46 protein-coding genes and 5 pseudogenes (2 of these 51 only partly in view) are annotated in these 57,671 nt (G+C 57.6%); 22 read left to right on the top strand and 29 right to left on the bottom strand.

All coding sequences use genetic code 11. The annotated features are described in order from the left end of the window. Positions 1–6,446, top strand: partial view of a GH36-type glycosyl hydrolase domain-containing protein gene (locus RAL88_RS18770; RefSeq protein WP_306265546.1) — the 3' portion only. Its footprint begins 1,975 nt before the window's first position; 6,446 of the gene's 8,421 nt are visible here — the last part of the coding sequence; the start codon falls outside the window, past its left edge; its stop codon occupies positions 6,444–6,446. Between the two features lie 230 nt (positions 6,447–6,676). Here the strand turns inward: RAL88_RS18770 and RAL88_RS18765 are convergent. The 7 genes and pseudogenes from RAL88_RS18765 to RAL88_RS18735 form a co-directional block, all read right to left on the bottom strand. Then, positions 6,677–7,698, bottom strand: a pseudogene (locus RAL88_RS18765) (IS630 family transposase). Between the two features lie 485 nt (positions 7,699–8,183). After that, positions 8,184–9,128: a threonine/serine dehydratase gene (locus RAL88_RS18760; RefSeq protein WP_306265544.1), complete on the bottom strand. Its 945-nt coding sequence runs from the start codon at positions 9,126–9,128 to the stop codon at positions 8,184–8,186. After that, a complete protein-coding gene (locus RAL88_RS18755) occupies positions 9,128–10,144 on the bottom strand; it encodes a succinylglutamate desuccinylase/aspartoacylase family protein (RefSeq protein WP_306265542.1) in 1,017 nt (338 codons plus the stop codon). Before RAL88_RS18755 ends, RAL88_RS18760 begins: the two co-directional genes overlap by 1 nt. Positions 10,145–10,215: 71 nt before the next feature. Continuing rightward, the gene (locus RAL88_RS18750; RefSeq protein WP_306265540.1) at positions 10,216–11,007 is read right to left on the bottom strand and encodes a transporter substrate-binding domain-containing protein; all 792 of its coding nucleotides are present in this window, start codon (positions 11,005–11,007) and stop codon (positions 10,216–10,218) included. A gap of 92 nt (positions 11,008–11,099) precedes the next feature. Beyond that, positions 11,100–11,831, bottom strand: coding sequence for an amino acid ABC transporter ATP-binding protein (locus RAL88_RS18745; RefSeq protein ID WP_306265539.1), 732 nt, complete (start codon positions 11,829–11,831; stop codon positions 11,100–11,102). Next, entirely contained in the window at positions 11,818–12,468 is a 651-nt protein-coding gene (locus tag RAL88_RS18740) for an amino acid ABC transporter permease (protein WP_371932117.1), read from the bottom strand. Before RAL88_RS18740 ends, RAL88_RS18745 begins: the two co-directional genes overlap by 14 nt. Beyond that, entirely contained in the window at positions 12,465–13,160 is a 696-nt protein-coding gene (locus tag RAL88_RS18735) for an amino acid ABC transporter permease (protein ID WP_371932116.1), read from the bottom strand. The genes RAL88_RS18740 and RAL88_RS18735 overlap by 4 nt, the downstream gene beginning before the upstream one ends. Positions 13,161–13,324: 164 nt before the next feature. On the opposite strand from RAL88_RS18735, the gene RAL88_RS18730 reads away from it, so the two are divergent. The 3 genes and pseudogenes from RAL88_RS18730 to RAL88_RS18720 all read left to right on the top strand — a co-directional run. Further along, positions 13,325–14,140 (top strand): IclR family transcriptional regulator, encoded by an 816-nt coding sequence (locus RAL88_RS18730; protein ID WP_306265536.1) that lies wholly within the window; start codon positions 13,325–13,327, stop codon positions 14,138–14,140. Between the two features lie 914 nt (positions 14,141–15,054). Beyond that, the gene (locus tag RAL88_RS18725) at positions 15,055–15,564 is read left to right on the top strand and encodes a recombinase family protein (RefSeq protein WP_306265534.1); all 510 of its coding nucleotides are present in this window, start codon (positions 15,055–15,057) and stop codon (positions 15,562–15,564) included. Then, a pseudogene (locus tag RAL88_RS18720) lies at positions 15,549–15,953 on the top strand (transposase); the annotation flags it as partial. The gene RAL88_RS18725 and the pseudogene RAL88_RS18720, both read left to right, overlap by 16 nt. Positions 15,954–16,324: 371 nt before the next feature. Here RAL88_RS18720 and RAL88_RS18715 read toward each other — a convergent pair. The 5 genes from RAL88_RS18715 to RAL88_RS18695 all read right to left on the bottom strand — a co-directional run bounded on the left by RAL88_RS18715 (position 16,325) and on the right by RAL88_RS18695 (position 19,316). Then, complete coding sequence (locus RAL88_RS18715; RefSeq protein ID WP_306265533.1) at positions 16,325–17,065, bottom strand: cyclopropane-fatty-acyl-phospholipid synthase family protein; 741 nt, start codon at positions 17,063–17,065, stop codon at positions 16,325–16,327. Then, on the bottom strand, positions 17,029–17,682 hold the full coding sequence (locus RAL88_RS18710; RefSeq protein ID WP_306265532.1) for a class I SAM-dependent methyltransferase: 654 nt from the start codon (positions 17,680–17,682) through the stop codon (positions 17,029–17,031). Before RAL88_RS18710 ends, RAL88_RS18715 begins: the two co-directional genes overlap by 37 nt. Positions 17,683–17,741: 59 nt before the next feature. After that, positions 17,742–18,437 (bottom strand): CBS domain-containing protein, encoded by a 696-nt coding sequence (locus RAL88_RS18705; RefSeq protein WP_306265531.1) that lies wholly within the window; start codon positions 18,435–18,437, stop codon positions 17,742–17,744. Between the two features lie 292 nt (positions 18,438–18,729). Then, entirely contained in the window at positions 18,730–18,951 is a 222-nt protein-coding gene (locus tag RAL88_RS18700) for a hypothetical protein (protein WP_306265530.1), read from the bottom strand. Between the two features lie 224 nt (positions 18,952–19,175). Further along, positions 19,176–19,316, bottom strand: coding sequence for a hypothetical protein (locus tag RAL88_RS18695; protein WP_306265528.1), 141 nt, complete (start codon positions 19,314–19,316; stop codon positions 19,176–19,178). A gap of 176 nt (positions 19,317–19,492) precedes the next feature. Between RAL88_RS18695 and RAL88_RS18690 the strand changes: the two genes are divergently transcribed. From RAL88_RS18690 to RAL88_RS18675, 4 genes are all read left to right on the top strand, one after another. Continuing rightward, on the top strand, positions 19,493–20,494 hold the full coding sequence (locus tag RAL88_RS18690; protein WP_306265526.1) for a patatin-like phospholipase family protein: 1,002 nt from the start codon (positions 19,493–19,495) through the stop codon (positions 20,492–20,494). A gap of 286 nt (positions 20,495–20,780) precedes the next feature. After that, positions 20,781–21,728, top strand: coding sequence for a tripartite tricarboxylate transporter substrate binding protein (locus tag RAL88_RS18685; RefSeq protein WP_306265524.1), 948 nt, complete (start codon positions 20,781–20,783; stop codon positions 21,726–21,728). A 79-nt stretch (positions 21,729–21,807) separates the two neighbouring features. Further along, positions 21,808–23,337, top strand: coding sequence for a tripartite tricarboxylate transporter permease (locus RAL88_RS18680; protein ID WP_306265522.1), 1,530 nt, complete (start codon positions 21,808–21,810; stop codon positions 23,335–23,337). A gap of 2 nt (positions 23,338–23,339) precedes the next feature. Beyond that, positions 23,340–23,759 carry a tripartite tricarboxylate transporter TctB family protein gene (locus RAL88_RS18675; protein ID WP_306265521.1) on the top strand — a complete coding sequence of 140 codons (420 nt, stop codon included), beginning with the start codon at positions 23,340–23,342 and terminating at the stop codon, positions 23,757–23,759. A 2-nt stretch (positions 23,760–23,761) separates the two neighbouring features. Here the strand turns inward: RAL88_RS18675 and RAL88_RS18670 are convergent, their stop codons facing one another. Further along, positions 23,762–24,436 carry a GntR family transcriptional regulator gene (locus RAL88_RS18670; RefSeq protein ID WP_306265519.1) on the bottom strand — a complete coding sequence of 225 codons (675 nt, stop codon included), beginning with the start codon at positions 24,434–24,436 and terminating at the stop codon, positions 23,762–23,764. A gap of 96 nt (positions 24,437–24,532) precedes the next feature. On the opposite strand from RAL88_RS18670, the gene RAL88_RS18665 reads away from it, so the two are divergent. Both RAL88_RS18665 and RAL88_RS18660 read left to right on the top strand, forming a co-directional pair. Then, positions 24,533–25,705, top strand: a complete 1,173-nt coding sequence (locus RAL88_RS18665) for a UxaA family hydrolase (RefSeq protein ID WP_306265517.1) — start codon at positions 24,533–24,535, stop codon at positions 25,703–25,705. Beyond that, a complete protein-coding gene (locus RAL88_RS18660) occupies positions 25,702–26,016 on the top strand; it encodes a UxaA family hydrolase (protein WP_306265515.1) in 315 nt (104 codons plus the stop codon). The genes RAL88_RS18665 and RAL88_RS18660 overlap by 4 nt, the downstream gene beginning before the upstream one ends. A 129-nt stretch (positions 26,017–26,145) precedes the next feature. On the opposite strand, the gene RAL88_RS18655 is transcribed toward RAL88_RS18660, so the two are convergent. The 6 genes from RAL88_RS18655 to RAL88_RS18630 all read right to left on the bottom strand — a co-directional run bounded on the left by RAL88_RS18655 (position 26,146) and on the right by RAL88_RS18630 (position 32,600). Further along, complete coding sequence (locus tag RAL88_RS18655) at positions 26,146–27,279, bottom strand: mandelate racemase/muconate lactonizing enzyme family protein (RefSeq protein WP_306265513.1); 1,134 nt, start codon at positions 27,277–27,279, stop codon at positions 26,146–26,148. Then, positions 27,276–28,796: a tripartite tricarboxylate transporter permease gene (locus RAL88_RS18650; RefSeq protein ID WP_306265512.1), complete on the bottom strand. Its 1,521-nt coding sequence runs from the start codon at positions 28,794–28,796 to the stop codon at positions 27,276–27,278. Before RAL88_RS18650 ends, RAL88_RS18655 begins: the two co-directional genes overlap by 4 nt. A gap of 6 nt (positions 28,797–28,802) precedes the next feature. Then, positions 28,803–29,303: a tripartite tricarboxylate transporter TctB family protein gene (locus tag RAL88_RS18645; protein ID WP_306265510.1), complete on the bottom strand. Its 501-nt coding sequence runs from the start codon at positions 29,301–29,303 to the stop codon at positions 28,803–28,805. Beyond that, positions 29,303–30,253 (bottom strand): tripartite tricarboxylate transporter substrate binding protein, encoded by a 951-nt coding sequence (locus tag RAL88_RS18640; protein ID WP_306265508.1) that lies wholly within the window; start codon positions 30,251–30,253, stop codon positions 29,303–29,305. The genes RAL88_RS18645 and RAL88_RS18640 overlap by 1 nt, the downstream gene beginning before the upstream one ends. A 153-nt stretch (positions 30,254–30,406) precedes the next feature. Beyond that, complete coding sequence (locus RAL88_RS18635; RefSeq protein WP_306265507.1) at positions 30,407–31,102, bottom strand: TetR family transcriptional regulator; 696 nt, start codon at positions 31,100–31,102, stop codon at positions 30,407–30,409. Between the two features lie 10 nt (positions 31,103–31,112). After that, positions 31,113–32,600 (bottom strand): DUF3604 domain-containing protein, encoded by a 1,488-nt coding sequence (locus tag RAL88_RS18630; RefSeq protein WP_306265505.1) that lies wholly within the window; start codon positions 32,598–32,600, stop codon positions 31,113–31,115. Positions 32,601–32,702: 102 nt separating this feature from the next. On the opposite strand from RAL88_RS18630, the gene RAL88_RS18625 reads away from it, so the two are divergent. From RAL88_RS18625 to RAL88_RS18595, 7 genes and pseudogenes are all read left to right on the top strand, one after another. Next, the gene (locus RAL88_RS18625; protein WP_306265504.1) at positions 32,703–33,746 is read left to right on the top strand and encodes an NAD(P)-dependent oxidoreductase; all 1,044 of its coding nucleotides are present in this window, start codon (positions 32,703–32,705) and stop codon (positions 33,744–33,746) included. Beyond that, positions 33,733–34,578 carry a GNAT family N-acetyltransferase gene (locus RAL88_RS18620; RefSeq protein WP_306265503.1) on the top strand — a complete coding sequence of 282 codons (846 nt, stop codon included), beginning with the start codon at positions 33,733–33,735 and terminating at the stop codon, positions 34,576–34,578. Before RAL88_RS18625 ends, RAL88_RS18620 begins: the two co-directional genes overlap by 14 nt. A gap of 202 nt (positions 34,579–34,780) precedes the next feature. Further along, complete coding sequence (locus tag RAL88_RS18615) at positions 34,781–36,448, top strand: sulfatase-like hydrolase/transferase (RefSeq protein WP_306265502.1); 1,668 nt, start codon at positions 34,781–34,783, stop codon at positions 36,446–36,448. 70 nt (positions 36,449–36,518) lie between these two features. Next, positions 36,519–36,936: pseudogene (locus RAL88_RS18610) on the top strand (helix-turn-helix domain-containing protein); the annotation flags it as partial. A 49-nt stretch (positions 36,937–36,985) separates the two neighbouring features. Beyond that, positions 36,986–37,704, top strand: a pseudogene (locus tag RAL88_RS18605) (IS630 family transposase); the annotation flags it as partial. Between the two features lie 100 nt (positions 37,705–37,804). Then, positions 37,805–38,053, top strand: a pseudogene (locus RAL88_RS18600) (transposase); the annotation flags it as partial. A gap of 354 nt (positions 38,054–38,407) precedes the next feature. Further along, positions 38,408–39,232 carry an IS5 family transposase gene (locus RAL88_RS18595; RefSeq protein WP_306265500.1) on the top strand — a complete coding sequence of 275 codons (825 nt, stop codon included), beginning with the start codon at positions 38,408–38,410 and terminating at the stop codon, positions 39,230–39,232. A gap of 58 nt (positions 39,233–39,290) precedes the next feature. On the opposite strand, the gene RAL88_RS18590 is transcribed toward RAL88_RS18595, so the two are convergent. Further along, positions 39,291–39,590, bottom strand: a complete 300-nt coding sequence (locus RAL88_RS18590) for a hypothetical protein (RefSeq protein WP_306265320.1) — start codon at positions 39,588–39,590, stop codon at positions 39,291–39,293. 82 nt (positions 39,591–39,672) lie between these two features. Here RAL88_RS18590 and RAL88_RS18585 point away from each other — a divergent pair, with 82 nt between their 5' ends. The 4 genes from RAL88_RS18585 to RAL88_RS18570 are packed head-to-tail and all read left to right on the top strand — an operon-like array spanning position 39,673 to position 43,370. After that, positions 39,673–41,058: a transposase gene (locus RAL88_RS18585; protein WP_306265319.1), complete on the top strand. Its 1,386-nt coding sequence runs from the start codon at positions 39,673–39,675 to the stop codon at positions 41,056–41,058. A gap of 28 nt (positions 41,059–41,086) precedes the next feature. After that, complete coding sequence (locus tag RAL88_RS18580; protein WP_306265498.1) at positions 41,087–41,329, top strand: DUF3489 domain-containing protein; 243 nt, start codon at positions 41,087–41,089, stop codon at positions 41,327–41,329. Then, positions 41,326–41,742: a DUF2924 domain-containing protein gene (locus RAL88_RS18575; protein ID WP_306265497.1), complete on the top strand. Its 417-nt coding sequence runs from the start codon at positions 41,326–41,328 to the stop codon at positions 41,740–41,742. Before RAL88_RS18580 ends, RAL88_RS18575 begins: the two co-directional genes overlap by 4 nt. Further along, a complete protein-coding gene (locus RAL88_RS18570; protein ID WP_306265496.1) occupies positions 41,742–43,370 on the top strand; it encodes a recombinase family protein in 1,629 nt (542 codons plus the stop codon). The genes RAL88_RS18575 and RAL88_RS18570 overlap by 1 nt, the downstream gene beginning before the upstream one ends. A gap of 549 nt (positions 43,371–43,919) precedes the next feature. Here RAL88_RS18570 and RAL88_RS18565 read toward each other — a convergent pair. The 8 genes from RAL88_RS18565 to RAL88_RS18530 all read right to left on the bottom strand — a co-directional run bounded on the left by RAL88_RS18565 (position 43,920) and on the right by RAL88_RS18530 (position 55,789). After that, positions 43,920–46,022 carry a beta-galactosidase gene (locus tag RAL88_RS18565; RefSeq protein ID WP_306265495.1) on the bottom strand — a complete coding sequence of 701 codons (2,103 nt, stop codon included), beginning with the start codon at positions 46,020–46,022 and terminating at the stop codon, positions 43,920–43,922. Positions 46,023–46,130: 108 nt separating this feature from the next. After that, complete coding sequence (locus tag RAL88_RS18560; RefSeq protein WP_306265494.1) at positions 46,131–47,003, bottom strand: 2-hydroxy-3-oxopropionate reductase; 873 nt, start codon at positions 47,001–47,003, stop codon at positions 46,131–46,133. Beyond that, a complete protein-coding gene (gene otnI, locus RAL88_RS18555; RefSeq protein WP_306269756.1) occupies positions 47,000–47,785 on the bottom strand; it encodes a 2-oxo-tetronate isomerase in 786 nt (261 codons plus the stop codon). The genes RAL88_RS18560 and otnI overlap by 4 nt, the downstream gene beginning before the upstream one ends. Positions 47,786–47,824: 39 nt before the next feature. After that, positions 47,825–49,537, bottom strand: coding sequence for an ABC transporter ATP-binding protein (locus RAL88_RS18550; protein WP_306265493.1), 1,713 nt, complete (start codon positions 49,535–49,537; stop codon positions 47,825–47,827). 8 nt (positions 49,538–49,545) lie between these two features. Then, entirely contained in the window at positions 49,546–50,715 is a 1,170-nt protein-coding gene (locus tag RAL88_RS18545; RefSeq protein WP_306265492.1) for an ABC transporter permease, read from the bottom strand. Beyond that, entirely contained in the window at positions 50,715–51,701 is a 987-nt protein-coding gene (locus tag RAL88_RS18540) for an ABC transporter permease (protein WP_306269755.1), read from the bottom strand. The genes RAL88_RS18545 and RAL88_RS18540 overlap by 1 nt, the downstream gene beginning before the upstream one ends. Beyond that, the gene (locus RAL88_RS18535) at positions 51,701–53,821 is read right to left on the bottom strand and encodes a family 10 glycosylhydrolase (protein ID WP_306265491.1); all 2,121 of its coding nucleotides are present in this window, start codon (positions 53,819–53,821) and stop codon (positions 51,701–51,703) included. The genes RAL88_RS18540 and RAL88_RS18535 overlap by 1 nt, the downstream gene beginning before the upstream one ends. A gap of 75 nt (positions 53,822–53,896) precedes the next feature. After that, entirely contained in the window at positions 53,897–55,789 is a 1,893-nt protein-coding gene (locus RAL88_RS18530) for an ABC transporter substrate-binding protein (RefSeq protein ID WP_306265489.1), read from the bottom strand. A gap of 177 nt (positions 55,790–55,966) precedes the next feature. Here RAL88_RS18530 and RAL88_RS18525 point away from each other — a divergent pair, with 177 nt between their 5' ends. Continuing rightward, positions 55,967–56,959 (top strand): LacI family DNA-binding transcriptional regulator, encoded by a 993-nt coding sequence (locus RAL88_RS18525; protein ID WP_306265487.1) that lies wholly within the window; start codon positions 55,967–55,969, stop codon positions 56,957–56,959. Positions 56,960–57,113: 154 nt separating this feature from the next. Here RAL88_RS18525 and RAL88_RS18520 read toward each other — a convergent pair whose 3' ends face one another. Continuing rightward, positions 57,114–57,671 carry the final stretch of an IS701 family transposase gene (locus tag RAL88_RS18520; RefSeq protein ID WP_371932115.1) on the bottom strand. It continues 645 nt past the right edge of the window, so only the last 558 of its 1,203 coding nucleotides appear in the window; its start codon lies off the right edge, out of view; it ends in the stop codon at positions 57,114–57,116.

Genomic DNA, 57,671 nt, shown 5'->3' with positions numbered 1-57,671 from the left:
ACGCCTCTTTCTTCCAGCGCGTGTTTTCGATTAACCGCGGTCTAGATCCCTACGTCTTTGCTGTTTCAGACACCTATCAGGATCTTTTCGATGAAGGCACTTTTACCGGCAAGGGTCTGTACCATGTAGACGCCTTCGAAAGCGCTCTTGCCAACCGTGTTCCAGACAACGCTGTTCTCAGTCACGACTTGCTTGAAGGAATACTCGCTCGTGCCGGGCTTGTTACCGACGCCGAGCTGATTGAGGATTTCCCAACCCGATATCAGGTTGAAGTATCCCGCCAGCATCGTTGGGTGAGAGGTGACTGGCAGTTGTTGCCCTATATTCTAAGCACGGCATCAGGTATTGGCGGACTTGGCCGCTTCAAGATGATCGACAATCTGCGACGTTCACTCACGCCTATATTCTGGATGATCGCATCCGTGGCCGGATGGTGTGTGTTATCGGTCGACATTGCGTGGATTTGGCAGGCTATGCTCGTCCTGAGTCTATTCATCGCGCCTTCGCTAAGCCTCATAAGTGAAATCGTCCCGTCTCGCAAAGATCTCGTTCCGAGCGTTCATTTCCATAGCCTTGTGAGTGATTTTTCATTGGCAACGGCTCAAGTATTACTGCGCGTCACTCTCATCGCACACTTCGCGTGGGTGATGGGGGACGCGATCCTGCGCAGTCTTTACCGTTTGTTTGTCAGCAGGAAAAAACTGCTGGAATGGCGTACCGCAGCGCAGGTTGAACGGACTGCTTCGGACAGCCTGCTGTTTTATTTCCAGCTTATGTGGATGTCTCCTGTCGCTGGATTTGCGAGCACTGGTTTCGTCCTGGCGTCAGGCGCAAGTCTGCTTTCGCCGGTGGTTCTGCTATCGACAGCCTGGATCGTCGCGCCCGTCATCGCCTATCTTGCCAGTCGATCTTTTCCAACTGAGGATCGGCTTGTTGTCTCCGACAGTGACCGAGCGAACCTTCGACGAATTGCGCGGCGAACGTGGCGGTATTTCGAGACGTTCGTGACGATTGAGCACAATTACCTGCCGCCCGACAACGTGCAGGAGACACCTTTTGAAGTCGTCGCACATCGGACTTCACCCACAAATATCGGCCTCTACCTGCTTTCGGTTGTAACTGCGCGGGATTTCGGCTGGATCAGTTTTCCTAAAGCAATTGAGCGCATCGAGGAAACACTGTGCACGCTTGAACGCATGGAAAAGTTGCAAGGTCATCTGTTCAATTGGTACGATACCGGATCTCTTGAACCGCTCTACCCAAGATATATTTCAACGGTCGACAGCGGTAATCTTGCAGGTCACCTTATCACACTCGCCAGCACCTGCCGCGAGTGGGGACATACCCCTATTGTCCACCGACAGACACATGTGGATGGCGTGATTGATGTCGCAGGCATCGCGCAGGAGTACCTTGCGGCGGTGCCGGAAGGTTGGCGGTCATTGGAACCACTGAGGAAACGGCTGCACGAACGTTTAGCGGGATTTCAAAGGATCGCACAAGGTATGAACGCGGAGCCGGAAACCGCCAGCCTCCGTTCGGGAGATTTATCTACACTTGCATGGGACATTTCGCGACTCGCAAGCGATCTACGAAGCGCGCACGACGTTGCCGAAACCCGGCAGCTGGAAGCTTGGAGCCTCACGCTTGTTGAGACCTGCGAACAAAGACTTGTTGATCGTGAACGTTCAGTGAACGAAGCTCTGACGTCATCAGATCATCTCAACAAGCTTGCTGAAAGAGCGCGATTGCTCGCATTCGCCATGAATTTCGAGTTTCTGTATAACCGTGATCGCAGACTTCTGAGCATTGGGTACCGTGCTGATCTCAATGAACTTGACGACTCCTGTTACGACCTCCTGGCATCGGAGGCTCGACTTACCAGTCTTTTCGGTATCGCCAAGGGCGATCTGCCAAAAGAGCACTGGTTCCGGCTTGGTCGACCTGTTGTGCCGGTTGGATTTGAAGCAGCACTGCTTTCCTGGTCCGGTTCGATGTTTGAGTATCTTATGCCACCTCTTGTCATGCACGAGCGGCTTGGAGGCATTCTCAATCAGACCAATCAACTGATCGTTAAACGCCAGATTGCCTACGGCAACAGGCGTGGCATTCCGTGGGGCATTTCCGAATCCGCCTACAATGCTCGCGACCCACAGCTCACCTACCAATATAGCAATTTCGGGGTTCCATCGCTTGGCCTTAAACGAGGGCTCTCGCGGGATGCCGTGGTTGCACCGTATGCCAGCCTTCTGGCGAGCCAGTATCAACCCGCAGCTGCAGTGAGCAATCTTGATCGGTTGCGTTCCCTTGGCGCTCTTGGGCAGTATGGTTTCTATGATGCGGTCGATTTCACGCCCAACCGCGTACCTGTAGGCGAAAAATTCGAGATTGTCCGCAATTTCATGGCGCATCACCATGGCATGTCGATTGTTGCAGTTGACAACGTCGTTTTCCACGGCCGGATGCGCAACCGTTTCCATGCTGATCCGACAATAGAAGCAGCGGAATTGTTGTTGCAGGAAAAAGCACCGCGGGACATCAGTGTGCTTTCGGCCAAGGACGATTCGCGCCCTCGCAGTGACGACACGTCAGATCTGCATCAGTTGGCCGATCGCAAAATTGCCGATCCTCTCAATGCCGATCGCGAAACCATTGTTTTATCCAACGGTCACTATTCTTCGATTCTGACAGCAACTGGTGCTGGCGGATCCCGATGGAATGGCCTTGCAGTCAGTCGTTGGACGCCGGATCCTACCGAAGATCGATTGGGGCTCTTTATTTTCCTGCGCGATATTGAAGATGGTCAATGGTGGTCGGCTACCGCTGAGCCCCGCCGCGCAAATGGGGAAATAACGCGGGTCATATTTTCAGAAGACAAGGCCGAGTTCCACAAAACTGTGGGAACCTTACGTTCTGAAGTGCAGTGCATCGTCGCATCGGAGGCCGATGCCGAAGCACGTCAGGTTACACTACGAAATGATGGAAAGACCGACCGATTGATCGAGGTTACGTCCTACAGCGAAATCGTGCTGACGTCTGAAGATGCTGATAGTGCCCATCCCCTGTTTGCCAAAATGTTTGTTCGAACAGAAATTGCGCCGGACAACAGCGTGATCCATGCCTGGCGCAATAAGAGAACACCTGGAGAGCCGGACATGCATCTGGCGCATTTGGTGACAGACAGTTCGGACGTCAATCGACCTACCCAAGCCGAAACCGATCGCAGGAATTTCATAGGTCGCGGTCGGACGCTGAACCGCGCTGCTGCCTTCGATCCGGGCAAGGAATTAAGTGGTTCGCACGGCTACACTCTCGATCCAATTTTTGCTCTGCGCCGCACCGTGCGGGTGCCAGCAGGCAAGAAGGTGAAAGTGATTTTCTGGACCGTTGCCGCCCCCACCCGAGAAGTGGCCCAAGAAGCCGTCGATCGATATCGGCATGCCGAGACGTATTTGCATGAAGCAGAGCTCTCCTGGACACGTTCTCAGGTCCAATTTTTTCATATCGGCATTACCTCTCAGGACGCTGCTGCCTTCCAGCAGATTGCGCGTTTTCTGATTTATCCCGATACCGGACTGCGCGCTCAGCAGGAGACGATTCGAAAGGGTCTGACGAGTCAATCCTCGCTTTGGCCGCTTTCGATTTCTGGCGATTTTCCAATTTTCGTACTGCGTATTGATGATGAGTCCGATTTAAAAATCGTTCGCCGCGCCTTGCTAATGCAAGAATATCTCCGCGCCCACAATCTTCTGTGCGATCTCGTTGTCATCAATGAACGTTCCACATCTTATACTCAGGATTTGCAGCAAGCACTCGATGTGATGTGCGAAAATGCGCGAGCGCGTGGCCATGCGAAGGGACCACGCCAGCATATTTTCACCGTTCGTCGAGACTTGACGGCAACCGAGGCATATCGGGGCTTGCTGTCCGTCGCCGCCATCGTCATGCATACACGCAACGGCGACATTACCGAACAACTGGACCGCGTGCTGCAACATCAAAGTGAGACAGGCACCACCTCAACACCTTCAAACCGCCCCCAACTGCGCGGAATGATTAAGCCCATTCCGGATGGGCTCGGAAGCGACCTGACCTTCTGGAACGGTTTCGGCGGCTTTGCAGAAGACCACAGTTATGTTGTTCGATTGCGTGCAGGCGGTTCCACCCCGCATCCATGGATTAACGTGATTTCTAATGACAGCTTCGGCTTCCACGTATCGAGCGAGGGGGCAGGTTTTACCTGGAGTTACAATTCCCGCGATTATCAACTGACGCCCTGGACCAACGACCCGGTTATCAATCGGCCCGGAGAAGCTTTCTTTGTGACAGATCTGAACAGCGGATCCGTGTCGACGCCTTTTGCAGCGTTGAGCGAGGATAGCAGTGCCAATTTCGAAATACGACACGCGCCTGGAGTTTCGACGTTCAAAAGCATCGACAACCGACTGGAATTGTTGCTCGAACAATCAGTATCCCTGGACAAACCCGTTAAATTGTCTCGACTGACTTTGACCAACCGTTATGACGAACCGGTTAACTTGCGCATGTACGCCTATGCAGAATGGGTGCTCGGAAACAATTCAGTAAAATCGCGTCCAACCATTCTCTCATCCTGGGACGAGAAACGTGGCGGCCTGCTCGCTACCAATCCATACAGTGTCGACTTCGCCGGACGGACCGCGTTTCTTGCTGCAGATATTCGGGCAAGCTCCTTCACAGCCGACAGACGCGAATTTCTGGGCCAATCCACCGGTGACGTATTCTTTCCATCATCGGTTTACTCAGGGGCTGATCTGTCCGGCAACCTCGCCGTTACCGGCGACCCGTGCGCGGCTTTGGCAATTGATATCCAACTCGGTCCAAAGGAATCGAAAACGATCAACGTATTCTTCGGTGACTGCGAGGACCGGATACAATCGGAATCGCTGCTCGATCAATTGCAGAACGGCGATATTGCGGCAGAACTGGCTGAGACTTTGCGGTATTGGCGGGACTTTCTCGACACACTTCAAGTTAAAACGGACGACCCGTCTTTTGATGCGATGGTCAATACCTGGCTGCCATACCAGAATTATGCCTGTCGCATGAAAGCACGATCAGCCTTCTATCAGGCGAGCGGTGCGTTCGGTTTCCGCGATCAGTTGCAGGATTCGCTAGCTCTGATGCTCCACGATCCCACTATTGCACGTGAACAAGTGCTGATCGCCGCCGGACGGCAATTCAAGGAAGGCGATGTTCAACATTGGTGGTTGCCGGGCAGCGGTGCAGGTGTTCGGACCATGATTTCCGACGATGTGGTCTGGCTCGGATATGCTGTTGCACATTATATTGAAGTGACAGGCGATAAGGCAATTCTCGACAAACAATTGCCGTTTCTGGAAGGCCAGAAACTAAAAGTCGGTGAGCACGACGCATTCTTCACACCGGAGGCGAGCGAACAGAAAGCAAGCGTGTACGAACACGCAGCGCGCGCGCTTGATCTTGCCATCAAGCGGACGGGCAAGGACGGTCTTCCACTCATTCTCGGTGGAGACTGGAATGACGGAATGAATCGGGTCGGCGAGGGAGGAGAAGGACAAAGCGTTTGGCTCGGCTGGTTCCTGCTGCGTACTTTGAAGCACTGGATTCCGTTTGCCGAAGACCGCAAGGACAACAAACGACTTAAAGTCTGGCAGACGCATATCACTGCACTGAAGAAATCCATCGAAGGTCCAGGTTGGGACGGCGAGTGGTATCTGCGCGCAACCTATGACGACGGCACGCCACTGGGATCGAAAGCATGTGAAGAAGACCGCATCGACTCTTTGGGACAAAGCTGGAGCGTGCTGTCGGGTGCGGGTCGAAAATCACGGCGGGATATGGCGCTTGATGCGGTGATGGGACAGCTTGTCGACGACGAACACAAGATCGTCCGCCTGTTCACACCACCCTTCCAGCATACCGACAAAGACCCAGGGTATATCAAGGGTTATCCACCAGGAGTTCGAGAGAATGGTGGCCAATATACTCATGCTGCTACCTGGGTTGTTTATGCGCTGGCAGAGCAAGGCAGAGTGGATGATGCTTGGCGGTGCTTCCAAATGCTCAATCCGGTCAATCACGCTTTGAACAGGGAAGCTGCAGAACATTACCGCGTGGAACCCTACGCGATTGCCGCTGATATTTACGGCGAGGGCGAAAAATCAGGAAGGGGCGGCTGGACCTGGTATACCGGCTCGGCAGGATGGCTCTACCGCGTTGCAGTTGAAGCAATCCTGGGAATACGCAAAACCGGAAAAACCTTGCACATTAACCCGGCCATTCCTTCGACCTGGAAAGGTTACTCAGCTCACCTTCGGGTTGATGGCAAGGTGCTCGCCATAGATGTCAAACAGGAAAAGCCTGGAAAACTAAAAATACGCATCAATGGAAAGATTATTGACGAGACTTTTGATCTGTCCGAATGATTGACCACTCACAGCAGACCGGAGAGCGACATGACCGCAAGTTTTGCCTGTGACAGTTCACATTACGGCATAGAAAGTCTGCATTTCGGGGAGCCCACCATTGGTAGCGGACACGCCACTTTGGCTCTGCGCGGACTGGCAGCGCCAGCTTCTACAGGCGCGAAACCACCTTGGTGTGCAGTATGTTTGTTTCCATGTCATTGTTGACGATAATGTCGGCGCACTCACACCTACTGGATTGATTCCAACGTTTGGAACCCTCGGTTTCGGACTGCGATGATCTTGTCAGGGTCTGCTTTCCATATGAATGGTTTGGCGTCGTTGGCGTTGTATTCCTTGATGAAGCGGTTGATCGCGGCTTGCAGCTCGACGAGTGAGTAGAACACGCCATGCCTGAGCCTTCGGCGGGTCAGCTTTGCAAAGAAACCTTCAACTGCGTTGAGCCATGAGCTTGATGTCGGGGTGAAGTGCAGGGTCCAGCGTGGATGGCGTTGCAGCCATTGGTGCACCTTGTCTTTCTTGTGGGCTGCATAATTGTCCACGATGGCGTGGATTTCCTTTTCCTTTGGGACAGACCGTTCGATCTGGTTGAGAAACCGAATGAACTCCTGATGCCGGTGGCGCTGCATGTTCTGCCCGATGATGGTTCCATCCAAAACGTTGAGGGCGGCGAACAGGGTCGTTGTGCCATTGCGTTTGTAATCGTGCGTCATCGTTGCACCTCGCCCCTTCTTCATCGGCAATCCCGGTTGGGTGCGATCAAGAGCCTGTATCTGCGACTTCTCATCGATTGACAGCACCACCGCATGGGCCGGTGGGGAGACGTAAAGCCCAACAATATCATGCAGTTTTTCGACAAACCGCGGGTCGTTGGACAGTTTGAACTGGCGAAACCGGTGTGGAGCAAGACCGTGGGCCTTCCAGATCGTCTGCACCCTCGAGGCTGCAATACCTGCCACCCTGGCCATCGCCCGCACCGTCCAGTGCGTTGCTTCATGCGGTGGCGGCTTGAGCGTCAGCGCGATGATCTCCTCGACACGATGAGGTGCGATCGGCGGTGTACCCGGCGGGCGTGTCTTGTCATGCAAAAGGCCGTCAACACCTTCCTGCATGAACCGCTCCTGCCAACGCCACACACAGGTCCTGGACTTCCCCGTCACCGCCATAATAGCGTTGCTGCCAAGACCATCGGCACACACCACAATGATCCTGGCGCGCCAAACGTGTTTCTGTGGTGATCTCGGATCGGCATGATCCGCTCAAGCCGCTTGCGCTCGGCGGCAGAAACCGTGAATGATATTCCTCAAAGCATCCACAATACTCGCACAAAAACAGGCGAACCGGAATCCCCCTTCAAGACTCTTTTGTCTCGGGCAATCCACTAGCGTCGAAACACGGCCTAAATTCGATGAATTTTCATTTATATCAATACGTTATAGGTAATGGCTGTGCCCGCAGTCTGGAGCTAGCCAGTCTGGGCGACATTTCCCTGAAAACCGGGGATTTCTGTCGAGTAACAAGGTATTTTTTGAGGCGAATAGGGAAACACTGGCAGAAGGAACCAGCTTCAGGAGGGAAAACGGCCGACCTGTCCCTGCGAACTTGATCTGGTTTAATGCGACCGGATCTTCGCCTGCTGGGAGACCCATAGGCATTGGGGTATCCTGTTAATGGGTTCCCCTGAAAAACCCGAAGGTCGTTGATATGCTTGGTGTTTTCTCGGAGGAGGCATCGTTGCTAGAGGATGATCGGTTCCGGACCGGCGCCGCAGACAATGGCGCACACCCGTTCGCCGGGGCTGAGTGCAATGCGGTTCTGGCGCAGCGCCGCCAGCGCTGCGGCGCCGCTCAGATCGGCGGCCAGGCCCATCTCGAACCACAGCCATTTGGCCGCCTGCAGCATTTCGTCGTCATCGACCAGCACGATGTCGTCGACCCGGTCGCGGACGATCTCGAAGATCGAATCCTCGGTTTTGGCGCAGGCCATGGTCGCGACCGAGGTCGTCACCTTGTCCAACCCCCGGTTTTCGCCGGCTTCCAGCGCCTTCAGCAGCACCGGGCAGCCGGTGGCCTCGATGCCGATGACGCGGATTTCAGGCTTGAGCGCCTTCAGCGCCGTGGCCATGCCGCTGATCAGCCCGCCGCCGCCCATGGCGATTAGGACAGTGTCGATGGCCTCGATTTGTTCCAGGATCTCGAGCGCCACGGTACCCTGTCCGGCCACCACATGGGGGTCGGCGAAGGGATGAAAATAGGCCGCGCCGGTCTTTTCCACATGGGCCAGTGCCGCCGCATTGGCCTCGTGCCAGACCGAGCCGACAATTTCGGTTCGCGCGCCCCATTCCTGCAGCTTGGCGATCTTTGCCGGCGAGGCATTGTCCGGCAGGTAGATGACCGTCGGGACCCCCGAAATGAACCCGGCTCGTGCCGTGGCCAGCCCGTGATTGCCGCCTGAGGCGGCGACGATGCCCCTGGCCAGGCTGCCGGCATCGGTATTGAGCAGCTTGTTGGTGGCGCCGCGCGCCTTGAACGAACCGGTCACCTGCAACAGTTCCAGTTTCAGCGTCACCTCTAAATCGCGACCCAGCCCGCTCTTGAGCTGATCGGCCCGGATCACCGGTGTCTGCCGGATCTTGCCCTGCAGTCGCTCCGCGGCCTGTTCGATATCGCCGAGATTGATCATCAAAGCTGTCCCTCATAGGGTGTTGCCAAGACTACGCAGCAATTGCCCTTGACCACCCGTCCGGGCTGACGGCGGCCATAGACGAGCCCGTCAATGGCATAATGCAGGATCCGCGGCGGCACCGACGGATCGCCCAGATTGTGGATGCGTCCGGCTTCCTCGCCGGCCCGCACCATCGTGCCCAGCGCGTGATACGGTTCGAAGACGCCATCCGTCGCGCCGAAGACATAGCCCGGCTGCCCGGGGATGCGCAGGATCTTCTGGCCGGACCGGCAGGCCGGCTTTGTGACCGGTTCCGGCAGAATGCCGAGATGCGACAGGACGTTGTGGACACCGCGGCGGCAGATGGTGACGGCCTCCGGCGACACCGCGCCCTGTCCGGCCATTTCGGTGCCGACCGTGGTCATGCCGGCGCGCACCGAGGTGGCGGTCGAGGTTCGCGGATCGCCGAGATTGTCGATGACGACGGTCAGCGGCGCGTCGAAGGCCAGCACGGCGTCAATATTGCGTTGCTGGTGTTCGGCGTCCGGGGCCGGTTCAACGATGGCGCTCGGCAGGATGTTGAGCGATGAACCGCCCGAATGCAGGTCCAGCATAGCATCGCCAATCGGGTAGATATAGTCGCTGACATAGGCCGTTATCTGTTGGGTAAGGGTGCCCAGCGGATCGCCGGGAAAGGTCCGGTTCAAATTGAGGCCGTCGACCGGCGAGGTGCGCCGTCCGGCCAGGGCCGCGGGCAGGTTGAGCGCCGGAATGATGATCAGCCGGCCGCTGATCCTTGCCGGATCCAGGCCGCGGATCAGTTCTCCAAGGACGATCGGACCTTCATATTCGTCGCCATGATTGCCGCCCATCAGGATCGCGGTCGGCCCCTCGCCATTGCGGATGACGCAAAGCGGCACCTCGACGGCGCCCCAGGCGTCGTCCTGCGGCGAATGGGGAATGGAAAAATGGCCGACCTGCTTGCCGGTTTTGTCGAAGTCGATTGCGGTATGAACGGTTGTCGGGCGGGCCATGAAAAACCTTGTGATCAGACGGATAAATTGACCGGGCGGGCGGGGCGTGCAGCACCCCGCCCGCCTGTTGCTCAGAGCGAAGGCAGATTGGCGGGCAGCGGCTGACCCAGCCATTTCTCGGTGATCTCGGAAAGCTTGCCGGTCGTCTTGTGATAGAAGACGAACGTATCGAGCCAGCGCAACAGTTCCGGATTGCCCTGCTGAATGCCGACATGGGTGGGCGCCAGCCGCAGGATGAACTTGGCGTTCAGCTCGACGCCCTCATTGTTGGCCATCAGGTTCTGCGAAACCACATTGGCTGTCGCCAGCAGTTCGGCCTGTCCCGACAGGAAAGCCGCGGCGGCCGTCGCATCATCGTCAAAGCGCTGGATATTGGCGTTCGGCGCAACTGCCGTCAGCTCGATATCCTGGGTGGTGCCGCGGGCCACGGCGATGCTTTGCGAACCGAGTTCCTGCGGCGACGTCACGGCAATGGAGTCGGGGCCGAAAACGCCGATCGACAGCGCCGAATAGGGCGAGGAAAACGCCACCTGCTGGGCCCGTTCCGGGGTCGCGCCCATGGCCGAGATGACCATATCGAGCCGGTCGGTGACCAGATAGGGAATGCGGTTGGCGCCGGTGATCTGCTGCAGTTCGACTTCGACGCCGAGCGCCTCGCCGATCAGATTGGCGACGTCGACATCGAGGCCGATCGGGTTGTTGTCCTTGTCGACATAGCCGAAGGGCGGCACATCGATCGGCACGCCGATCCGGACCTTGCCGGCCGACAGGATGTCCTGCAGATCGGCGGCGATGGTCGGTCCGGCAAATACCGTGCCGAGCGCCAGCACGGCGCCTGCGAATGTGGATAACATCTTCTTCATCTTACTTCTCCTTGGTTGGTTGCAGTCATCTGCGTGGAATGCGGTTCTGCGTCGGCTTCCTCTGTTGGTTTGGGTAGGGCTTTCGCGACGGGTCAGTGAAGGACGGCATTGATGAAACTCTGCAATTCGGCGGTCTTCGGCTCCTGCAGGACCTGGCGGGCCGGTCCGTCCTCGTGAATTCGGCCCTCATGCATGAAGATCACCCGGTCGGCGACATTGCGGGCGAAATTCATCTCGTGGGTGACCAGCATCATGGTCATGCCGTCCTTGCCGAGGCTCTCCAGCACCTTGAGCACCTCACCGACCAATTCCGGGTCCAGCGCGGAGGTGATCTCGTCGAACAGCATCATCGTCGGCTGCATGGCCAGCGAGCGGGCAATGGCCACCCTTTGCTGCTGGCCGCCGGACAGTTCATCGGGATAGGCCAGCAGCTTGTCGGCAAGTCCCACCTTTTCGAGCATTTTCAGGGCGGTCTCGCGGGCCGCCTGTTTGGGCGTTTTGCGCACTAACCGCATGGCCAGCATCACGTTGCGTTCGACATTGATATGCGGAAACAGATTGTAGCTCTGGAACACCATGCCGACTCGGGTGCGCAGCGCGTTGTGATCGGCATCGGGCGCCGTCACCTCGATATCCTCGACAATAATCGTGCCTTCCTGTACCGGCTCGAGCGCATTGATGCACCGCAGCAGCGTCGATTTTCCCGAACCCGAGCGGCCGATGACTGCGACGATCTCGCCCTTTTCGACGGTCAGGGACACTCCCTTGAGGACCTCAAGATTACCGAAGCGCTTGACAACATTTTCCATTTTAACGAGCGACATGAATTCTCCTCTCCAGCACCTGGCTAAGCTGCGACAGGCTGAAGCAGATGACGAAATAGATCAGCGCGGCGACGATATAGACCCGCAGCGGCGCGTAGGTAGCGGAGGTCATGATCTGGCTGGCACGGGTCAGTTCGACAAAACCGATCAGCGCCGTCAGCGACGTGTTCTTCACCAGTTGCACCAGGAAGCCGACCGTCGGCGCGATCGAGATGCGCACCGCTTGCGGGATGATCACATAGGCGAAACGCTGCACATAGGTCAGGCCGAGCGAGGCGCCGGCCTCCCATTGACGCGACGGCACCGATTGCAACGATCCGCGCCAGATCTCGCCGAGAAAGGCGCTGGCATAGAGCGAAAGGGCCAGCGCCGCTGCGGTCCAGGCATCGACCGAAAACCCGAACAGCGGCAGCCCGAAAAACAGCACGAAGAGCTGGCCGAGCAGCGGCGTCCCCTGGATCAGGTTGATATAGCCGATGGCCAGCCAGTTGAGCGGCCGGAACGGGACGATCCGCGCACAGGCCAGAATCAGGCCCAGTAGGCCGCCGCCGAGGGCGGCGATGACCGCCAGGCCGATAGTCCAACGGGCCGCCAGCAACAGATAGACGATGTCGCCACTGGAAAATTCACGGATCATCGCGACGGCCTCCGCACAAACACGGCCCAGTAGAAGGCAGCGAAGATGGCTCTCAGCAGCAGCGTCAGCCCCAGATAGGTCAGGGTGATGAGCGTGTAGACTTCGAACGAGCGATAGGTTCGCGATTCGATGAAGGCGCCCTGGTGAAACAATTCGGTCGCGCCGATCGCCGAGACGATGCTGGTGGTGAGCATCAGCAGCACAAACTGGCTGGTCAGCGCCGGATAGATCGCCTTCAGCGCCTGGAACAGCACGACATAACGGAAGGTCTGCACGCCGCTCAGTCCGAGGGCGCGGCCGGCTTCGACCTGGCTGTGACGGATGGATTCGATGCCGGCGCGAATGATCTCGGCGCCATAGGCGCCCATATTGATCGACAGGGCGATCAGCGCCGATTCATTGGCGCTTAACCTGATGCCAATCGACGGCAAACCAAAAAACACGATGAACAACTGCACCAGCAGCGGTGTATTGCGGATGGTCTCGACATAGGTGCGGGCGACGGCGCGCAGCGGCGCGTTGCCGGCCGTGGTCATCACCGCGACGACCAGCCCTATCACCAGCCCGATCACCATCGTCGCGACCGACAGTTGCAGCGTCAGCAACAAACCATCGAGAATGAGATCGCGATAACGCCAAATTGCCGAGAATTTGAAATTGTAGTCCACCCGGCCCTGATCCCTCCCGACCATAACCCTGCAATACGCCAGCACCGCATCTGTGCTGTTGAAACCCTCCCTACGCGGCTATTCTGCTCTGGCGGGGTGGTCTACAGCACCGTATTCTGTTGGCTTTAAGCGCACTATCCATGTATATATATATGAAGTCAAGAATTGCCAATGAAGTGAGCACTGCCATGAGCGATGGACAAGCCACCTATGCCGCTCCGGCTCTGGAAAAGGGTCTGGACATTCTGGAACTGCTGGCCCGCGAAGGCCAGCCGATGGGAACAAGGCAAATCGCCGCCGAACTGGGGCGCTCCAAGGCGGAAATCTTCCGCATGGTCCATGTGCTGCTTGGGCGCGGCTATATTTTCCGCGACCCCAGCACCGAATTTCTCAGCCTCTCCAACAAGCTGTTCGCCCTCGGCATGCAGACGGCCCGCGCCCGCAATCTGGTGAGCGTCGCCGCCCCGATAATCGAGCATTTTGCCGAAGAGGTGCACCAGGCGGCGCATCTGGTTGTGCCCAATCGCGGCGAAGCCGTCATCCTCGCCGCCAGTTCCGGCGGTGCCGACATGAACTTTTCCCTCAAGCTGGGTTATCACCGGCCGTTGGCCGATTCTCATTCCGGGCTGGTGCTGATGGCGTTCCAGTCCGAGACGGTGCGCAACCGCATGATGACCGAAAGCCTGACCCTGATGAACCGCCCGCCGGACAGGACCAGCCTGTGGGCGGAACTGACGGAGGTGCTCGAAACCGGATCCATCGTCCATGAAAGCCGAGACATTGTCGGCGTCACCGACATCTGCAGCCCGATCCTGTCCAACAAGGGCGAGGCGCTGGCCTGCATCACCGTCGTCGCCGTCAGCCGGCGCGATGCCAAGCAGAATTTTGAAGCAATCCTGGCGCGTCAGACCCGCGCCTGCGCGGAAATTGCCACCGAGCTGGAAGCCTATTCTCCTCATGTCAGACTGCAGGGCAGCGCCGCCGAAAGCGAATTGCAACTCTGATCGCGATGCCGGCCCGAGGTTCCGAATTGAAACAACCGTCTTGTATATAAACTGACCGTATCAAATAAGAATTGATCTTCGTTGAGAGTCGTTTGTTGATGCAAGCTGTCTAACGTCAGCGCCTATGGGACAAATTATCCGAATTGCATAAGGGAAGATTTCTGGTTCATCAATGCGAACAAGGCCATGCTTCCGGCCTGACGTCTGAATGGCCTGCCCGCCATTCGGTCCCGCCAATTTGCAAGGAACAGCGTAACCTGTTTCAAACCCTCTGACCGTCCCGAAACCCCTTCAAACCTTTACGATATTCAAGCAGCGTGTCCTGATACTACCAGCCTCAAACTGCTAGCGTCTAAAAGCGGTTCCCAGACTTTTGGCAGAATCTGCCAGCATGTGCGCAGACCGGCCGTCTGGGGCAAGCTGACACCTGAGAATGCCCCCGGAAACACGGCCGAAATCCGATAAATTTCCATTGTACTGAATATGTTTTGGGTGGTGGCTGTGCAGGCAGTCCGGAGCTGACCAGTCTGAGCGACATTTCCCTGAAAACAGGGAAATCAACAGGGAAATCACGCTATTTTCGCCATTTCTCGCGCCTACGTCCCTGATTTATGGCTATAAATCAGCTACTTACTGTTGAATTCCCTAGCCGAATTAACAGGGAATTTTTGTCGAATAACAAGGTATTATTTGAGGCGAACAGGGAAACACTGGCAGAAGAAACCAGCTTCAGGATGGAAAACGACCAACCTGTCCTTGCGAACTTGATCTGGTTTAATGCGACCGGATTTTCGCGTGCTGGGAGACCTATAGGCGTTTGGGGATCCTGTTAATGTTGAAGTCTTGCAACAACAAACCAATCAGATACGCCGCCAACCTTCAAATCCCCAAAACACCAGATTCAGTCATAACTCTTGTCGCGAAACCCTGTCGCTAAATATCTGCATGAAAATCGGATATGCCCGCGTTTCAACCGTCGATCAAAACGCCAACTCGCAGCGCGACACCTTAAGTTTGCGGGATTCGAAAAAATTGTCACTGACCAAGTGTCGGGAGCCTCGGCCAAGCGCCCGAAACTCGACAAGCTGTTAGCAAGTCTGCAAGCGGGTGACGTGCTCACGGTCTGGCGGCTGGATCGCCTCGGGCGCTCCCTACCCCATCTGATCGAGGTCGTGCGCGATCTCGAAGCCAAGGGCGCTCACCTGCACAGCCTGACCGAAGGCATCGACACAACAACGGCGCAAGGTCGCCTCACCTTCCATCTCATGGGGGCTCTGGCCGAATTTGAACGGTCATTGATCGTCGAGCGGACGCAGGCAGGCCTCAAGGCGGTGCGAAGTCGTGGGGTGGGTGTTGGGCGTCCCCTTTCCCTCACTGCCGCACAGATCAAGCATGCTCAAAAGCTGATCTGGAGCGCTGGGTGACGCCGTTTTCCGCAGCGCTGCGGCACAAGATGCGGGCACGGATGTGTCCTGCCTATGTTGCGGGGCTGATCGATCTTGGCGATCGCAAGAGCATTCAGCCGATGGCGGCACGTAATAGCGGCGTGAGCTATCACCAGCTTCAACATTTCATCGGAAGCAGCGTTTGGGATGCAGCCCAGCTCGAAGCGACGCTACTCGCCGAGGCTGACAAATTGGTTGGCGGCGACAGTGCCTGGCTAATCATTGACGACACCGCATTGCCGAAGAAAGGCTGTTACTCGGTTGGCGTTGCACCACAATATTCCTCCGCTCTTGGAAAGACTGCCAACTTCCAGTCTCTGGTCTCGGTCACGCTGGCATCGCGCGAGGTGCCGGTAATGGTAGGACTCATAGAGCTCATTTTACAGGTATTGAATCCGCACCAAAACCGTGCGGTGGCCCGGAAGATTTGCAATTTCCCCTCGACTTCCCGGCCCACGCAAGCTCAGCTGGATGCAAGAAGGACACGACCCGGGAACAGATTCCAGCGGCCTTCGCCAAATCAGATGATCAGTTCCCTGCATCATGGCAGATGCGGTCACTCTTGCTATGGAGGGTCAGTATGCGTCCGTACCAGCCCAACGAGCGGCTGAACTGGTCTTTGAGATTGATCAGCATCTTTAGAATGCCTGTGGCCAAGTGACAACATTCCGGGCCTTGTTTTAGGCCTTAAACTGCGGCAACCCTGTAGCCGCCATTGTGGTGCTCGCGGGACCCAATCTCAACTAACCGGAGCCGGCCCTTCAGCTACGATAGCCCGGGAACTTTGCCATTGCATAAAGGGCGCCCCGACGACTTTGTCAGCTCTGTCGCGTGACTGCGTCATCATCCTGCTCTCGTCTTCCGCGATATAGTCCCGCATAATCGGCAAAGCCGTCACCTTTTTTGCTAGCTGAAGCTGAAACACAACAAGGCCGTTGTGACGAAATCCGGCTTCACAGGCTGCCAGGTAGAATTCCCACATCCGGCAGAAGCGCTCGTCGTAAATTTCGACGGCCCTGTCACGATTGGCCATGAAGCGCTCTCGCCATGCCTTCAGCGTTTCGGCGTAATGCAGCCGCAAGATTTCAAGATCGGTGACGATCAGTCTGCTTCTTTCGATTTCAGGAGTAATTTCCGACAAAGTCGGAATATATCCCCCGGGAAATATGTATCTGCGGATCCAGGGATGCGGAGCGGCAGGCTCGCCGACACTGCCGATCGTATGAACCAACGCGACCCCGTCTTCGTCCAGAAGGTCGGCCAGTTTTTCGAAATACTCACGGTAATGCCCGGCGCCGACATGCTCGAACATGCCGACCGAGACGATACGGTCGTAGCGGCCGCTTTCCAGTCGATAATCCTCGAGCAGGAAGCGGACAGCATTTGATAGTCCCTCGCGTGCGGCGCGCGCTTGGGCATAACGTTGCTGTTCGACCGACAGTGTCACACCGGTGACATCGGCACCGGAGACCCTGACCAATGACAACGCCAGCCCGAGCCGGCGTCCAGCACCTTCAGCCCTTCTTCCAGCCGCAGCTTAGCAGCGATATGGCGCATCTTGCGGGCTTGTGCTTCTTCCAGACTGTCCTGCGGGGTCTCGTACAAGGCACAGGAATACTGCCGTTCGGCATCGAGAAACAGCTCGTAAAGATCATCCGACAGGTCGTAATGATGTGCCACGTTCCGTTGCGCGCGACCAATCGGATTGTACATCGTGAATCGCCGACCCAGCCAGCGCAGGCGCTGCTGCATCTGCCGCAGCCAGTGGCCGCGGCCCAGCCCGATATTGCCAAGCCAGAGCGCGAGAAAGTCATAGATATCGCCCTGCGTCACATTCAGTGTGCCATCCATATAGGCCTCGCCCAATGCCAGATCGGGATTGAACGCAAGCCGGCGCAAGGTTTTCCAGTCCTGTATCTTGGCGACAACCACGGGATTGCCGCTGCCAAAGCTCAGACTACGGCCATCGGGCAGCCGCAGAGTCATCGTTCCGTTCCGGATGATCCGCGCCAAAGCGGTTTTTAGCACCGCTTCGGAAAACCAGGTGCGGCGCCCGAGCGGCCGGGACACTGACGGGCTTTGTGAAGTCATCGTCATTACATAATCTCACTTTTTAAAAACCAGCATATTTCGGCGGAACACAGTAGTTTTAAGCGTCAAATGCCATAGCCGTAGCCCCACGCCGGAAGGCGGCCCAACTGGATGTCGACCTTACCTTCGCCCACGGCCTCTTCGGCGGCCAAGCGGATGGTGTTGGCCTCGAAATCGTTTTCGACCATGCCGTAAATGCTGGCGACGCCGTCGTTGACCACCACATTGACCAAAGACACCTGAATTCCCGGCACGTCAGCCAAAGCCTCAAGGATGCGGGCCCGTATCACGCGCTCATCGGCGCTGGGCTCGGGAATGACAGAAGCCACCGACAGGCCCTGCAACAGGTTGCTCCGGCTGACGATCCCGACAAGCTTGCCGTCGCGCAGAACCGGAATCCGCTTGATCCGGTGTTTTTCAAGCACCGCCGCCGCACGGCCGACCGGCGTGTCCTCTGGCAGGGTGATCATTTCGCGCGTCATCACATCACGGGCCTGCCGACCGTGGGCTTTCACATAGTCGGCTGCGCTGGTCCCGTCACCAGCGAAAAGTTCAAGCCACCAGGACCGGCGCGGCGCATCGGCATCGGCGACCCGGCGCATCAGATCACCCTCGCTGACCAGTCCTGCGACGGCACCCGCCTCATCCACTACGGGTACGCCGCTGATATGGTGTTTGAGAAACAGGCGGACAATTTCCTCAATCCGGGTTTCGGGTGTCACGGTGACGACCTTTTTCGTCATGACGTCTTTGACCAACATGGCAATTTCCTTTCGTCTCAGTTTTCGCTCTTGGATCACGGCGCAACGGCGACCGTGCTTTCGTGCTCGTCGTGCGTGCACCAGACTCATTCGCAGTCGGCATGGCTGCAGCTTGGATCGGCCAACGGCGCGCGATACCGGCGCCGAGCGAACGGAAGCAACAGGTGCCTGGGCAGCGAAAGCCGGTAGGCCCAGTTCCCTGGCATCCCGTTTCACCAGTCGGCGCATGTCGAGGTTCATGCTATGCTTCTGTCGTCTACGTCCTTGCTGTACCTGAGCATCCCGCCGCCCCTCAGCGCTGCTCGTCACGCGGTGGGTCAGCGTTCGGATCGGCCGCAGTCTCGTCGGTGTTAGAGCGCCTCTGATCTTCGTGTAGATCCTGGTCGCGTTGGTCTTCGGGCTCGCGATGGCGCGATCCATTTCTGTGACCGCCGCCGTGACCATGAAACAGATGCATCACGATAAATCCTCCGATCAGCAGGACCAGAAACCAGTTGTCAACAATCCATTGCATCGCACACTCTCTGACAAATATCGCTCCGCGCGGGCACACCGATCAAGATGCTTACCTGGGGCGAATATATTGGAGACGCTGTTCATCCGAGAACATTACTGTAGCGCAGGATCTGGCGCGATCACCTGCGATCGCTCGGATCACCGATTATCGGAGGATCTCAGTTCGCACCAATCCTGGTCAGAATGTGCATTTTGTCCGAATGGCAGGCGTAATCGTTGCAACTATACTTCGGACAATTCATGCAAACGGCGAGCCTGATACGTCAGAAACGGATTGCCGTTGCGGACCGGCGCAGTCACGATCTCAGTGTCGTGAAAGTCTGGCATATCCGGCATATCTGGTGGAGACGTCGTGTTGGTCATTGCGGCGACCTTGTAGTTTAGTGTGCAAAACAACATTGTTAAAATGTATGAATTTGGATCGATAATTCAGGACCCGCAGTAAGAATTGGCCGTGTACCTAGCGTATCACTTGATATTGCCTGCCGCTCAATAACTTGAAGATGTAATCACAATGATCGCGTGGAGTGCATTATCCCATGGAAACCGAAAAAAACGTGCTGGTGCTGCAGGGCGGTGGCGCGCTCGGAGCCTACCAGGCTGGCGCCTTCGAGGCGCTATTTGCCAGCGGGCGGCGAACGGAATGGGTGGTGGGCGTCTCTATCGGTGCGATCAATGCCGCGCTGATCGCGGGAAATCCGCCCGACCGCCGTGTCGAGAGGCTTCGGGCCTTCTGGGATCTGGTGTCGTCCAGCGGTGGTGCCATGCCTTTCCTGACGGGCCTGATCCCGCGCGGGTTTGCCAATGAACTAAGCGCAAGCGCGACGATGGCGCAGGGCGTGCCGGGGTTCTTTTCGCCACGCTTTCCGCCGGCTGCGATGATGCCCGCCGGAAGCATCGGTGCCAATAGTTTCTATGACACCTCGCCGCTACGCGAAACCCTGCTGGAGCTTGCGGATTTCGACTATCTCAACGCCGGTCCGGTCCGCCTTTGCATCGGCGCGGTCAATGTCGAGACCGGCAACATGACGTGGTTCGACAGCGCGAAACAGACGATCACGCCCGATCATATCATGGCCAGCGGCGCTCTGCCGCCGGGGTTTCCCGCTGTCGAGATCGACGGCGCGCTCTACTGGGACGGCGGTCTGGTTTCCAATACGCCGCTGCAATATGTCTATGACGAACGGTCCGCCGAAGATCTGTGTATCTTTCAGGTCGATCTGTTCAACGCACGCGGCAAGATGCCGGCGTCGATCTGGGATATCGACCGGGCGTTCGGCGATCTGCTACGGTCCATTTCGGCGCATTTCGCGCATGAGGAGCATCAGATGCGGGCCGCCGCTTATGACCAGATCGGCGTGCACAAGCACGATCATGAGCGTCTGATCGATTCGCTTCGCGACATCATGGATGGCGAGCGCGATACCTCGGAGCGCTCGGCGCGCCGACTAACAGAAGTTCTGGAGGAATGGTTCACCGGTCATTTTTCGCGCCATGACGCACGGCTGCACCACAAGCTTGGGCCCCATTCTCACGAGTGAAGTGCAATACGAACATGGCCATTTGGTTGCTGCGGAACCGCAACCCGCTGTGATAAAGCGATGTCGGTTCCCTTTCAACATCCTTGATATTCTTCGTGTTGCAGAGCAACAGGCAACAAATAGCTGTTGACGTCAGTGTTGAATTTTGAAGGCCGCTCAGTTTTACATATCACTTGACAGCTTGCAGATTCATATGCCCCTTTACTTAAACTGATATCTCAGTTGAGTTATCATATTATTTTTCGAATTTGGCCATCGCGCCGAAGTGATATGGGAGTAAGAAGATATGAAAAAAATTGTTCGGTGTGCTGCACTGGTGGCAGCGCTTTTTGGGTCGTGGGCCGCACAGGCGGCGGATTTTCCTGATGGTCAGATAACCTTGATAGTTCCATTTGGTGCTGGTGGCGGTTCAGACCGTGTCGCCAGAACCGTTGATCGCTTCTGGCAGGAACAGACCAGCGAAAGCTTCAACTTTCAATATCAACCCGGCGCTGCCGGGGCCGTGGGAACGGACGCCATAGCCCGGGCCGATGCCGATGGTTATACTATTGGCATCGTGAACCTGCCGAATATGGTGGTTCAGCCGGTGTCCGGATCGGCCACATTCTCGCTGGATGGTTTCGATTATATCGGCCGTGTGAATTCTGACCCAATTGTGCTGATGGTGCCGGAATCGAGCCCCTACCAGACTCTCGAAGACTTTGTCGCCGCAGCGAAGGAAGCACCGGGAACCATGACCCTGGCGATCACAGGCACGTTGGGTGCTGCCCACATCGCAGCCTTGCAGATGATGGATGGCGCCGAGATCGAAGTGACACTGGTGCCCACGCAGGGCGGTGCCAACACTGTAGCGCGTATCAGCGGCGGTCATGTGAGCGCTGGATTGATCGGGCTTGGCCTGTTCACCAATCAGGAAAGCGGCCGCGCTCTGGCCGTCACATCTGAAGAGCGGTCCAGCTTTGCAGCTGACGTCCCGACTTTCACAGAAAAAGGCATTCCGATCTCGCTCGCGACTGCCCGGATTATCGTGGCCCCTGCAGGATTGCCGGATCATGCTCTGACTTACCTGCGTGACACGCTGAAATCGGTGACTGAAAGCGAAGGCTTCATAACCGCATCAGCCGAGCAAGGTCAGGGTGCCATCTGGCAGGACGGCGAAGCTCTGGAAGCCTCCGTCATGGCGATGGAAGGAAGCGTCTCAGCTCTGCTGCGCAAGTACAAGCTGATCGACTAGTTCTGCATTATTTTCAGGGCGGCCGGTTGCTTTCGGGCCGCCCTGAAACGGGAGACACATTCTCCGGAGACACATTTCAATGGCCTTTTCCGAAAGTCTCGCCGCTGCAATGGATCCGATGGTCCTGTTGCTGATCATTCTGGCGACCGTCTTTGGCGCGATCATCGGTGCGCTGCCGGGCTTCAGTTCAGTGATGGCGATTTCCCTGTTGCTGCCCGTTGTGTACCCGATGGACCCATTGATGGGACTGCTGGTGCTCGGCTCGATCTATATGGGCGCAATGTATGGCGACGCGAATTCCGCGATCCTGCTGAACATACCCGGCACAGCTTCATCCCTGCCCACGACATTTGACGGGTTTCCGATGACCTTGCAGGGCCGCGCCCGCGAGGCGCTGCTGGCGGCCCTTGCCGGGTCGGTGTTCGGCGGGATCACAGGCGTGCTGGTGCTGATGCTGACATTTGGGGCATTGGCAGAATTTTCGTTGCGATTTGGACCGCAGGAGTATTTCTGGCTGACGATCCTGGGATTAACCACCATCGCGGCACTCTCTGAAGGCAACCTTATGAAAGGTCTTGCCGGGGGTGGATTGGGTGTCGCGATCAGCCTGATCGGTCTGGATTCCTATTGGGGCACGCCACGGTTCACTTTCGGCCAGTCCTCCCTGATTGCAGGCGTTCACCTGATCCCTGCGTTGCTGGGCCTGTTTTGCGTGGCTCAGGTTCTGGCCAGTCTTGCCGACCCGGCCGGCGAGCGCCGTGCCCCTGAAATCGGACGCCAACAGGATGCGCTGCGCATAGTCCTGCGGAGCATGGTGCGCCGCTGGGATGTCATGATCCGCTCATCGGCCATCGGAGTTCTAATTGGCATGTTGCCCGGCGCTGGCGGGCCCATTGCATCAACGATTTCCTATAATGAAACGCGCCGCTGGGATCGCGACAGTTCCAGCTATGGCAAAGGCCGCATCGAGGGCGTGTTTGCCTCGGAAGTCGCCAACAATGCCATGGTCGGCGGCAGCCTGATTCCGATGATGGCACTCGGCATTCCTGGCAATGTCAACGCCGCCGTCATACTTGGTGCATTGTTATCCTTCGGGATGCGACCTGGCATGAATTTGATTTCCGACGGATCAGGCGTGGCGATGTCGTTCATGATCGGACTGCTGATCTCCAGCATCCTGCTTGCCCCTCTGGGCTATTTCCTGATCATCCGGGTGTCTACACTGGTGTTGAAAATCCCGCGAACCTACCTTGCGCCGTCGATTCTGGTGTTTGCTTCGGTCGGCGCATTTTCGGTGACAAATTCGATGTATGGCGTTGCCATCATGACGGCCATGGGGATCGGCGGGTATGCGCTGAGGCTGATCAAAATGGAAGCCGCACCCATCGGCCTGGGTCTGATACTTGGTCCGATCGCCGAGCGTGAATTCACCAGTTCACTGCTTATCGCACAGGCACAGGGAAGCTATTGGAGCATTGCGCTGCGGCCGATTTCTCTGGTCCTGATTTTCCTATGTCTGCTCTCGATCGCAACACCGATGTTTCTGATGCTGCGAAAACGCATGATGGCCCGACGCATCGACGAGGACAAGACTGCGAGGTCGAGTTGAAGATGGCGGTTTTTGAGAAGATCATCCTGGCGATCGTCATTGCATTCTGCGGCGTTCTGGTTGTGCAATCCATCGGCATCAAACCCCCGGCGCGGACCTTTCCGCTGTTTGTAAGCGGTCTCACGGGCATACTGGCTGCATTCGCTCTGGGGCGTTCAGTTGTTCAACCGCTGACCGATTCAGGCATTCCGCAAAACCGCATGAAAACCATTGTGCTCGCAGCCGCTGGCCTGATTGCTTATGGTTTGATGATGTCGGTCAACTATCTGGCTGCAACGGTGGTGTTTCTGTTTTTCGGCTATGTTTTTCTGATGCCGGAAAGTACACTGAAGGGTGTGATCACTGCCGCGTGTGTCACTCTTGCGACCACTGGCTTTACCTGGTTGTGCTTTTCCTATTGGTTGGGGGTCAATCTGCGCTGATGTCAGTCTGCAAGCCCCAACGCCCGGTTCCAGGATGCTTTCAAGTGGACCTCCATAGCCTCGGCCGCGCCTTCCACATCGCCTGCAATTACGTGATCGAGAATATCAAGGTGCTCTTTGATCGCGCGCCTGTCGGTATAGTTGCGCAGGCGAAATACCAGCCGCGACAGTTGCAGCCGGTCAAGCACTTTTTCGAACAAATCGTCTGCAAAATCGTTCACCAGCGCCGAAACAAACAACCGGTGCATTTCGTGGTCGAGTGCAGTTCGGGCATTGATTTCGCTCAGATCAAGCGGGCTATGTGCGGTGTCGCTCTGGTTGGCCGCTTCGGTCCGCCTGCGCAAGTCAGCAGCGACTGCCTTGTCGCCGCCGGCGGTAAAGGCACGGACAGCGTCGATCTCAACCATCAAACGCATCTGAAAGGCGTCGTTGATGGTTTTCTCGTCGATATGGAGGATCTGGACCCCGCGCTGCGGAATCAGTGTGACGATGCCATCGCCTTCGAGCCTCTTGAGCGCCTCGCGCATCGGCCCCATCGGCACATCAAGCATCGCACACAGCTCCCGCTGGGAGACCAACTGAGCTGGCCGAAGCGCACCTTGTTTCAAACTGTCCATGAACCGGTTGTGGGCCAGGTTGCGCAAAGTAGTCACTTTGGGCGTGGCGGCATCGGTCATCGGGAGTCCATCAATGTTTCAAAAAGCGGCAGATCACGGAGCCAGCCATCTGATGTTTCTAATATCTCATTCAAGTACTTAATCTAGGAAGTTTCAGTGACACAAGCTTGGACCCCGATATTTCATGGATTTCGCCGCGCTCAAGGGCGGCCGGGCGTTCGCAATTTTCTGCTGATCCTCAACCTCACTGGTTTGACAGCGCCGTCTGCACGACACGTGGCACGCGATCTGACTGGCAGCCAGCTGGTGTCAATGGACCATGGCAAGGCGATCAACGGTCGCGGAGAGACACCCGTATCAAAGACCATTGAGAGTATTTCACGACACCCGAATGCCGGTGCGGTGCTCATTCTCAGTGCGCATCGTCAGGTCGCAGAAGACCTGTTGCAAATGCTGGCCGATGATGATCGCCCGATTAAAGCCGTCACACTTGATGACACGCAGCGCGATGCATTGGCGTTCCGGTCTGCCGCCGTGCGGCAAGGCGCGCAGCTGATTTCACAGATATCCCGCCAGCAACGCGAAGACTTCCCCTGGAGTGAACTGATGATAGCGCTGGAATGCGGAATGTCCGACCCGACTTCAGGTCTGGTGGCAAACCCTTTGGTGGGACTGGTGACGGACAGGCTTATTGCCGATGGGGGCGCTGGTGTATTTGGTGAGACAACGGAATGGCTGGGGTGTGAGCAATTTCTGATCGAGCGGGCCGCGAAGTCGCAAATTGCCGAGCAGGTGCAACAGGCAGTGGCGCGACGGGAACGATTGGCCAGGGAAAGCGGTATGGACCTTGTTGGCAACAATCCCAATGCGGCCAATATAGCGTCTGGCCTCAGCACAATAGAGGACAAGGCCATCGGGAGTGTTGCCAAGACCGGCAGAGCGCCGATCACAACGTTTCTCGACTATGGCGAACGGCTGCAAGGACCCGGGCTCGCCGCCATGGACGGCCCGTCCTACACACCGGAATCCCTGACAGGGCTTGTCGCCGCCGGGGCGCAGATTTCGTTGTTCACCACCGGTGCAGGCAATTCCTTCGTCAACCGCCTTGCACCAACGCTCAAGATTACCGCGAACGCCGAAAGCGTTGCGCGTCTGCCGGAACAGTTCGATTTCACTTGTGCTGACGTGTTGGCCCGCCCCGATACTATGACCGCCGCCGCCGACGCGCTTGCCGCGCGGATCATGGAAATCGCTTCAGGTGCCCTGACCTTTGGTGAGATTCTCGGCGAAGACGACGAGGTCATCGCCAGGTTTGGAGAAACTCTGTGACGACAAATGAACCGACCTATCTGGCTGTCAGGCTGCACCCAGACGACACGGTTGCTGTCGTTGTTCAATCCATCCGCACAGGCGTAAAGGTGACAATCACCGGCCCCGGGTCAGCTTTGTCGGTGACCGCTGGCGAAGATATCCCCTGCTATCACAAATTGTCGCTCAGACCAACACAACCGGGTGAGCCAGTGGTGCGAAACGGAATTGTCATTGGCAATGCAACGCAGGCAATCCTGGCTGGCGACTGGGTTCACACCCACAATTTGGTCAGCCTTCGCGCCCGCCAGACAGATGATGTGGGGGTCTGATGTCGCCTCAACCCGACACGCGCTAAAAGGAAAGCTTAAAGAGAGCTGACGCTAGCTCGAGATCTCACACGTGACCTCAAGCGTCTCCGATGCCACTTAGGAAATGGTTCAATTTAACCGTGAAGCGAGCTATATCGCCAGCTCCAGCGCCAACTCGCCACGCACGCGGTCCTCGTCGATGTCGCAGCCGAGGCCCGGGGTCTGCGGCACCAGCGCCGCCTGACCTTCGCGCGGCAGCGGTGTGCGCAGGTAATCTCCGGCCAGATGCTGCGGCCCGTTCAGATCGACGGGATAGTCGATGCCATAGGCGGCAAAGACATGGACCGAGGCGGCAAACCCGATGGGCGCGTCCATGAGCCCCGAACCGATCAGCTTCATTCCAGCATTCCGCGCCAGATCGCAGAGTTGCCTGGCATAGTGGATGCCGCCCACTTTCTGTACCTTGCAGACCAGTCCCTCGACAGCATCGCGCCGCAGCAAGTCGATGATCAGCGGCAGTCCCATGGCGGATTCGTCCAGCGCGATGTTCATGGTCGTGGCGGAGAGCAGTTTTTTCAATCCGTAAATATCCGCCATCGGGATCGGCTGTTCGAAAAGTTCGACCCCTTCCGCCTCAAACAGCTTTGCCGCGCGCAAGGCATTGTCCAGATCGTAGCCTTGATTGGCATCGACCCAGACCACCGCATCGGGGGCCATCTGATGGACCGTACGCACAATTTCGGCATCAAAAGCTGGGCTGTTGCCGACCTTGACCTTGAAGGCGCGGAAGCCCTCGGCCAGTGCGGCTTCAACTGCCTTGGCGGTTTCCTCTGGTCCTGGTTGCGAGACGAGATAGGCCAGCTCAACCCGGTCCGCCCGCTTGGCACCCAGCCATGTCTGAAGGTTGATCCCCAGCGCCTTGCAAATCAGATCATGTGCGGCCATGTCCAGCGCGCCCTTCGCAATCGGTTGGCCGGGATCGAACCCGGGGGCTAGCTCCATGTCCATCGCGGCATGCAGCCCGGCAATGTCAAAGGCGTCGCGCCTGATCAAGACCGGTGCCAGAACGTGCCGGATCGTTGTGGTGACCGAATGGATGGTTTCGGCCGACCAGCGCCTGCTCGGTCCCGCCTCTCCCCAACCCACGGTTCCGTCGTCGCCGGTCATCTTCACCAGCGCAATCTGCTTGCCCTCATCGAGCGAGCGTGACACTCCCCGCGCCAGTTTCAGCACGCCTTTCAGCGGCAGACGCACCGGCAGCACCTCAATTCGTTCAATCTTCATGTCAGCGGTTCCTCTTTCTGCCGTTCCATCCGTTTTCGCCTGTCCGCATATTCGCGCCATCCGACCACCACGATGGTCAGCACCGCGCAGGCCAGGAACATCGCGGAAATGGGCCGGGTCAGGAAAATCGTCAAATCGCCACGCCCCATGATCGCCGCCTGACGCAGCCCAACCTCGATCAGCGGGCCAAGGATGAAGCCGATCAGAAGCGGCGCGATGGGAAAGCCCAACCGGTTCATCAGATAGCCCATGACGCCGAAACCGACCATGACATAGACGTCGAAATAACTGCTTGTGGAGACAAAGATACCGGTCACGCCCAGCACCAGAACGGCCGGAAACAGCACTGGGTTCGAGACCCGTGCTGTTTGTATGAATGCGTACATGCCAAGGCGCCCGATCACCAGATGCAAGGCCGAGGCCGCTACGATCATCAGGAAGAACCCGGCGACGAATGGCCCCTGCTGTTCGAACAATGCGGGACCGGGTATAAGCCCGTGAGCGATAAAGGCACCCAGCATGATCGCTGTGATGACGTCGCCCGGAATGCCCAGCGTCAGCAGTGGCACGAAGGTCGAACTTGTCACAGCATTGTTGCCTGCCTCTGCCGCCGCGACACCTTCGATTGCGCCTTTGCCGAAGCGTTCAGGTTCGCGCGACAGGCTGCGGCTCAGCCCATAGTTCAGATAGGCGGAGACCGCTGATCCCAGTCCAGGAACTGCCCCGATAAACACCCCGATCAGCGACGAGCGCCCGATCACCGGAAGTGAGCGGCGCCAGTCGTCGCGATCCAGACAGTGGTCGGGATCGCTCAGTTTCAGTGCGCCCTTGCGCTCACGGCGCGCCAGGCTCGTTTCCAAAATGCTCAGCGCCTCGGCGATGGCGAACACGCCAATGACCAACGCGATGAACGACCAACCTCCGGAAAGCTGGCGGAAGCCGAAGGTCAGCCGGAATTCACCGCTGAGTGGATCAACGCCGAAGGTGGACAGGAACAACCCCATGGCCGCCGCGATCAGGCCCTTGACCATGTTGCCTTGGGACAAAACACCGACCAGCGTCAGTGCGAAGATGCCCAGCGAAAAGCTTTCAGGCGGGCCGATGCGCAAGGCGAAGACTGCCATGGGCACAGCAAAGGCAATAAGGGCGATATCGCTGACGAACTCCGCAATCACAGAGGCGTAGAGCGACATCTTCAGCGCCTTGCCCGCCTTGCCCTGCCGTGTCAGTTCGTTTCCATCAATGGCGGTCGCCGCCGCTGCGGGCGTACCGGGCACATTGATCAGCACGGCGGTCAGCGACCCGCCATAGGTGCCGCCCTTGTAGATCCCGACCAGCATCGCCAGACCGGCAATGGGTTCGACGTTGAATGTGATCGGCAGGGCAATGGCCACCGCCAGCGGCACGTTCAGACCGGGGATCGAACCGATAACAATCCCGACCACCAGTCCCAGCGACAGCATCAGGAATACCTGAATCGACGCAACCTCGGGAATCCCCTGAAGCAGGAAATCCATGGCGCGTCAGTTCCAGAGTCTGGCAGCAGGCAGAAGCACGATCATTACCTTTTCAAAGAACAGTAGCAACAGGCCGGGCAACACGACTGCCGAGCCGATCAGCACCCACCAGCGACGGTTGCCGTAAAGCAGACCTGCACCAATCAGGAACGCCCCGCTGGCTACCAGATAGCCGAGCCATGGCAGTGCGGCTATGTAAACTACCAGCCAGGCCACCATCATCGGCACGCGCCAGTCGAGACCCGGCGCGGGCGCGGCAAGCGTTGTTGAAGCGGCCTCTTGCTGTGGCGCAGTTCGGACCATACGCAGGACTGACCCGCCCAGCAGCAACACCGCCAGCCCCGCCATCACGACGACAACTGCGATGGGCATCGTTGTCGAGGTCACATAGGCTCCCGTAGCGTCGCTGCTCAGGAGGTTGGTGAGGAAGACCGCACAGAGGCCAAGAAGAACCAGCGCCGCCCACGCGTCCGGGTCGAGCTGTCTTCTGCTGTGCGGTCCGGCCATCACTTTTGCAGCATTGGCGCGTAGGTGTTCCAGTCGCGTTCCCAGACTTTGCCGAATTCAGCTGCTGGCAAATAGGTCAGTTCGGATGCCGACTTGAGCGCACGCGCTTGGAATTCCGGATCCTGTGCAACGGCGTCGAAGGCCGCTCTCAGGGTTTTAAGTACATCATCCGGCACACCCTTGGCGACGGCCAGGCCAACGAAGGGGCTGCCATAAACCTCGTACCCTTGTTCCTTGGCGGTCGGGATGTCGGGGAATGCTTTGTCCCGCTCGGCACTGAACACGGCGAGCCCGCGCATCTTTCCGGCCTTGATGCTGGATGCCACCGTAGCTGCATTGGCGGGAAGCAGGTCGATATCGCCAGCAAGAAGCGCTGTCGCGCCCGGCGCGCCGCCCTGTTGGGGTAAATGAACCACGTCAATCCCTGCGGTGTCGGTCAGAGCGAGTAGCGTCAAATGCGGTGCCACATCCGGCACTGCACCGAACAGGTATTTACCCGGCTCGGCTTTTGCAGCCTCAACGAAGTCGTCCAGCATCTGCCAGGGCGAATCTTCGCGCACCGTAAGAATAATAGACGCAGCCACAAGCTGACCGATTGGTTCGAAATCGTCATAGCGATAGCCGACATCGTTCTTCAGAGGCGTCAGAACATGGTTGCCTGAGGTCGTGGCAAGGATCGTATAGCCGTCCTTGGGCGCATCCAGTGCGGCTTGTGTGCCCAGCGACCCACCGCCACCTGCCATGTTTGTCACCGCGACCGGCGTGCCAAGCTCCTTGCTTAACGGCTCGGCCAGCAGACGCGCAAGCACGTCTGTGCTACCCCCTGGATTCCATGTGACGATCATCGAGATTGGCTTTTCCGGATAAGTCTGGGCGGCTGCCGCCCCGGCAAGCCCGGTCGCCATTGTCAGCGCAGCGATTGCGCTTGTGAACATCGTGGTCGGTTTCATGCTGGTTTCTCCCATTGGTGAATCTCTGCGGTGTAGTTCTGCGCCGGACACCGATCAAAAGTGCGCGGCGTGTGGCGCACGGCCTGGAGTCAGACCACTTTCAACCGTTTGGTTGAGACCAGTTTACGCTCGCGCCCCCGGTTTGTGTCAAGCTTAATCTTGCAGCGGTGAAAGGTCTGGCGCCGTACGCAGGTAGCTCAGGATCATCTCGCTCACATGGGTGCGACGGGCCGCGATCCTGTCGCTTTCCAGCAGGTCTGATTCAAAGATCACCGAAAGGGTGTAGCGGTTGGACAGAAAGAAATAGCACAGCGAGGCAATCGAGATGTAAAGTTCGACCGGATCGGCGTCACGCCGGAAACTGCCGTCGTCCAGCCCGCGCCTGATCACCCGCCCCAGGGTACTCTTCATGCTGTCCTGCAAGGCCGGGATTTCCTTGCTTGCCTTGGCGTGTCGCGCCTTGTGCAGGTTCTCGTCGTTCAGCAGAGGGACAAAATACCGGTTTTCAACGGTGTAATCGAAATTGAAGTGGATGAATTTGCGCAACGCCTCTACCGGTGACAACTCGTCAAGGTCAAGCGCCATTTCACGCTTGCGGATGTCGCGATAGGCGCGTTCCAGCACGGCACCGTATAAGCGGTCCTTATTCTTGAAGTAATAATATAGTAGCTGCTTGTTCACCCCTGCGCGCTCGGCGATCATGTTGACACGCCCGCCACCCAGCCCCACGCTCGAGAACTCATCGCGCGCCGCATCCAGAATCCGCTCGCGGGTGCCTTCGGGGTCGCGCACCCGGCCCGAAGCGGCGGAATTGGTGCGCGGGGGCACGGAGGGGCTTTCGTCATCCATAACGTCGGTTCTAACCCACAAACACGGGGCTTGCCCATGCCAATTGCCCGTTGGCCTGACGGGCGCGCAGGTAAACATGGCCTTGGCCACCCTGCAACGGTATGTTGCAACGCCCCGCGATGCGTGAGGCGTTCAGAGGCACCAATCGGTGCCATTGATAGGCTTCCTTCGGAAACGGCCCGGTAAAAAAATTCTTCGAAGTCAATTCGAGATCCGCCAAAGACATTTCACTTTTCTGCTCGACTGGCTGACGCAGCGACAGGGCTACCTTAGTCTGCGCATCCCCGGCGATCTCCAAAATCGCGCTCTGGTTCGGATTGCCTCGATAAGCATCCCGGCGCGAGGTGAAAGACCGGATCGAAAGACCGTCACTCCCATTGCGTGTGATACGGTGACGACGATCTTCGTCAAATGGCCCCGATTGCAGGCAAGGCCAGAAGTTGAGTAATCGTCCTTCCTGTACCACGACTTCCATCTCCCAATCGCAGGTTCGTTCGAGCGCCAGATCGCCCCATGGCCCCCAGCCCCATTCCAACCGGAGTTGCACAGGTTCGGCAAAGGTATCGCCGCCGAGCCGCGCGGGGGGAGCAAATTCGCGATGTACGATCTCGCCGCCCGAGATGATTTCAACGACGTCCATTTCGTCTCGCCCCCGTACATCATAGGCGATCTCGATACTGTCACGTGCGCCAAGGAACGTCCCCATGGGCGCTCCGTCGGCGGCAAAGTCGATCCCGATCCGATCGCCTGTCAGCGCATAAGTGCGCCGCGCGCGGATCGCGTCCAGAATCGCGTCGCGTGTGTTTTCCTTGACCAGCGCTGCCATCAGTCCTTCGCCATGCGCCCCCGGAAAGCCGCTGTGGCTGTCGGACGAGGCCACGAACCCGAACCGCAACCCGGAGTCGAGCGCATGGGCGACCGTGTTCGTCGTCTCGCGCCCGCCCATGGAGTGGTTAAAGAAAGGAAACGCTCCACGGTCGTCTTCGGAATTGCCGTGTTCCGAAAAAATCTCGACCACGGGCGAACAGTCACAGTTGAAGACATCCCAGTTCACGCCGCGGTGTCCCTTGGGATAGGCCAGATGATGGGGGATCATGAGCGCGCGCTCTTGCCGGCAGAACCCGCGCAATGTCTCGATGTCATTGGGGCGGATCAGCGGGCGGTAATCTTCAGGGAAGACGACGCATTGGTCACCGAACGTGCTGGAATGCCACTCAAACCCCAGAAAAGCGCTGAAATCATCAACGCCATTCGCATCGGCGATCAGATTCTGGACGGCGGGCCAGCCCTCTTCCAGCCGGCGGAATCCGTTCAGCCAATGCGCCTCGCGTCCGCCTTCCATCGGTTCCATATCGTGCCAATGAGAATGGCCGGTGAACGAAAAGAAGTCCAGGTGATGACGCGCGATATCGATGGCCCGTTCCAGTGACCCGACGCCATAACCAAGCGCATTGTGGTTGTGAATATCACCATAGAGAATCTGATATTGCGAAGTCATGACGCTTGCCTATCCTCTTGCCCTGTGGCAGTTTTCAACCAGATGGTTGATAAAGACCACAATTAGCGCATTGGTCCTTTCCATTCAAGCGGCGGAGATCATATGAACACACAATCAGATGGCATCGCCCTGCCTGATATGTTCGAAGACATAGAGGCGCTGGAGCAGTTTCTGACCGTCCCCGACGCTGGATTGATCGCAGATCTGGCCAAACTTGACGGCGATATCGCAATTCTTGGTGCAGGGGGCAAGATGGGGCCGACCCTGGCGCGCCTGGCGCAAAACGCGGCGCCGGACAAGACCGTTTATGCGGTGTCGCGTTACTCGAACAAAAATGAGCGCAAACGTCTCGACGCCCACGGTGTTTCGACCATCGCGGCGGATCTGTTGGACCGTGACGCGCTGGCCGCCCTGCCCGATGCTGCCAATGTGGTTTTCATGGCCGGGCACAAGTTCGGGGCAAACGACAATCCCGGCCTGACATGGGCCATGAACGTGCACCTGCCCGCTCTCGTCGCCGAACGCTATGCCAAGGCGCGGATCGTCGCCATGTCTACCGGTTGCGTCTATCCCTTCGTTCCCACCGACAGCCAGGGCTCGACCGAAGACGTGCCACCCGATCCGCCTGGCGAATACGCCCAGTCCTGCGTCGGACGCGAGCGGATGTTCCAGTATTTCTCGGCCCTTCATGGTACGCCGGGACGGCTGATCCGCCTGAACTATGCCATCGACATGCGCTATGGTGTGCTGCACGACATCGCCAGCAAGGTCGCGGCGGGCGAAGAGATCGACGTGACCACGGGTCATGCCAACATGATCTGGCAGGGCGACGCCAACGCGCAGGTGCTGCGCGCATTGGCGCATTGCACGACACCCACAAGCCCCCTGAACGTCAGTGGTCCCGAGACGGTTTCGATCCGCTGGGCGGCAAAGCGTTTCGGCGAGTTACTGGACCGGCCCGCCAAAATCGTCGGGGAAGAGGCACCGACCGGCTGGCTCAACAATTCGGCGCGCGCATTGGGGCTGTTCGGTTATCCCCGGGTGCCACTCGACCGGATGATGCGCTGGACCGCCGATTGGGTGACACACGACAAGCCGACCCACGGCAAGCCGACCAAATTTGAGGTCCGGGATGGAAGATATTGACGCCCCAGCGTTGCGCGCGCTGACGCCGGATGACCTGCCCGACCTTATGGCGCTGGTCAATGAAGCCGGCTGGAACCAGACGCCACAGGACTGGAAGATGATGTTGGCGCTCGGCAACGGGCGTGGGTTGGCCGATGAGACAGGACGCATCGTCGCAAGCGCTCTGACCCTGCCTCATGGCAACAGCCTCGGCTGGATCGGCATGGTTCTTGTGGCGGACGAATGGCGCAAACGCGGCTGCGCAACCCGACTGCTGGACGATTGCATCGCTGAATTGCGCGATGCGAGCCGGGTTGCGGGGTTGGACGCGACACCTGCGGGACAGCCGGTGTATGAACGCCTCGGATTTACTGGCACCGAGCGGATTTCGCGCTGGCGCCGCCCGGCCCGTGCGCCCGCTGGCAAGGTCGCGGCTGGCGTCAACATCGCAGGGCAAGACGATCTGGCACGGATTGCAGCGCTGGATGCAGAGATCTTCGGCGCGCCCCGCCCCAAACTTATCCAGGACCTGTGTAACCGCACCGACCCCTTGGGCTGGATTGCCGGTGACACCGGCTTTTTGCTGCATCGGATGGGGCGCAACGCCCGCCAAATCGGCCCGCTTTGTGCAACCGACACGGCCACCGCCGGGTGCCTGCTGGACACCGCACTGACGCAATTCGGCGAGGCGTTGGTGATCGACGCCTGTGATGCCCACTCTGGTTTCAGTGCATTGTTGGAGGCTCGGGGTTTCGTGGTCGAGCGGCCATTCACCCGCATGTATCTGGGCGCGCCGACACCCGCCGGTGATCCAGGCCGGCTGTTCGCAATCGCGGGGCCGGAACTGGGATAGTGCGACAAGCTATGTCCGCCGATATCCGCGCCCTGATCCGGCGCGGCGTGGCAAACTGTTGCCGCAGTGCTGACGCAGAAGTGTAATGCTTTACGGGCTGAATTCTCGGCGCAGGAAATCGCGATTTCTATCAATCTGCTGAACAGGAAATAGGGTATGTTGCGCGGCCCCGTTAGACGACAATAGAAAGAGAGCACATAGAATGACTGATACACCAAATGTGTTGTGGATCATGGCAGACCAGTTGCGGTTCGACTATCTCAGCTGCTACGGGCACCCCCATCTGCACACTCCCCATATTGACGCTCTGGCGGCGCGCGGCGTACGGTTTACCAATACCTACGTGCAATCGCCAGTGTGCGGACCATCGCGCATGTCCGCTTATACCGGACGCTACGTCCGCAGCCATGGCTCCACATGGAACGGCACACCGCTGCGCGTGGGCGAACCGACACTCGGCGATCATCTGCGCGAAACAGGCGCGCGGGCGGTTCTGGTGGGCAAAACCCATATGACAGCGGATCGTGAGGGCATGGCATGGCTTGGTATTGATCCGGCGAGCGAAATCGGATTGCGTGTTTCCGAATGTGGCTTTGAACCGTTTGAACGGGACGATGGGCTTCATCCCGACGGTCCCGGCCAGCAATGGTCAGCCTATGACGATTATCTGGTCAGTCATGGATATAAGTCCGACAATCCTTGGGAGGATTTTGCTAATTCCGGCCTGGACGCGGATGGCAATTTGATGTCGGCATGGCTGCTCAAGAATTCGCGCCTGCCGGCCAACGTGCCCGAAGAACACTCGGAAACGGCCTACATGACCAACCGGGCGATGAACTTTATGGAACAGGCGGTGGAGAGCGACAAACCGTGGCTCTGTCACCTGAGCTATATCAAGCCCCATTGGCCCTATATTGTGCCTTCGCCCTATCACGATATGTACGGCCCCGAGCACATTGTGGACCCGATAAGATCTCCGACCGAGCGGGACACAGATCATCCATTGTTGCGCGCCTATCAGCAGTCCCGGATTTGCCGCAGCTTTTCCCGGGACCACGTGCGCGAACACGTGATCCCGGCCTATATGGGCCTGATCAAACAACTGGACGACAATCTTGGGCGGCTGTTCGCGTGGCTGGATGAAAAAGGTTTGACGGACAACACCATCATTGCCTTCACCTCGGACCACGGGGATTACATGGGTGACCACTGGATGGGTGACAAGGATTTCTACCATGACGTCGCGGCGAAAGTGCCCCTGATCATCGCAGATCCCCGATTCGAGGCAGACAAAACGCGCGGGACGACATCCAACGCGTTGGTCGAGATGATCGACCTTGCGCCCACCTTCATGGCAGCGATGGGCTGCGCGCCCAAACCACATGTCATTGAAGGCCGTGATCTGACCCCTCTGCTCCATGCAACAGATGGTTTTTCGCGACGCTACGCCATAAGCGAGCATGATTATTCCAGCTCTGAAATGGCCCGCACCCTGAAGGTCTCGCAAGAAAATGCTCGCACGGTCATGATTTTTGACGGGCGCTGGAAATATATCCGTTGCGAAGGCTTTCCTCCGATCCTGTTTGACCTTGAATCCGATCCAAACGAGTTCACCAATTTGGGTAGGAGTGACGCACCCGAACACAAGCAGATTCGTACTGACATGGAACAGGCTCTCCTGTCTTGGTCAATGCAACATCACACGCGGATCACAGCAACTGCAAACGTCCTGGCAAGGCAAGGAAACGCAGCAGAACGTGGCATCCTGATGGGATTCTGGGACGAGGCCGAATACGAAGAGACCACAGGCAAACCATTCAGCAGCCTCAAGCCAACAGGAGCACCGCCATTCAAACCGGCAAATGAATAATCATGTAGATATGTCGTTACTCGCGGGACATTTCCATTAACCTCCCAGTTCTGGGATGAAGGAGATGTTCATGAACAAGGATCAAGCGAGATTCACCGCAAACTTCGTATTCTGCGCCATGCTGAAGAGGTTGGTTCTGTAGTATAAACCTGTCGGTATTTTGGCGTTGGCAAAAGCAGCTTTTATCGATGGCGCGCTGCCTATCAAAGCATGGCGAAACAGGCTGGATTAATCGACCCACAATTCCGAAGTGGCATTCCAATCGGACTCCCATTGAGATCGAGGAGAAGGTTCTTCATCTGCGGAAGAAATACTATCTTGGGCCAATGCGCATCGTCTGGTAACTGGCCCGCTATCACGACATCAAGATATCAGACGTTACGGTCTCTCGGATACTCAAGCGTCATGGCGTTATCCGGTTGCCTCGCGGTACGCGCCTGCGTCACCCCCCAAATCGCATCAACAACGAAAACCAACCTGGCAGGAATCCACTTAACGACGCAGCAAAGCTGTTCAAACAAACCCGGCCAGCTCTATCTGGTTCGGATAATCAGCGAACGGTTCGGGGTAACATGCTCTCAAAGTGTCGTCTCCGATTATCTGGCGGAACTCGGCTTTTCCCATATCTCGGGCCGTCCGCAGCATCCAGCTCAAGATCCACAGGTGATTGAGGCTTTCAAAAAAACTTCGCCAACACGCTCGCAACCCACATAGCCGACCTGCCGGATGGCACGCCAATTGAGGTGTGGTTCCAGGACGAAGCCCGTATTGGACAAAAGAACGGACGCGTCCGTATCTGGGCGAAGAAAGGAACTCGACCACGCCTGCCTGCCGATCAGCGTTACCAGAACACCTACCTGTTCGGTGCCATTTGTCCGAAGCGCGGAACAGGTGCGGCATTGGTCCTGCCCTCCACCAATACCGAAGCGATGCAATTGCACCTCGATGAGATCAGCAAATATGTCACCCGCAAGGCCAATGCAGTGGTGCTGATGGATCGCGCAGGCTGGCACTCGACCGGCAAACTCAACATTCCCAAAAACATCACCATCATCCTGCTGCCGTCAAAGTCGCCAGAGCTGAACCCGATCGAAAACATCTGGCAATACCTTCGGGCAAACTGGCTCTCAAACTGCGTCTTCAAAGACTACACCGCTATCGTCGATGCAGCATGCGATGCATGGAACAATCTCATCCATCACCCAGAAGTCATCACATCAATCGAAATGAGAAACTGGGCTCATGTGGGTCAGTGATTTCTGACTTTGGCCTCATTTTGCGGGACCGGAACTCTCTGGACTTGCCCGTGAAAAGTGGAGGGATTTTCTGATAGTTTTTGACACTCAGGAGGTTCCAATGAGCAAAGAAGTACGACGTGGATTTATGGAAGAATTCAAGCGTGAGACGGTTCGTCTCATTGAGACCAGCGGGCGCACGATTTCGCAGATTGCGGATGAACTGGGCGTCGGTCTGTCCACATTGACGCGGTGGAAGCGGATTTATCGGGAAGCTGAATTGCTGGCCGGGCCACATGAGGATGTGAACAAGGAACTGGCGCGGTTACGCAAAGAGAATGAAATTCTTCGCCAGGAGCGAGAAATTCTTCTCGCTCTCCGTGTGCTCAAACGCATCGGAGCAGGCGGTTTTTTGATCTCAATTCTGCTAAAGGATTAGCCTTGTTCGCGACTGTTTGAAGGTGCGCTCTTCGCCACTTCGCAAAACGACTGAACGGCCGCTTCCCGCATCTCCGAAATTGGCTGGACTTACTGTCAAAAGGAAGCACTACTGGCCGCAAAGACATATCGCCCGGCAACTCCGGGCTCCACTCAGTACAGGCATGGGATAGACCTGTGCCTAATGAATGGAGAACAAGATGTCTAAGAGGCCAACCGAAAATTATGTTGAGTGATTTCAGCAAGTTGTGATTCTCTGTTGTTTGCAAAGACAATGGAGGATCGGATGGCTTGGACTGAAATCACTCGGAAGCAATATGACCGCAGACACTTGCGCTATGCAAGTGATTGTACGGACGAGGAATGGGCGTTGATCGCGCCGTTCATGCCTGCGCCGAGCAAGGTCGGTCGACCGCGCAAATGGCCGATGCGCCAAATATGGAACGCGATCCAGTATATAGCGGCGTCGGGTTGCCAGTGGGCGATGCTGCCAAAAGACTTCCCGCCCTTCACAACGGTCCAGCACTATTTCTACCGATTACGCGACAGCGGCATGCTCGACATCATCAACGAAACGCTGGTCATGTCCGCACGCCTTTTGGCCGGTCGAGCGGCAGAGCCGACAGCGGGTGTGATCGACAGCCAAAGCGTGAAAACCACGGAAAGCGGCGGCCCGCGCGGCTTTGATGCGGGCAAGAAGATCACAGGCCGCAAGCGTCACATCCTCACTGATACACAAGGCAATATGCTGGGTGCGATCATGCACACCGCCGATATACAGGACAGGGATGGCGCGCCGAACGCCATCGCATATACGAAAGAGAGCTTCCCCAGCCTTGCCCATCTGTTCGCAGATGGCGGTTATGCCGGGCAAAAGCTGACAACTGTTCTTCAGAACATGGATGGGCCGACCATCGAGATCGTCAAGCGCCCCGATGGCGCAAAAGGATTTGTTGTTATTGCAAGGCGCTGGGTTGTCGAGCGCACATTTGCATGGCTTGGAAGGTGTCGTCGCTTGGCAAAAGACTGGGAGGCAACCATCGCATCTTCCGAGGCCTGGCTGCTCATCGCATCCATCCGGCGCACCACCCGCCTTATCGCAAGGACTTGAAATCATTAGGTATTAATTTTGAGTCGGGCTCTAATCTCGACTTTGTACGTTTTTGTGGTCAGGTCCAGAGCCAGAAGATGCCCTCGTTCGCTATGAACTCGAGCGCCTCGTCGAGGGGTATGACGACGCCGCCGATGTCATCGACATCCTCCCATTTGCGCCGGTGTGACCAGTATCCGAGCCGGACTTCGTTGCCGTTGCCGGTCGGCTTCAGCCGGGCAATCGGCGCCTCCGTCTCCAGCAGGTAGAGATGGTAGGCACCCTTGTCTTTGTAAAAACCGACGCCACCACCATTGGCGTCGTCGAAGGCTTCGATGCGAACGGCGATTTCGTCATGCTGCATGTGCCGATCATACATAGGAACACCTCAGGGCACGTGATTCACTTTGCCGCAGGTTTGCCTGCTTGCATGGTCAGCGACAAGGGATTCGAAACATGGGATGAAACATCATGCCCCCTTCTTGCCGCCGTCTCCGGGCGATCCCGTTCCCCAGATCCTGCGCGATTGGCTGCAGGCGCTGCGCCCGTGCTTCACGGCGCCCAGTTGGGAGCACATGCTCGTCCTGGTCATGGGGGCCGTGCTGGCCCCGGGCAAGCGCACCGTCAGCGCCTGCCTGCGGATGACCGGGCGCGCCGAGGCGAAAAACTTTTCGAGCTACCATCAGCTCCTTAACCGCGCCCGCTGGGAGTCTCGCGATATGTCTCGGCGCCTGCTGGCCATGATCATCGACCGCCTCGTGCCGGAGGGTCCCGTGGTCATCGGGATGGACGATACAATCGAGCGCCGATGGGGGCGCAAAATCACTGCGCGCGGCATCTATCGCGATCCTGTCCGCTCCAGCCATGGCCACTTCGTCAAAGCCAGCGGGCTGCGCTGGTTGAGCTTCATGGTGCTGACGCCGGTCCCTTGGGCAGGTGTTGTGAAGGCCCTCCCGGTGCTCACCCTGTTGGCCCCCTCGGAGCGCTCCGACCACCAGCGCGGACGCAGGCACAAGCTGCTGACCGACTGGGCCCGCCAAGGGGCGCTCCAGCTCTGTCGCTGGATGCCAGAGCGCGACATCGTCTTCGTGGGCGATAGCGGCTTCGCTGTCCATGAACTGGCGTACGCCATCGGCGGCCGAGCAACCCTCATCAGCCGACTGCGGCTCGACGCCAATCTCTACGCGGCCCCTCCAAAACGTGACGGCCACACCCTCGGACGCCCGGCGCAGAAGGGGCCACCCTTGCCCAAGCTGAAAACGCTGCTTTCAAACCCGACCACGCCCTGGAAAAGGATCACCGCGTCCTCCTGGTATGGGCGCAAGCACCATAAGGCACTCGAAATTACCTCGAGCACCGCATTGTGGTACCGACCTGGTACGCCGCCCAAGCCAATTCGCTGGGTCCTCGTCAGGGATCCTGACGGCCGGCGCGCTCCGCAAGCTTTCTTCAGCACCGATACAACGCTCGATCCTGCCGACATCATCGCCCTGTTCGTCCGCCGCTGGCAGGTCGAGGTCACCTTCGCCGAAACCCGCGCCCATCTTGGCGTCGAAACCCAACGGCAATGGTCCGACAAAGCTATCGCCCGCACCACGCCGGCGCTGCTTGGTCTCTACAGCCTTATCTCTTTGTGGGCGTGCGATCTGTTGTCCAAGTCGAGCATTCCTTATGCCGCAGCCTGGTATCGTAAGACCCATCTCACCTTCACCGATGCCATCGGCGCCGTAAGGCTCGCCTTATGGGTCGGAGACATTTATCAACACTCCCCGCCGCACCGGGAAAGACACAAAATCCCTCCCGACCGTCTCGTGCGTATGGCAGAGGCTCTCTGCTTCGCCGCATAATGTACAAAGTCGAGCTAATAGAACTGTTTTGACTGCAGCGAAGGTGGAATCCAACCCCACCAAGGCGAAGATTACGCGACAAACACAATTGCTCAAACTACTTAACCGGAAGTCCGGTGTTACCATCGCACAGATCCAGAGGGCCTTTGGCTGGCAGCCGCACACAGCGCGCGCAGCCATCTCAACGCAGCGCAAGGCCGGGTTCGTGATTGAACGAAGCGAGAGCGACAAAGGCTCTGTCTACCGAATCGTCGAAGAAGCCAACAAATGATGAAGACGGACCGTTCAGACAGCTTTGAAAAGCTGATCGCTGCGATTGACGTAATGGACCGGCCTGGGTGCCTAGAACGCTGGCGAGAGGTGTTCGGACGATCGCCGCCCAAATACCTCTCGCCGCAATTCTTAAGAAGAGTTTTGATCTGGGAGGCGCATAACCGGACGCTAGGCGGTCTTTCGACCAAGACAGAACGTCGGCTGAAGCAGATCGCATCAGGCAAGGCTGCACTTACTCCCGCGAAACCAGGATCGCAACTGGTTCGAGAATGGAATGGGCGCACCTATCAGGTTGAAGTGGTCAAGGACGGCTACGTTCTGGATGGTAAGACCTGGCGATCATTGTCAGCCATCGCCCGGCACATCACAGGCGCTCACTGGTCCGGCCCCCGTTTCTTCGGAGTGCAATGATGCGCCGGGTTCGCTGCGCGATCTATACCCGCAAGAGCTCCGAAGACGGGCTGGAACAGGATTTCAACTCTCTCGACGCGCAGCGAGAGGCTTGTGAAGCCTATATTGCAAGCCAGAAGCATGAGGGCTGGGAACTGCTGCCAGATCGTTATGATGATGGCGGGATATCGGGCGGTCATCTCGACCGCCCGGCATTGCACCGGCTGATGCAGGCCGTCGATGAAAAACGTGTTGATCACATCGTTGTTTACAAGATCGACCGGCTCACCCGCTCGCTGGCGGACTTTGCCAAGCTGGTCGACAGGTTGGACGCCGCCGAAGCCTCCTTCGTCTCGGTCACACAATCCTTCAACACCGCGACCAGCATGGGGCGGCTAACTCTTAACGTGCTTTTGAGCTTCGCCCAATTCGAGCGCGAAGTCACAGCCGAGCGCATCCGGGACAAAATTGCGGCCTCCAAGCGCAAAGGGCTTTGGATGGGTGGAAATGTCCCGCTTGGCTACCAAGCCGATGGTCGGACGCTGAAAATCGATGATTGTGAGACGGCCACGATCAGGACACTTTACGATCTCTATCTGGAACATGGTACTATCCGAGAAGTAAAGGAGCGGGCCGAAGACCTTGATCTCAGATCCCGTCGCCGTGAACGCTCGGGCGATCGCGCTTCCGGCGGCAAATCCTTTGATCGCGGACATATCCATCACATCCTGAGCAACCCGATCTACGCAGGACAAATTCGGCACAAGGGCCAGGTTTATGAAGGGCAGCATCCGGCTATCATTGACCCGAAAGTCTGGAAACAGGTTCAGAACACGTTGAAATGTGGAGCCGCAAAGTCCCGTGGTACTAAGCAAAAGGGCACGCGATCCCCGCTTTCGGGTAAGCTCTTCGATGAAACCGGAGACCGTCTGACCCCCAGCCACAGCCGGAAGAGTGGCATGCGACTTCGTTACTACATCTCCCGACGGTTGGTGACTGATCGCAGTCGGATGCATCCAGATGCCTGGCGACTGCCTGCTGAACAGGTTGAGGGTTTGCTGACTGATCTGGTGAAGCAACACCTGATGAGACCAGAGGCGGCTTGTTCATTGACGCAAGGTATGTCCGCGTCAGACGTACACACAACCGCCGAAAACCTGGCAGACCCAAGACAGGCATCTGAATACCTGGCACTGATCGAACGAGCAGACCTGCGCCCAGGATCTCTGATGGTCTTGCTGAACCAGCATGAACTTGCCGAGCTGCTTCAGTGCCGGTCCGACCAGATCAATTCTACGGACCTGAGAATCGAAGCTCCGTTTCGAATACGTCGGCGCGGTGTTGAACTGAAACTGCATCTGGGCGACGTGCCATTTGAGATCGATCGGACGCTTGTGCAGAATATCGTTAAGGCCCGCCGTTGGCTGGCGATGATCATAGAAGGCCAGACGTTTGGCGAAATCGCCATGGTCGAGGGCACATCCAAACGGCGGATTCAGGATATCGTTGATCTGGCATTGCTGGCGCCAAACGTTCTCGACGCCATAGCGTCTGGTAATCAGCCTGATGGCCTTACCACGGACTACCTGATCAAGAAGGGCTTCCCAGCCATCTGGTCAGAACAGCGCAACCAATTCGAAGCGCTCTGAGGCGTAACCCTCCAACCTTCCCAAAACTCGTACCGCCGGAATCGTAAACAGAGACTTCGGCTGTAATTTGGCCACCATAACACTCATATCCGCGTCTCACCCGAAATCTGCATATGCCAAGCTCCAGAAAACACGGGCGAATTTCGCAGCAAACTCTTACCGTCTGGAATCGTGGAAGTGGGTGGCTGTGCAGGCAGTCCGGAGCTGACCAGTCTGAGCGACATTTCCCTGAAAACAGGGAAATCAACAGGGAAATCACGCTATTTTCGCCATTTCTCGCGCCTACGTCCCTGATTTATGGCTATAAATCAGCTACTTACTGTTGAATTCCCTAGCCGAATTAACAGGGAATTTTTGTCGAATAACAAGGTATTATTTGAGGCGAACAGGGAGATACCATTCCCACTGATTCTCCTTGGCGGAATACGATTGAATGCGACTTGGCCGTTTTTATCTCCATTCGCTCATTCCGCTGATAACCCGTCGGAGCTACCTTTGGAAGCCTGCCTTGGCGCCCGCGCCGAACGTTGTCGGCGCGGGCGAAAACTTTCACAGCGCGACGATCACCGCGTCACGACCCGGAATATGCGTCGCACCCGCATCGCCCCAAAGTGTTTCCTTAACGGCAAGCGGCGCACCATCGATCGTCACTGCGATTGGTTGTGCGTCGGGAGTCGGATTGATGAGCCACAGATATCGCTGATCCCCATCCTGATGCAGACGTCCCTGCACGGCCTTGTTGCCGGTTTGAATCGCTGGGGTAATCCCGGCCCAGTCCAGACAGGTCTGAAACCACGCCGCCACTCCCGCGCCATTGGTCTCAAGATCGCGGAAATGCCCGGCGGACATGTGCGTGCCGACGAGAAGAGTGCGCCCTTTGCCGTGGGTTGAGGTGGTGATCGCCACTCGACCTCCCTCGAAATGCCCCAGAACCTTAGCGCCCTTGGGAGAATAGGATTGAAGGAACCCGCCACCGCGCAATGTCGCATCGGCGTCAGAATCCAGCGAAAGACAGATCCGGTCGCCGATGTCGGGCATGAACTCCACTTCGTCCTCGACCACGCCAAACACGGCATCCAGTCCGTTGTTCGGTTGCTGCACGCCAACGCGGCCATCGTCGCCAAAATATCCCGGACAGGCTTCCGAGATCAGCTGCCCGCCATCCGCCACCCATTTGGCCAGTCGACCAGCCAACTCGGCGGGCATCATGATCGGGTAAGGCGCGTATATCACGTCATATTTTTCAATATCCTGGTCATGAACCCAATCGGCCTGCACACCCATGTCAAAGAATGCGCGATAGGCGCCCCACATGGCATCCTGATAGGTCTTGAACCCACCTTGGCTGGACAATAACAGGTCAAACCGCTGCGCCTCGGGGATCATCAACAGGCCAATATCGCCGCGCACCGGACTGGCAGACATGCAGGCGGTCTGTTCGGGCGCATTGACCCAACGGCCAATTTTGGCCTGCATTTCCGAGCGGGGTGTGCGGCTACCGTCCATGCCATAGGCACCAAAAGCCCCAAAGAGCGGCCCGTTCAGCAGCGGACGATACCGCAAATTCATCATGCCACGCGCACCGGCGGCAAAGGAGGCCAGCGACCACAGGCGGATATCTTCGGGCGTGGCAACGCGTGCATCTTCCTTGTCACGGCCCAGAACCTGCGGCTGCATCCAAAGCGGACCGCCCTGTCGTTCGGCATGCCAAAACGGTTTGCCGCGCGCCGCGCCCCGGATCAGATCACCGGCAAAAAAGTTGCGCCACGGTTGATTGCCCTTGCGCGCGCCGATCCAGGTGTAGCCATAAATCTCGACCTGTTCGGCTGCACGCCAATCATTGCAACCATGCCCGGCCAGCGCCGTAACCGCGCCCGCAATACCATGCGAAATGATTGTGGCATCGGGATCTACAGCGCGGATCGTGTTGATTTTATCCTGTACATGGCCATAGAAATTATCCTCACGGAATCTCAGCCAGTCCAGACATTCGGAATAGGGCTGAATTTGCCGGGGCGGCATGATGTCGTCCCACTCGGCGTAGGAATAGCGATGCCAGACCTTTGCCAGCGCATCGAGTGTGCCGTATTTTTCACGCAGCCAGACGCGAAACGCGGCCGCAGTCGGTTTTGAGAAATCATAGTCGGGGCTGTAGTTTACCTCGTTGTTCACGTCATAACCCATCAGGCCCGGATGGCCCCGATAACGACCCGACAGTTCGGTCAGAAATCCCATCACCGCCTCATGCACTTCAGGTGCATTCAACGTCAGCGGTCCCGCGCCGCCCAGGCCATCGCCAAAGCCACCAACCGCAACCGAGGGGCTGTGCTGCGACGCCATCAGCGTTCCGTCTGCCTTGCACATCCGCGCAAAGTCCAATTTGCGTTGCAGCCAGTCAGGCGAAGCCATGGTGAATTCTGCGATCACCGTCGCCATGCCATTTTCTGCCGCCAGATCCAGCTGCCGATCGCAATCATCCCAGTCGTATTTGCCGGGCGCGCGTTCAATCGCCGACCACATGAACCAGTGGCGAAACGTGTTCAGGCCATCACTTGACGCTATGCCGTAATCACGGGCCCAATCCTCTCGTGGGGGATTGGATTTGCGAAAGTAAACAGCCCCGTAGGGCACCTGTGGCAGTTTAGCGGGCATGGATTTGTCCTTTTGGCGGAATGAAGCCGGTCCCTGGTCAGGGGCCGAAGTGTCAGATTGCACAGGAACAAAGCGACTATCGGCCCCGCTCCTGCGATGGTTCAGGGCCTATTCACCAGAAGCGAGCACCTGCAAATTGCGGATCAGGGCGGAGTGATCGAGGTCCCCATCACCGCGCCCAATGGCGGCTCCCATCAGTTGATGCACCATCGCGGTGTTGGGCAGCGCAACATCCAAAGCGCGGGCGGCATCTATCGCCAGACCCAAATCTTTACGATGCAGCGCGATGCGGAAACCTGGCGCAAACGCCTCGTCAATCATCCGCTCGCCATGCACTTTGAGAATGGCGCTATCGGCAAAACCACCCGTCAGCGCCTCGCGCACACGCGCCGGATCGGCACCGGCACGTGCAGCCAAAAACAGCCCCTCGGCCACGGCTTCAATCGTCAGTCCGACAATGACCTGATTGCAGACCTTGGCCACCTGTCCGTCGCCTGCAGACCCGATATGGGTGATGCGTTTGCCCATCACCTCTAGAATTGGTTTGGCGCGGGCGAAAGCCGCCTCGGTGCCACCGGCCATAATCGTCAGGGCAGCATTCTTGGCCCCCGCCTCGCCGCCAGACACCGGCGCATCAACCCAATCGGCGCCCTGCGCGGTGATCCGGGCCGCAAACTCTCTGGTTGCAACCGGCGAGATCGAGCTCATATCGATCACCAACGCCCCATCTTGCAGACAGCTCGCCACGCCATGGTCGCCAAATAGAACTTCTTCAACGTCCGGCGTGTCCGGCAACATCAGAACGACGACCTCGGATGCTGCAGCAACAGCAGCGGCACTGTCCAATGCAATACCCCCGGCCGTCACCAGATCCTGGCTGACCTCCTTCACCCGGTGCAGAAACACATTGTGCCCCGTTGCGATCAGGTGTCCCGCCATTGGCCGCCCCATGACGCCTAGCCCAATAAACCCGATTTTCATGCCTTTACTCCCATATCCTTCATCCAGGCCAGCCCTTCAGACGTACCAGCGCGGGGTTTGTATTCGCAGCCCACCCAGCCGTCATATCCAAGACGATCAAGGCTTTGCATCAGGTAGGGATGGTGGATTTCGCCGGTACCCGGCTCATGCCGGCCGGGATGATCGGCAATCTGGATGTGTGCGATTCGATTTTGATTGCGCTCGAACGTCGGCACCAAATCGCCCTGCATGATCTGCGCATGGTAGAAATCATATTGCAGCCAGAGGTTTGCATGCTCGACCTGCTCGATGATCCGCAGCGCGTGATCGACGCGGGATAGATGAAAACCGGGAATGTCGCGGTTGTTTACCGGTTCAAGCAGAAGCCGTATCCCCGCTGCCTCCATCCGCGGCGCGGCATAGGCGAGGTTTTCGATCATCGTCGCATCCAGTTCGGCGGTGGGCACCCCCTCAGGCGCGATGCCGGCCAGACAGTTAATCTGCTTGCAATCCAGCGCCGCCGCATAGTGCAACGCGGTATCCACTCCGGCGCGGAATTCCTCGATCCTGTCTGGCAGGCACAATAGGCCACGCTCACCACCCGCCCAATCGCCCGAAGGCACATTGAACAGGACCTGCGTCAGCCCCGCCCCGTTTAACGCAGCGGCAACTTCCGTCTCTGAATGGTCGTAGGGACCCAGGTATTCCACCCCGGAAAACCCGTCCGCCGCCGCAGCGGCAAAGCGGTCAAGAAAATCGTACTCAGTATAGAGCATCGACAGGTTGGCGCAGAATTTGGGCATCATATCCTCTATAGTCTTCTCTTGCGAAACGGGTTTGGCTCAGGCGTTAAATCGCGTGCGGTGAAGCATCCGCCGATTACGAGGATCAGGGTTCGGCACGGCGGAAATCAGGCTCTGGGTATAAAGTTCAGCAGGGGCGGTGCAGATTTGCTCGGCGGATCCCGTCTCGACGATCCGGCCCTGATGCATCACGGCAACCCGATCACAGAAATACCGCACCACCGAAATGTCATGCGCGATAAAGATAAAGCTGAGGTCGAGCCGCTTTTGCAGGTCAAGGAGCAGATCCAGCACCTGCGCCCGGATCGACACATCCAGCGCTGATGTTGCCTCATCCGCAATGATCACACGGGGGTTCGAAGCAAGAGCGCGGGCAATGCTGATCCGCTGACGCTGACCACCGGAAAAGGCGTGCGGATAGCGCTCCATCGCGGACTGTTCCAGACCAACCAGTTCCAGCAATTCCGCCACACGCGCATTGAGCGCAACATCGCTCATGCCGCCGCCCACAATAAGCGGATCGGCTATCACTTGCTTTACCGTCATCCGCGGATTGAGCGACGCGAAGGGGTCCTGAAAAACCAGGCGTACAGCCGAGCGATAGCGCGCCAGATCGGGTCGCGGCATCTGCGTGACTTCCTCGGCACCCTCATCGCCATGCCACAAAATGCTGCCCTCAGACGGCTCGACAATCCGTAAGAGCATCCGCCCAAGCGTTGTTTTTCCGGAACCGCTCTCGCCCACGATTCCCAAGTTTTCACCAGGCCAGAGATCAAGGCTGACAGCGTCGACAGCTTTGATTTCATAAGTTTTTTTGCCACGCCAATTTGTGGCGCCAAACCCCTTGGTCAACCCCCGCGCCTGCAATAGTGGCTGCCCAGCCCTATTCGGCGCAATGCGCTTTACCGCTGTATCAAGGCGCACAGTCGCGGCCAGCAGCGCCTTGGTGTAAGGGTGCTGAGCACCGTAAAAAATGTCGTCCACCGGCCCTTGTTCGACGATCTTTCCCCAGCGCATCACTGCGACATGATCGGCGACCTCGGCGACAAGGCCAAGGTCATGGGTGATCATCAGCATGGCCATCCCACGCTCGGCCTGAAGGCGCGCGATCAGATCCATGATCTCGGCCTGCGTGGTGACATCAAGTGCGGTGGTTGGCTCATCCGCAATCAGGATGTCGGGATCACAGGCCAGCGCCATGGCGATCATTGCGCGCTGCCGCATGCCCCCCGAAAATTCGAACGTATAGCGGTCCGCCATATGTTCTGGCTGAGCGATCTCGACCTGCCGCAGCAGATTTACCGTCTCGGCCTTGGCCTCTGCCTTGGTCATCTTGCGGTGCAAAAGCAGCGCCTCGACAATCTGCGTGCCAATGGTCCGTACCGGCGACAGTGAGGACATCGGCTCCTGAAAGATCAGGCCAATCCGCCCACCGCGCACAGCACGTATTTCGCGGCTGTTGGACGCCAGGGCATGAAGGGCCAGCGGCCCCTTGGGCCCACGCAAAGTGATCTCACCGCCCGACACCTTCGCCTGTGCATCAATCAACCGTAAAAGCGCCCGCGCCGTTACCGATTTGCCAGAGCCGCTCTCACCGACAAGACACAGGGTTTTACCAGGATAGAGATCAAAGCTCACATCCCGCACTGCATGCAGAATATGGGTCCGCAGGTGGAAATCCAGACTGAGATTGCGCACGGTCAGAACCGGCTCTTGCGCCACATCTGGTTGGGCCATCTCAAGCTGGGTCATCTCGGCGCTCATGTCGCGTAAGGGTCTGCGGCATCACGCATCCCGTCGCCCAGGAAATTGAATGATAGGACGGTCAGAACCACCGCTCCTGCGGGCCAGACCAGCAACCAGGGCGCTGTCGCCACCGTGCGGATATTCTGCGCGTCCTGAAGCAGCACACCCCAACTGACCACCGGTGATTTCAACCCTATACCAAGAAACGACAGCGCCGTTTCCGCAACGATCATCGTCGGGATCGCCAGCGTCACCACGGCAAGAATATGCGAGGTCAACGAGGGTAAGATGTGCCGGAAAATAACACGCGCCTGGCCGGATCCATCCAATATGGCGGCCGTCACGAAATCCTCGTCACGCAGTGCCAGAAACCGGCCCCGCACTTCACGCGCAAGACTCGTCCAGGCCAAGAGCGACACGATCAGCGTCACCATGAAATAGACGGTCAGCGGAGACCACGTGATCGGCACAGCAGCGGCAAGACCGAGCCAAAGCGGGATTGTCGGCATCGCGCTCGTCACTTCGATCAGACGCTGGATGACGATATCGGTCCAACCGCCATAATACCCCGAAAGCGCCCCCAGAACGACGCCAATAAACAGGCTCGAAATGACACCGATCAGGCCAATCGACATCGACACCCGTGTTCCATAGATCAGTCGGCTCATCAGATCCCGGCCAAGACTGTCGGTGCCCAGCAGGTTCATCGGTTTACTAGCGTCCAGCGGCCCAATCAGATGGGTATCCATCTCAAACAGACCCCAGAGCCGATAGGACGTCCCTTCAACAAAGAATCCAATCGGGATCACCGCTGTTTCATCGATCGCAAACGAGCGACGCAGAGACTCCTGGTTCACGGTCATGGTGTAACCCTTGACGTGTGGCTGCCAGTGCCGGTCGCCACTTTCATCTGTTACAAAGAAATCAATGCTTTGCGGCGGTGCATAGGTGAAACGCGGCTGTGCCAGCGTGGGCGATGTGGGCGCCAGAAACTCGGCAAACAGCCCGACGAGATAAAACAGGAGCACGACGATCCCGGCAAAAACCGCCACCTTGTTGGCGAAAAACTTCTGCCGGATCAGCGTCCATTGGCCTGACACCGCAATCTTGCTTGCATCCTCACCGGGGCGCAGTGGACTGATCGCGGGGCCGGTTTCCTCTGGTATCTGTGATATCTTTTCCATCAGGTGAACCTTATGCGCGGGTCAAGCAGGGCCAGCAGCAGATCGGACACCAACATCCCGATTAGAGTCAGCACCCCCATAAGCAGAATGAAACTACCGGCCAGATACATGTCCTGACTTACCAGCGCCCGCAGCAAAAGCGGTCCAGCCGTTGGCAGGTTCAGGACAATCGCGGTAATCGTGACGCCAGAGATCAACTGCGGCAGCACCCAGCCAATCGCCGAGACAAAGGGATTGAGCGCGATGCGCACCGGATAACGCATGATCACCTTGTATTCCGACAGACCTTTGGCCCGCGCGGTCACAACATAGGGCTTTGATAACTCATCGGTCAGATTGGCCCGTAGAATGCGGATCAGAGCAGCGGTACCCGAAGTGCCAATGACAATCACCGGAATCCAGAGATGTTTCATCAGGTCCCAGACCCGGCCCCATGACCAGTCAGCCCCGACATATTCCGGCGAAAACAGCCCGCCAACGCTCTGACCGAAATATTTGTAGCTGACATACATCAATGTCAGCGCGAGAATGAAATTCGGGATCGCCAGACCCAGAAAACCGAAAAACGTTGCCACGTGATCGCCAATAGAATGACGGCGCACGGCGGAATAGATGCCAATGGGCAGCGACACTGCCCAGACAAATACCAATGCCGCCATCGAGATCGACAGGGTCGCTCCCATACGATCCCAGATCAACTCGCTGACCGGGCGGCCCCATTCAAACGAGTAGCCAAAATCGCCCCGAAGCACGATGCCGCTGATCCATTTGAAATATTGCAGCGCCATCGGATCATCAAGGCCGTAAGTGGCCCGCATCCGGGCAAGCTCGGCCGGATCAACCGTCTGACCGCTGTCGGCCATCGACGCCATAAGCGACGTCAGATAATCACCCGGCGGCAGTTGAATGATGAAAAACGAAATTACCGAGATGCCGAACATCGTCGGCACCATCAACAATATCCGTTTGAGAAAATAACCCCACATCAGGCAGGCACCTTCCATGTCAAATGAACTGCCTCAACGATATCAATATGCGGCACGGTTACAATGGCGCGACCATCGCGCAGGGTTACATCTGCAGCGTTGTCGGTAATCGGCAGATGCGCCGCCACACCGGTTACACCCACAGGGAGGGCAATCGACACCTCCAGCGGCCCAACGGGGTAAATCTCATGGATCGGCGCCTTCCACATCATCGGGTTGGTAAGGTTCACAAGTGTAACAAGCGCCGCCCCTTCCCCCAGTCGCACACCAATATCCAGAACGCCTTTGCCCGTCACTTCGACCATCGCGGGCCCGGATAGTGCCCAACGGACCGCGTTTTCCATCAAACGCTGATGATCCTTGGCCTGTACGTCCCAAAAGGTAGCGCCGATGTTCCATGGGATATGTACCGTACGCCCCCCGGATGGTGTCTGGCGCGTCACAACTGCAGGCGCTGTGGCCGCATCGCGAGGATAGACCTCCTCCATCGGCAGATCGGGGAAATCAGGGATGTAAAGAAACGGCGTCTCAGTGTCTTGGTCTGCCTCAATCCCGACAAGACGAATGCCGCCGATGATCCGTTCGGCGCCCTCATAACCGGCGTTTATCGGATGATCACCCGACAGTTCGACATAGGTATTCTTGACTGGTCCGCGTGGCGCCACGGTGAGCCGCGTGCCCAAAACCCTGGCCAACCCACATTCTGCGCGCGGCACGCCGTCCTCGCCGGCCATGGCGCTTTCGCCCGCAACGATCAGATTGCCGCCGCGTTCGACCCAATCGGTAATCAACGCGCATTGCACGTCGGACAAACACCGCGCATTGGGCAGGATCAGCACACGGAACCGGTCCAGCATCTCGTCTGTCATCGCGTGATCGGAGACAAACTCGAACGACAACCCAGCCTCGACCAGCGCGTGACAGAAGCCCTTTTCATCTGCCTCGGCCTGATCGCGGTTGGTCCAATCAAACAGACGCAAGGTCGTGGTCGCATCCAGAATGGCAATTTCGCAGGCGGGCTTCGTCGCCTCCAGCGCAGGTTCCAACTTTGCGTGCAGATCAAAACCTTCGGCCACCGGCGCGATCCAGCGCGGATCGGGAATGACCCCGTTAAACTTGGTAAACCATGGCAGCATTCCATGCGCCACTCCGTCACCGATCCAGCTGGTTATTTCTGGTCCGGTGGTAACGGAATCCTTCCAGCGGTGCACCGGCTCTTCCGGTCCGACAGATGTGATCAGCACCACAGACCGGTCACGGAATGTGGCGCGGATGCGTTTGGCGTTGCGTCCCGCCATCCAGACCGGCTCAAGCCCATGGCGACCCTGATGATCAACCACCAGAAACGGGCAATGAGCCTCGATCGTTTCCAGATCAAATTCCATGAGCGAAGCACCCCCCATATTGGGGATAAAGCTTGCATTGGGCCGGATCGCCTGCACCGCGCGGTCCCAATCGACAACCAATTTCGTCAACCGATCGCGCCGCCACGCCACCCAGGCCCGCCATGCGGCGTCATCGGGATTGCTACCTTGCGGCAAATCATGACCCGAGGCATCGCGGAACCGCTTGGCGCAGCCCTCGCAATAGCAGATACCATGCCCCTGCCAGCGGTTGGCGAAAACCGCATCAATGTCATATTCGCGCACAATTTCACGCACGATCTCAGGCATATATTCCATGTTGTAGTCGCCATAGGCGCAGGTGACCCAGACATCGGGAAACGCCCAGTGCCGCCGCGGATTGCTCGTGGCATCGACGGCCACCCATTCGGGATGCGCTTCGGCGGCATCACTATGAATTGCATGTGGATCAACACGCGCCATCACATGCATAGACCGCGCCCGCGCGCCATCGACCAACGCGCCAAACGGGTCGGTATCGCCCAGCCATTTGCTACGATAATGGTAGGGCACCTTTGTCGGGTAATAGGCGATATACCCGCCTGCACTTATGCAAGTGGCGTTTGATCCTGTCTGCCGAAACACGTCGATCCACTCATTCACATCGAACTTTACCGGATCGTCCTCGGCCAGCGTCAACTGCGTCCAGCGGGTCGCCCCGCGATGCCATTCAGAACTCCGCAAAAGACGTGCAGCATCATGTGCCGTGTCGGGCATGTCGTACTCTCAATTCCAGGGAAAAGGCGTGCGGCCCGTCGGGAAGAAACCGGGCCGCACATTGGTATCAAACGATCAGTTCTTGAAGAACTGCTCCGGCCTTGACGGCCCCGGTGTTGGCCACCCAAAGCTGTTGGCCATTACTGGCATGGTGTTGACCATATCATTCTTGACCACACCATATCCGTTCGGCGGCAGTGAGACGCCAAAGACAAGGAATTGATCCGCAGCAGCCTCGAGTATCTCGGCCATCTTGGCCTGCTGCGCCGCCAGATCACCGGTGGCCAGCAGATCGCGATAGCGCTGTTGCTGATCTTTGATCTCCTGCGGTGGCTCAATCGCATCCGGGTTGTCGGGCGATCTGAAGTAAAGCGACCAGCCCGGCGCATAGATTGAGTTGGTGCTGTAGGGTACGAAGTACCGTGGATCGAGCATCGCAGCTATGCCACCATTAGCGCCAAATTGATGCGCCGAGGCGTCAAAGTCGCGACCATTGCGCACCCGTGTTTCCCAAAGAGAGCGGTCCATCGTGCGGATTTGTGCATCAATGCCCACGGCCTGGAACATAGGGATTGCCAATTCGAACATGTCGATAAACGTCGACCGCACCTGATCAATCTCAAACAGAATCGACAGGCGCCGCCCCGATGGATCAAGGCGATAACCGTCCCCATCCCGCTCAGGCACGATGGCATCAAGCATCTTGTTGGCCAGATCAGGATCGTACTGCGTGAACTGCGTCGCCAGCCGTTCATTATAGAGCGGATCGCTGTCGTTGATCGAAGGCTGCGCTGGCTTGCCCTGCCCAACGAACACCGCGTCAATCAGATCCTGCCGGTTAATGGCAACCGATAGCGCCTGACGGAACTCGATGTTATTGTAGAGCTCGTTCTTGACCGCATCAGTGTGGTTCAGATTCAACTGGAACACCATTACATTCGCAGCGGTTTCTTTCAGGGAATAGAAATCATAGTCCCCATCCTGCTTACCGTCGAACAACACCGGCTTGTTTGCTGGCGTGGCGATGTATTGGTCCATCATGTCGATTTCACCCTGAAGGGTCTTCAACAGCAGAACCTCCGGATCAGCAACCATCTGATAAACCACCTGATCGAAATAGGGCAGTTGTGTCCCTTCGGTATCGACCTTGTGGTAATAGGGGTTGCGCTTGGCGATGGCGCGCTCGGTGTCTTCGCCTGGTGCTGATGTGAATTTCCATGCATTCAAGGTCGGACGGGCCGAGTTCTGGAAATGAACGTTGTCCTCATCCAGACCGTGCTCGCGTGCAAACAGCGCAACCCAGCTTTCAAACCCTCGCTCTTGCGCCAGTTCATTGGCTTTTGGATTATACCTTATATGAAACTGCTTGAGGTAATGGGCAGGTGCTTTTGTCAGCTGATCCTGGTTGGCCCATGCAAGACCCTGGGCAAAAAAACCATTGGGCGAAGCGAAGACAACGCGGAAGGTCGTTTCATCGACAATCTCAATTTTCGCAACTTCGCCGTTGGCCTGCCAATAACTCTGGCCTTTGGTCGATGGGGCCTCGGGGTCCTGAAAAATGTCTTCATACCAAAAACGGATGTCTTCGGTCGTATAAGGTTCGCCATCTGACCATTTATGCCCCTTGCGCAAGTGGAAGGTATAGACCGTTGAATCCGCGTTGACTTCATAACTTTCTGCAACGTTAGCCTCCAGGCCAGACCAGTCCGGAGTAAAACGCACCAGTGGCTCGTAACCCTGATAGCGGATCAGCATCGACAAGGATCCACCACCAACAAGTGCGTGGTTCCAAGTGCCACCCTGCGCGCCCGGCCGGTCCGTTGGTGTTATAATCAGTGGGTTTTCGGGTAATCTTGCGTCTTGAGGTGGTAAATCAACCTCTTGTGCAAATGCCGGAATGCCGCTCAATGCGACCCCGACAAGGGCAGTAGTGGACATAATAAAGCTACGTCTGCCAATCCTGTTCATGCTGTTTCTCCCAGAAAAAAACAATATTTTGGTTCCCCCATAGCATCATACATCGAATATCGTTAGGTAAAGCGTTATGTAAAAGAAAGGTTTCTGAATTAGCAAACACAGCGCAATCGTTGGAAATCAATAAGTTGACCAAAACCCGCCGCATTGCGGCAACACCATGAGGCACGGATGAGTAAAATTACCCTCCGAATCATCGCCGAACAAACCGGTCTGTCCAAGTTCGCTGTCTCCCGCGCGCTGTCCGGCAAGCCGGGCGTCAGTGAGACCACACGTGCCCGTGTGATCGAGGCAGCTACAAACCTTGGGTACAACCGCCCGACGCGCAACACCTTCATCATCGGCGCGGTTTTCGATGTCGAAGATCACGCCAACGGCGAGATGAACGTCCAGATTCAAAACGGCCTGCAAAGCGAGGCGGCGCGCCTTGGCTACACGATCCGCGCCCATTGGACCGCCGGAGACGGCGATCTCAAGAAGTTCATTGACGGCTGCGACGCCATTTTCTCAGTCAATGTGCAGCACAAACCCTCACTGGCGCAGATCATGAATAGCGCCAAACCCGTGGTGCGGTCTGGTTGGGCCGATCCGTTGGAACAAGTTGATCTCGTCGGCGGCACCGACCGCGAGGCTGGCGTTGCCACCGGCACATATCTCTATGATCTGGGCCACCGCGAGATTGTCTTTGTCCATGGCGACATCGATTTGCGCGGTCGGCGGGAACGTCTGCTGGGCCTGCAGGAAGTGGTCGAGGCGACACTTGGCATGACCTGCTATGACGTGACATGGGGTGGCGACACGACGTTTACCCAAGGGCTCGACCGGGTTCTGGCCGAGGGTGGCCATCCAACCGCTTTTTTCTGCGGTCACGACGGGCTGGCTATCACCGCCTATTCTGACATCCTGTCGCGTGGCTGGCGCATTCCGCGCGACGTTTCGGTCGTGGGTTTCGGAGATTTCAGCCCCGCCCTTCAGGTTAGCCCAACCCTGACCACTGTCAAAATAAAAGCACAGGAATTTGGCCGTGCGGCCGTGCGACGACTCGACACCCGCCTGAGACACCCCTCGCTAAAACTTGCACCGATGCGCCTATTGATCCCGAACATGCTGATCGAGCGCGGTTCAACTGCGCCCCTGACGATAGATTGGCGCACACCAATTTAGCATTACAGTTGCATTTTTTGTTTGATATGGGCTTGTTGTGCAGCGGCCTGATGTGCCCGCCTCCAAAGTGACCATACGATGATGTGTGCCGGTTCGATTTGTCGTTGGGCCAGCCGAATGGCGATCCGCCGGATTTCCTGGACCGACCAGCGGATCAGTTGCGGATTTTGCCCTTTATGGCGCGGATCGTTTTAGGGGGCGGCCCGGTGTTTGCGCAATGGCGGATTGTCGCCATCATAGCGAAGGCAAGCATGACCAGCGAGACGTGACGGTGCCAGCCGTGCCAAGAGCGGGTTTCGTTGTGGTCAAGGCCAAGCGCGTTCTTGGCGGTTTCGAAGCTGTCCTCGATCGCCCAGCGACGACCCTCCACCTTCACCAATGTTTCGATGGGTGTTGCCGCCGGACACCATGTGGAAAAGTAGGCCAGATCGCCATCGGCGATGTTTCTGCGGATCAAAAGGCCCTGTGTCCATAAGCCAGACCGGCGTTCATCGTATTCATCCGCGTCAAGGTCAGCCAGTTCGAGATAGGCCCAGTCATGCAAACGTGCGCCTTTTGTGCCGTTCCCTGCCGACAGGCGTTGCCATGCCGTCTCACTGAGGGCCTGTGCAATGTCCTTTGCGGTTCCACCGACAGGCTGAGGCTTTGCCCATGAATTGAAGAGATGGTTGGCGTTCACCCCGAGCACGTAGCCTTTGCCGGCACGCCGTAG

The sequence above is a fragment of the Pararhizobium sp. IMCC3301 genome, from assembly GCF_030758315.1.
Taxonomy (GTDB): domain Bacteria; phylum Pseudomonadota; class Alphaproteobacteria; order Rhizobiales.
This window is presented reverse-complemented; position numbering and strand designations above follow the sequence as displayed.

Coding starts and splice junctions, on each gene's coding strand:
- RAL88_RS18760 (WP_306265544.1), bottom strand. CDS start 9,128: ATGATCAATCTCGGCGATATCGAACAGGCCGCGGAGCGACTGCAGGGC.
- RAL88_RS18755 (WP_306265542.1), bottom strand. CDS start 10,144: ATGGCCCGCCCGACAACCGTTCATACCGCAATCGACTTCGACAAAACC.
- RAL88_RS18750 (WP_306265540.1), bottom strand. CDS start 11,007: ATGAAGAAGATGTTATCCACATTCGCAGGCGCCGTGCTGGCGCTCGGC.
- RAL88_RS18745 (WP_306265539.1), bottom strand. CDS start 11,831: ATGTCGCTCGTTAAAATGGAAAATGTTGTCAAGCGCTTCGGTAATCTT.
- RAL88_RS18740 (WP_371932117.1), bottom strand. CDS start 12,468: ATGATCCGTGAATTTTCCAGTGGCGACATCGTCTATCTGTTGCTGGCG.
- RAL88_RS18735 (WP_371932116.1), bottom strand. CDS start 13,160: ATGGTCGGGAGGGATCAGGGCCGGGTGGACTACAATTTCAAATTCTCG.
- RAL88_RS18730 (WP_306265536.1), top strand. CDS start 13,325: ATGAGCGATGGACAAGCCACCTATGCCGCTCCGGCTCTGGAAAAGGGT.
- RAL88_RS18710 (WP_306265532.1), bottom strand. CDS start 17,682: ATGACGATGACTTCACAAAGCCCGTCAGTGTCCCGGCCGCTCGGGCGC.
- RAL88_RS18705 (WP_306265531.1), bottom strand. CDS start 18,437: ATGTTGGTCAAAGACGTCATGACGAAAAAGGTCGTCACCGTGACACCC.
- RAL88_RS18700 (WP_306265530.1), bottom strand. CDS start 18,951: ATGCAATGGATTGTTGACAACTGGTTTCTGGTCCTGCTGATCGGAGGA.
- RAL88_RS18695 (WP_306265528.1), bottom strand. CDS start 19,316: ATGACCAACACGACGTCTCCACCAGATATGCCGGATATGCCAGACTTT.
- RAL88_RS18690 (WP_306265526.1), top strand. CDS start 19,493: ATGGAAACCGAAAAAAACGTGCTGGTGCTGCAGGGCGGTGGCGCGCTC.
- RAL88_RS18685 (WP_306265524.1), top strand. CDS start 20,781: ATGAAAAAAATTGTTCGGTGTGCTGCACTGGTGGCAGCGCTTTTTGGG.
- RAL88_RS18680 (WP_306265522.1), top strand. CDS start 21,808: ATGGCCTTTTCCGAAAGTCTCGCCGCTGCAATGGATCCGATGGTCCTG.
- RAL88_RS18675 (WP_306265521.1), top strand. CDS start 23,340: ATGGCGGTTTTTGAGAAGATCATCCTGGCGATCGTCATTGCATTCTGC.
- RAL88_RS18670 (WP_306265519.1), bottom strand. CDS start 24,436: ATGACCGATGCCGCCACGCCCAAAGTGACTACTTTGCGCAACCTGGCC.
- RAL88_RS18655 (WP_306265513.1), bottom strand. CDS start 27,279: ATGAAGATTGAACGAATTGAGGTGCTGCCGGTGCGTCTGCCGCTGAAA.
- RAL88_RS18650 (WP_306265512.1), bottom strand. CDS start 28,796: ATGGATTTCCTGCTTCAGGGGATTCCCGAGGTTGCGTCGATTCAGGTA.
- RAL88_RS18645 (WP_306265510.1), bottom strand. CDS start 29,303: ATGGCCGGACCGCACAGCAGAAGACAGCTCGACCCGGACGCGTGGGCG.
- RAL88_RS18640 (WP_306265508.1), bottom strand. CDS start 30,253: ATGAAACCGACCACGATGTTCACAAGCGCAATCGCTGCGCTGACAATG.
- RAL88_RS18635 (WP_306265507.1), bottom strand. CDS start 31,102: ATGGATGACGAAAGCCCCTCCGTGCCCCCGCGCACCAATTCCGCCGCT.
- RAL88_RS18630 (WP_306265505.1), bottom strand. CDS start 32,600: ATGACTTCGCAATATCAGATTCTCTATGGTGATATTCACAACCACAAT.
- RAL88_RS18625 (WP_306265504.1), top strand. CDS start 32,703: ATGAACACACAATCAGATGGCATCGCCCTGCCTGATATGTTCGAAGAC.
- RAL88_RS18620 (WP_306265503.1), top strand. CDS start 33,733: ATGGAAGATATTGACGCCCCAGCGTTGCGCGCGCTGACGCCGGATGAC.
- RAL88_RS18615 (WP_306265502.1), top strand. CDS start 34,781: ATGACTGATACACCAAATGTGTTGTGGATCATGGCAGACCAGTTGCGG.
- RAL88_RS18595 (WP_306265500.1), top strand. CDS start 38,408: ATGGCTTGGACTGAAATCACTCGGAAGCAATATGACCGCAGACACTTG.
- RAL88_RS18590 (WP_306265320.1), bottom strand. CDS start 39,590: ATGTATGATCGGCACATGCAGCATGACGAAATCGCCGTTCGCATCGAA.
- RAL88_RS18585 (WP_306265319.1), top strand. CDS start 39,673: ATGAAACATCATGCCCCCTTCTTGCCGCCGTCTCCGGGCGATCCCGTT.
- RAL88_RS18575 (WP_306265497.1), top strand. CDS start 41,326: ATGATGAAGACGGACCGTTCAGACAGCTTTGAAAAGCTGATCGCTGCG.
- RAL88_RS18570 (WP_306265496.1), top strand. CDS start 41,742: ATGCGCCGGGTTCGCTGCGCGATCTATACCCGCAAGAGCTCCGAAGAC.
- RAL88_RS18565 (WP_306265495.1), bottom strand. CDS start 46,022: ATGCCCGCTAAACTGCCACAGGTGCCCTACGGGGCTGTTTACTTTCGC.
- RAL88_RS18560 (WP_306265494.1), bottom strand. CDS start 47,003: ATGAAAATCGGGTTTATTGGGCTAGGCGTCATGGGGCGGCCAATGGCG.
- otnI (WP_306269756.1), bottom strand. CDS start 47,785: ATGCCCAAATTCTGCGCCAACCTGTCGATGCTCTATACTGAGTACGAT.
- RAL88_RS18550 (WP_306265493.1), bottom strand. CDS start 49,537: ATGACCCAGCTTGAGATGGCCCAACCAGATGTGGCGCAAGAGCCGGTT.
- RAL88_RS18545 (WP_306265492.1), bottom strand. CDS start 50,715: ATGGAAAAGATATCACAGATACCAGAGGAAACCGGCCCCGCGATCAGT.
- RAL88_RS18540 (WP_306269755.1), bottom strand. CDS start 51,701: ATGTGGGGTTATTTTCTCAAACGGATATTGTTGATGGTGCCGACGATG.
- RAL88_RS18535 (WP_306265491.1), bottom strand. CDS start 53,821: ATGCCCGACACGGCACATGATGCTGCACGTCTTTTGCGGAGTTCTGAA.
- RAL88_RS18530 (WP_306265489.1), bottom strand. CDS start 55,789: ATGAACAGGATTGGCAGACGTAGCTTTATTATGTCCACTACTGCCCTT.
- RAL88_RS18525 (WP_306265487.1), top strand. CDS start 55,967: ATGAGTAAAATTACCCTCCGAATCATCGCCGAACAAACCGGTCTGTCC.